Below are 57,671 nucleotides of genomic sequence, written 5' to 3'. Positions count from 1 at the left end.
TATCAATGAATTTATTTATTCATAAATACAGAATGGTTAACCTTATAATAAACTGTTTTATCGATGTTCAATAATAGTAATTATACAGGCTAAATGTATTGTATTTCTGTGTGTTATCACTCTTTGTTTGATGCATTTGTTAATGCATTGTGTTTTCGGGGGCTAATTCAAATGAGCCGTCATACTGTATCAGAGTGTAACAGGTGTTGGAGGTTAAGTAGAAACTCTACTTATATTCAATAGAGTTTCTACTTTTTACCGTATAAAGATATTTATTCGGCTAAGTTCAAATATTGCTTTGCAATATTTTGACTATCTACGGCTTTAAGAATAGCAAGGTCTTCAAGCGATGGAGGCGATGCCAGACATTCCAGAGCCTTTTGTGCCAACAATGCAGGTTGGCGAACGGGAACCAAATATTTAGCTAAATGTCCGGTAAGGATTTCATTCGGGCCGTGAGGGCAGTCAGTGCTTACGACGGGGGTGCCACAGGCCAATGACTCAATGACTACCGTTGGCAAGCCTTCAAAATCTGAGCTCAGTAGCATTAATTCTGCGTTGGCAATCCAAGCATAGGGATTATGTTGAAAACCGGGTGTGATAATTCGGTGCTCAACACCGTATTTTTTGGCTAATTTACGCGCTTTATTTGGTCGATTACAGAGAAGCACGAGTTTAGGTGCTGTCGGCATATCCCTCAATGCTTTGAAGAGAATGTCATGGCGCTTTTGACGAGTGACTCTACCCACATGGATCATATAAGGCTCATTGGGAATTTCGGCGATAACTTCTTGAGTCTTAATTTTTATTTCTTCTAAGCGAAAAGGGTTGTAGATGGTTTGCACGCTCTGGGGTTTTAACCAAGAAGTGGCTCTGAGTTCGTCGGCAATACCATTTGAGACTGTGATGATTTTTTTGCCGATCAGAGCCTTGGCTTTTTTCCATCTGCGCCAGAAGTGTACTGGACCGCGTTTTAACTCCATCAATAACTCTTGTTTTAACGCACAATGACAGAAGTAGTAGCAAGGATCGAAATGACAGCCGGAAACAACAACATCGCAGTCAGTTGAATTACTTAGAAAGAGTGAAAACTTGCCCGTTTTTTCGGCGGCGCTCACTTTAGCTTTGAGTTGTTGTATCTGCTCCTGTAGCGAAGGTTTTTGACCCGCTTCAAACAGATAATGAATGGTCACATTTTGCGGAGGTATAAAATCGCCTTCCTTGTGAAACACAAACAAATGCACATCTTGTCCTGCTTCCTGTAACACTTCTGCCTGCGACAAGGCGACTTTCACTGTGCCGTTGGAGAAAAAGTTATGGCAAAAAATCGCGATTTTCTTCATATATGCTCTTCTGCGTGTCTTCAAACGTCGTTTTTAAACCTAACACTGCTCAGTGTATATCGTTAAATAGGGGAGCAACATTGTATGTGGTCGGTTTTAATTTCGTGCAACATTATACCTGTTCGTGCCTTTACATGGGCTTAATCAATAGCGTTCTTGCTTATTTTTAAGTTTTTTATCGGTATTTAAAGTCGTTTTTGCTGCGATTATTCACTCGCTTGGCTAAAACGAGTAGACTGGCGAGCAATGATTTTTGGCATCCATGTGAGTTGAGTCAGCAAAGTGCATACAAGAGCTATTTATCCAGGAACTTTTGATCCTATCACCAATGGTCATGCCGACTTGATTGAGCGTGCGGCTAAACTGTTTAAACATGTGGTGATTGGCATTGCGGCTAATCCTTCCAAGCAGCCTAGATTCACCCTTGAAGAGCGAGTTGAATTGGTCAATCGGGTGACTGCTCATTTGGATAATGTCGAGGTGGTGGGGTTTTCGGGGTTGCTAGTGGATTTTGCCAAGGAGCAAAAGGCCAGTGTACTTGTGCGTGGGTTACGTGCGGTATCCGACTTTGAATATGAATTCCAATTAGCAAATATGAATCGCAGATTGAGCCCTGATCTGGAAAGCGTATTTTTAACGCCCGCTGAGGAGAACTCATTTATCTCTTCAACCTTAGTAAAGGAAGTCGCTTTGCATGGTGGCGATGTGAGCCAGTTTGTTCACCCTGAAGTAACGGCTGCATTGGCGGCCAAGCTTAAGTTGGTTAAACCTTAGATTTTACCTGCGAACTAGATAGTTTTTACGTAGGAGTTTTGTGTTAACTTTGAGGCATTGTTGCCTTGTGATGATACTTAAAAGGATGTTATGAAGGCTTTTTTTTCCCCCACGATCCTTGCTACTAGCATTGCCTCTGGCCTATTTTTTTCTTCAATGCTTGCTGCTGCACCTTGGGTCGATGCCTCTGATATATATCTTAGAGCTGACATTCAAGCGCTGGCTGATGCGGGTGTGATCACTGTGCCAGTGAATACTTATCCATTGATGTGGTCAGGCATTGGTGGTGATTTAGCGAAAATTGAGCCTGAGCTGCTTTCTCCCTCTTTAGTACAAGCCTTTGCACGGGTTAATTTTTATTATCAAAATGCTGTCGATAATCGTGGTAATGCACGGATAAAAGTATCGGCAGCATCTGATCCTGCTCGCTTTCAACATTATGGTTCTGACTATCGCGAGAAAGGTGAAGTGCTGGGCTCCTACGAGTATTTAGGATCGCGTGTTGCTTATAAGGCGACTGTGGCAGAAACCTATGATCCGCAAGATAATAAAAACTTCCGCCTTGATGAGTCTTATTTTGCCATCATTTTTGGCAATTGGATCGCAACCTTAGGCGCGGTTGAGCAGTGGTGGGGACCGGGGTTTGACTCGGCTATACATCGTTCTAATAACGCCCGCCCTATGTCATCGTTAACCTTGAGCCGTAACAATGCCGCGGCTTTTGAAACACCTTGGTTATCTTGGATTGGCCCTTGGACCTTTAAAACTGGATTTAGCTTAACTGAAGTGGATCGTGCTGTGCCTAAGACGGCTGAGTGGGATATGCGCTTAAGTGCAAGACCGATTAAACAGTTAGAAGTGGGATTGTCTTGGTCGACTTTATTTTGTGGTGAGGGTCAAGATTGTAACTTTGACTCTTGGTGGGATTCGGTTGCGAGTAATGCTGTTTGTATCGATGGTACAAATGATTGTGCGCCGAATGAGCGCCGCGATGCAGGCCATAGAACTCAAAGTATTGATATGCGTTATGCCGATACTTTGCAGGATATCCCCGTTGGATTATATCTCGAACATAGTTGTGAAAATGGTAGTGACTGCGGCTCACTTTGGGGTATTGATACCCATTTTGGCACATCGGGTAAGCAGTTTAAGTTGTTCATGGAATATTCGGACACCTATGTAAAATGCGATGGTGATAGTGCCAATTGTTTCTATGAGGATCCTGTCTATCTGAGTGGTGCTCGCTACTATGGTCGTGCTTTGGGTTCTACCTATGATAGCGATGCACAAGTGTTTGTGGTTGGATTAGTTGGCCAGTTTAATAATAGCCGTGGTTTTACCTCGTTGCTACGTTATGCGAAGCTGAATAAAGATGGCTCCAATGTGGCAAACACTTGGGCGCCACAACCGCCAAAAGAAGATTTATTGATGCTGGAGCTTTCTTACCGTATGCCAGTGTGGAAAGGCATGTGGAGCTTAGGTGGAACAGTATCGAGATCGGAGTTTGAAGTTCAAAAAAATGATACCAATGCCACGCTATTTAGCAGTTTTGAGTATCGTTTTTGACAGCTGTAACTGATTAAATAACGAAAAATGCCAAGCACTTGCTTGGCATTTTGGCTTATAAATAACGCAATATTAGCGTGTTTGGCAAATGCCACAAAATACTGTGGTGCGTTGGCCTAAACGGATTTCACTTAGCAAGTTACCGCAGCTTGTGCAGGTTTCACCGCCGCGACCATAGACATGCAGTTTTTGGGCGAAGTAGCCCGGCTTGCCATCGGCATTGGTGAAGTCTTTCAGCGTGGTGCCACCCTGTTTAATGGCGTGGGCTAAGATTTGCTTCACTTCGGCAACTAAAACGGTCAAACGCTCGATATCGATTTTACCTGCTTCGGCCTCTGGATGAATACCCGCCGCAAACAAGGCCTCATTGGCGTAAATATTGCCTACACCCACTACGATATGATTATCCATCAGGCAGAGCTTGATCGCTTTTTTCTTGCCCGCTAAAGCTGCCGCTAATTGTGCGACATTAAAGGCATGGGTCAGTGGCTCCGGCCCCAGTTTGGCGAGTAATGGATGGGCTTCTTCTGGGAGTTCACACCATAGCCAAGCACCGAATCGTCTTGGATCGTTAAAACGTAAAATGCGGCCGTTGGCGAGCACTAAGTCGATATGGTCATGCTTTTCCACTGGGGTATCGTGGGGCAAAATCCGTAAACTCCCCGACATGCCTAAATGCACTATGCTAGTGCCCGCATCAGTGTCGATTAACAGATATTTAGCACGGCGTCGCACTTGGCGTATGACTTGGCCGATAATTTGTTTGGCGATGTCAGGCACTGGCCAGCGCAGCGAACCATTGCGGATCACAAGATCAACCACGGTTTGCTCGACAAGGAAGGGTGCAATACCCTGACGGGTGACTTCAACTTCTGGTAATTCCGGCATGGATTCTTTCTTATCTTAAGTAAAATGGGGTGGCATTTAAGTTGCGGGTTTCGCATCGAGGATCGGTTGCAGTTTAGATCTTAAACTCGGTGGTACTAAATACCAATTACCTGCGGGAGACTTTAAGGCGCCTTCATTGGGAAAATAGATCCACAGTTGAGCATCGCGGATATCTGCAATTTGTATAACTAATTCTTGCGGATTATCTGTGGTTTCTGGCGCGGCGGTTAAGGGGGATACCCGTATGGTTTGCCACGCCTTTGCCCATTCATCACAGTTGAGGACTTTAGTGTCGCACTCCCATTGTGATGCTTGCTTGTGCAGCCATAACCCGTCGAGTTGCAGCTGTGAAAGCGGTGCATTATCGTCAAACAGTCGCTGAGCATCACTCGGAACATTATTGGTTTTGTTATCCATAAAAGTCAGCACGGCGACCATAAAGGCGCAGGCGACTATGATGATGTTATTCCATTGCTTACGAGTTAATGCCATAGAAATGTGTAACGCTAAGTATGGGGTGATGCTTCGAGTTTATCACGGCCAAATTGAGATGCTAGCCCTTAAGCGATGGAGTGGTGATGCTTAACCGCCAGTGGTGTTCATAAAGCGTAGGATTTGTACCTGATTATTGCCAAAGTCGTGCTGCTTAGGCTTGAGATTAATTCCCGCGAGAATAGCGACTTTTAATCTTTCAATATCAGCCGGAAATTCCCGGACTATGCTTTTGAGATCAACGGCATGTTCATTGCCTAAACACAGCAGTAATTGGCCTTCGACTGTGACGCGCACGCGATTACATTCGTGGCAGAAGTTGTGGCTGTGGGGCGAGATAAAGCCGATATGGATTGGGCTGTCGGCCATAGTGTAATAACGTGCTGGGCCACCGGTACGTTTGTTGGAAAGCTGTAGCTGATAGTGACTATTAATGATGGCTTTTACTTCATCGCTGCTGCAATGACGGGCGCGTTTCCGCTCATCCATTTCGCCAAGTGGCATTTCTTCGATAAAGGCGATGTCTAAGTTACGGCCACGGCAGAAATCAACTAAATCAATAACTTCATTATCGTTCTGCTGTTTTAAAATCACCGCATTAATCTTGATACGTTCAAATCCCGCCGCAATAGCCGCATCGATACCGTCGATGACTCTGTCTAATTTGCCGTTACGCGTTAGCTGAGTAAACAGTGTGGGGTTTAAGGTATCTAGGCTGATATTGAGGCGCTTTAATCCTGCATCAAACATGGGTTTAGCGAATTTTGTCAGCCTTGAACCATTAGTAGTCATGGATAAATCCGTCAGCCCAGGCAGTTTACCAAGCAGACCCACTAGCTGGTCGCAATCGGTGCGAACTAAGGGCTCACCGCCGGTCAGGCGAATTTTAGTCACACCAAGCTCGGTAAAGGCTTGGGCAATCCAAGCTAATTCTTCGAGGTGGAGTACGTGGTCCTTTGGCAGAAAACAAGGATCTTCCGTCATGCAATAAACACAGCGAAAGTCGCAGCGGTCGGTGACCGAGAGCCGTAAATATTCGACCTTACGGCCAAAGGAATCCACAATTAGACTCATAAAAAACTCACTGGATCCTAAAGCAGATCCGCAAAGGGTTGAATAAATACAGTTTCACCTGCATTCACGGCTTCTGCATCATCCCCTATGATGATGAGGCAATTCCCTTTGACCATTGAACTTAACATCCCAGAACCTTGGTTGCCCGTGCTACTCACGTGCAGACGTCCATCTTTACCAAGCTGATAAATCCCGCGAATAAATTCGGTGCGGCCTTGACGGCTTCGTAGAGTTTCATCACTTATTGCAGGGAATAGCTGCGCTTGCCAATTCACTTCACCTGCTAATTTTCGTAAAGCGGGCTGCACAAATTGCAGGAAAGACACCATGACTGCGACTGGGTTGCCAGGTAGCCCGAAGAATAAGCTGTCATTCACTTTACCAAAGGCGAGTGGCCGACCCGGACGCATGCTAATCCGCCAGAAATCAATTTTGCCGAGGCGTGCAAGCACGGTTTTAATGTAGTCCGCATCGCCGACAGACACGCCACCCGAGCTAATGACGACATCAGCAAGGTTGGCGGCTTTAGCGAGAGTTGCTTCAAGGGCGGCTTCAGAATCTTCGATAATGCCTAAATCGATAACGTCACAACCGAGACGTTTTGCCATCGCTTTGATGGTAAAGCGGTTTGAGTCATAGATGCAGTTAGCTTTGAGCACTTCGCCGGGCTGGCTCACTTCATCGCCGGTGGAGAATACTGCAACAGTTGGGCGGCGATATACACTCAGGTGATTGAGCCCGAGTGAGGCCAGTAAACCTTGTTCTGCGGCGCTTAGGCGAGTGGCTTTTGCAAGTGCGACTTGGCCTTGAGTAATATCTTCTCCAGCGAGGCGAACGTGTTGGCCAGAAAGAATGCGGCCTTCAAAGCTAACAATGCCATCGACTTCCTTGGCAAGCTCTCGGGGCTGCACTGTATCGGCACCCGCAGGCACTGTTGCGCCCGTCATGATACGCACGGTTTCGCCGACTTTAAGCGTGCCCGAATATTGATGACCGGCAAGAACCTCTCCCACCAATTTTAAGGTGGTAGGCATGGGGTCTTGATAGACAAAGGCGTAGCCATCCATCGCCGAATTGGTCTGTTGTGGCACGTCGACGGGAGAAATGCTGTCGCTGGCCAGTACGCGGTTATCTAAGGCGTCTAACTCAATGTATTCAATCTCTGCCACGGGTGAAACATGGGATAAAATCTGCGCTAAACCTTGGCTGACGCTGAGGTTTTTATTGTCGCCTATGGCGTAGGTATCCACGGCCGAAATGGGGTATTGGAGTGGCGCTTCCCAGTTTTGGGTGTACTCCATCACAAAATCGGCAATCTGGCTGACATTGTTGAGATCGAGACGGCGCAGCTCACTCGGGAGTGCGTCGTTTGGCAACTGAGTGTCATCGCAACAGGCGATGGCGAGGATATTCTCATCTTGGGTGTAGATAAAAGGTTTGCCGTGGGCGGCGCGGTGCAATTCAATTTTAGGTAATGCGAGCTTTTTAAAGCCTTCGACGAGGACAATATCGACTTTGTCGGCTTCGATTTGCTTGAGTAGATGGACTAACTCAGGATCGTCATCGCGCGCATCTTCTGTCATCAGCGCCCAGCGTACATGGGAGGCGACCAGCATTTGTCGCGCACCAGCCTTGCGCATTTCGTAACTGTCTTTGCCGGGAATATCTACGTCGAAATTATGGTGGGCATGTTTGATTACGGCTAAGCGCAGGCCACGTTGATTTAATTCGGGGATCAATTGCTTGAGTAAGGTGGTTTTCCCCGTGCCACTGTAGGCACAAAATCCGAGAACGGGAATAGCGAGCGGATTGACGAAGGGGTTACTCATTTGCACCTCTAATTTGGGTTATTGGAGCCTTTTTAGCTATTGGGTGATTTTTATCGCTAGTCGTTGTTTTTGTTCTGGCGTATTTACATTCACAAAAGCATTGGGCTGGTCGGCGAATGACGCTACGACGAAGTGATGTTTGATATACCAAAAGTCCACTTTACGCTCACCCGCCTCAAGAAACGCTCTCATTGAGTCACGTAAGCTAGGTTTTAAGAGTAAAACAACGGGTTGTTCATACTCACCGTCACTGGCGACAGCAATCTCGGCCTTTTCTGCTTCAATTGCTGCCAACATACGCGGAACAAGGTCAAGTGGCAGGAGTGGGCAGTCGCAGGGCACTACCAACAAGTAGTCCGCATCTGTTTGGCCCATAGCGGTGATCATACCCGCTAAAGGTCCGAGGAAACCACTATGCTCGTCACTTATCACCTTAAAACCGAACTCAGCATAACGTGTTTGGTTACGATTTGCGTTGATCAGGATCTCCTTAACCTGAGGTTTTATTCTATCTATTGTGTGCTTAATCATGGCTTCGCCGTTTAATTCGACGAGACCTTTATCGTCGCCACCCATGCGACGGGCCATGCCACCGGCGAGAATAACGGCATCAATTTGCGATGACATACAAAGGCTCCTGTGCTGGCAAAGATTCAGGCTGTTGATAAGAGGTCATCACGCGCCCACCTTCTATGTGCCACTGTTGTTCGCAGATGGCGGTTAGCGCGCAATTCTGATGGCTACTCAGTAACATTCCTGTGCCTTCGTGTTTGAGTTGTTGGATCATTTTCAATACTAGCTCTTGGGAATCCTTGTCCATATTGGAGGTGGGTTCATCGAGCATTAATAGTTTAGGTTGTAGGATCCAAGCGCGCGCAATCGCGAGGCGCTGTCTTTCGCCGCCAGAGAGATTACTGGCCCTTGCCTGCAGCAGCGAACCTAGCTGCGCCATCTCAATCGCTTGAGTAATCCGCTGTTTCGCCTTGGCTTTTGTTTCTGAGCTGAAATTCAGCCCATAGGTGAGATTATATTCCACTGTGCCGTCGAACAAATAAGGATGTTGGTGCAGATAAACGGCCTTACCTAACAATGGATTGCGTCGCCACCAAGCATTTTTGGCAAAACCGACAGCCTCAATATGGCCTTTGGTTGGTGGCATTAAGCCCGCCAGAATTTTCATCAAGGTTGATTTGCCTGTGCCATTGTCGCCTTGCAGATAAATCACATCTCCTTGGCAGAGCGATAATACGTCGGCTTTGAATAACAGGCGCGCACCAAAGGACATTTCTACGTCACGGGCGATCAGTTTGACCTTAGTCATTGCTTAATGGCTCCTTGGCATGGCTTTGCCGCGTAAACTACCTAAGGCAAAGTTGAGGATCAAGGCCAAGATTAGCAGCACTAGCCCGAGGGCGATAGCTTGGGCGAAGTCACCTTTGCTGGTTTCAAGTGCGATTGCGGTAGGAATATTACGGGTCACGTTTAAAATATTGCCGCCGACCATCATAGAGCAGCCGACTTCGGTCAGAATGCGACTAAAGGCCGCGACAATCGCCAGCAGTAAGGGCATGCGCAGTTCTCGGCATACTGTCCACACTGCACGGCACCAAGAGGCACCTAAGGTGCGTGAGGTTTCCCAGGCTCTGCGATCAACGCTAGTGAATGCGGCTTGGCTCATTGCAATTAGCACGGGGGCACAGATGAACATTTGCCCGAGAATCATGCCTTCTTGGGTAAATAACCACTTTAGATCGCCCAGAGGACCGTTGCGTGTTAGCAGTAAATACACGAGTAGACCGATAACCACTGTAGGGATTGATTGCAGAGTTTGAACTAAGTTAGTGACTATCCATTTGCCGCGAAATGGCGCAAACGCTAACACAAAGCCGAGCACCATGGAAGGAACAAGCGTGATCAGCAGTGCCGCGAAAGAAACCGAAAACGAGATCGAAATGATGGACCAAACGTCAGGGTCTAAAGAAAACAGCAGGCTTAACGCCTGCTGTAATAGTGCTAGCCAGCCGTCGTTCATTCGCTATAAGTTGCCTTGAACAATTGCTCGCCTTCAACTTTGAAGTTGTTGATCATGCTTTGACCTTCTTTGCTGATCAACCAGTCGCTGAATGCTTTAGCGCCTTTGTGGTTCAGATCTGGGTATTTAGCAGGGTTGATGAGAATGACTTGGTATGGGTTGGCTAAGGTTTTGCCACCATCGAAATCAACGGCAAGATCGAGTTTAGTTTTATAAGCCACGAAAGTACCACGGTCAGACAGAGTGTAACCTTGCATTTCGTTTGCCATCAGCAGGGTTTTACCCATGCCTTGACCGACTGAAGTATAACCTTTGAAGTTAGGAGTAACATTTGCCGCTTTCCATACTTCTAACTCTTTGATGTGAGTGCCTGAGTTGTCACCACGAGAGATAAAAGGTACGCCTGATTTTGCCATTTTAACGAAGGCTTCTTCGGCCGTTTTGCTGTCACGGATTTTTGCTGGGTCGTTTTTAGGGCCAAGTACTACGAAATCATTTTCCATAATGCCGCGGGGCTCAACACCAAAACCATCGGCGACGAATTTAGCTTCGGCGCTAGGCGCGTGAGTCATGACTAAATCCACGTCACCTTGCTCACCTAGTTTCAGGGCTTTACCTGTACCAGTGGCGATGACTTGAACCTTGTAGCCTGATTCACTTTCGAACTTAGGTAACAGTTCTTTCAATAGGCCTGAGTTTTCTGTGCTGGTGGTGGTGGCTAACTTGATAATTTCAGTCGAGTGAGCGGGTAAAACAGTGAACATACTGGCTGCAACAACCAGTCCCAGTAATGACTTCATATGAGATTTCATGTTTAGCATGGGTACTCCTTGGCGGAAAATAGGATTCCAACTCAAATGCCTACTGAGTGGAAGGTCTCGTAAATTGTAATACGTTCGGTTGAAAGCAAGTTAGATGCCAAGCTGAGAATGCGGTCATTTTCTTCACAGCTTAACCTAATTTGTGAGCTTGATCCCAAGCTTAACAAATACTCCACAGACAAATTGTCTCAGGACAAACTTCTGATGGTTCATAGTGACCTATTCATCTATTTTCAGTGCTAGAATTGGTCGCAAATGAGTCAAAATGTCCAGAAGCAGACAATATGAGCCAGATAGATAATAACCTCAAGCCTCTTCCATCGGCAGTATCGGTACTGATTGTTGATGATGAACCCGGAATGCGGAGTTTTTTAAATAAGGCACTCTCGAAGAAATTTGCCTTAGTCGAAACGGCGGGCAGTATCGAAGATGCTGAGCAGCTGCGTAGCCGTTGCCATTTCGATTTGCTTATCGTCGACATTCGTCTGCCTGGTCGTTCGGGTATCGAATGGCATGAAGCGTTGGATGAGCAGGGGCGTCGTTCGGACATCATATTTATGACTGGCTATGCTGACATGGAAGTCGCGATTACCGCGCTACGCGCGGGTGCGTCTGACTTCATCATGAAACCTTTCCATCTCGAACAGATGATGACTGCGGTCGATCGCTGTATCGAACGTCGCTTGCTTAAACGTGAAAACTTGATGCTGCGTCGTGAGGTTTCAATCGGTTATTCATCTACCATTATTGGCAGTAGTGAAGCCATGAAGTCGGTGAAACATATCATCGAACGTGTGGCGCCGACCAATGCCGTCGTCTTGATCCAAGGTGAGTCGGGCACAGGTAAGGAATTAGTCGCACGGCAATTACATTTGCTCAGTGGACGTCAGGGACCTTTTGTCCCAGTTAACTGTGGCTCTATCGCCCCTGAACTGCTTGAAAGTGAATTGTTTGGCCATACCGCCGGTGCATTTACGGGTGCGAAAGGCAATCGTGAAGGTTTATTCAGTTTTGCCTCGGGCGGGACGATTTTTCTCGATGAAATTGGCGAAATGCCACTGAAAATGCAAACGGCTTTACTCCGAGTATTAGAGCAAAAAGCGATTCGTCCTGTGGGCAGCGAGAAAGAAGTTAACATCGATGTGCGAGTGATCGCGGCCACTAATCGTACTCTGATTGATGAAGTGGATGCAGGGAATTTCCGTCGAGACTTATATTATCGGCTGAATGTGCTTGATATTTTAATCCCGCCATTACGTGATAGACCCGAAGATGTAGTGGAGTTAACCCATCATTTCACTCGCCAACTTGCCGCTGAATTAGGGGTAAGAGAAGTCGTGTGGAGCCATGAAGATATGGTGAAACTACAGCAACACGAGTGGCCTGGTAACATTCGTGAACTGCGCAACATGATTGAGCGTTGTATTTTGCTGGGCAAACCGCCAGCGGAATATTGGAAGCAACAGCTGAAGAGTGAGTCTTTATCTACATCGGGTTATCCATTGGATTGGCCATTGAAAGACGTGGAAAAACACCATGTGACCAGTGTTGTGGACTTACATTCTGGCAATAAGTCTGCCGCGGCGAGGGATTTAGGCGTATCGCGCAAGACCTTAGATCGCAAGTATAAAGAGTGGTTTGATTTTAGTGGCGAACAGGAGTCATAGGGTGTCATTCTTCACTCACTTTTTTGGTGTCAGTTGGCAGCAAATGCAGGCCAAGGTGCGCTATCGCATATTAATCCTGACGTTACTGCCCATTTTACTGACACTGGTGAGTTTAGTGTTTATCACTATTTACTGGAACATCAGTTACACAGGTAAGCAGCTGTTTATGAAGGTTAAAGCTGACTTATCTGTTGCCGAAAACACCTTGCAGCAAGTGCAAGTACGCCAAGAAAAACAACTTGAACGTGTGGTGACTTCTTGGACTTTTCAAAATGACTTTAGGCCACTTTTCAGTGGTAAAGAATTAAGTGGCGAAGTCAGCTACCGAGCCAGTATTGATGCTTTTCTCCTTGAACAGAAAAAACAGCTAAATCTCGATTATCTGCGTTTAGTCAGTGTTGCCGAAGCGGCCGCAGACCCAGATTTACGCCAAATCCTTCCTAAGTTAGACGGTTTATTACCTTACTCCGGCTTGATGGTGCTGCCGCCCGAGCGTTTAGCACGTATCGACCCCGAATTGGCTATCACTGCGAGCATTCCGATAGTTGCAACCTTGCGGGCGCAGAGCCCCGTTAAAACCGTTGAAGAACGTGGTTTATTGAGCCGTAGCCTATTGCCCGTCCCTGATATGGAAGGCAAAGTGGCTTGGTATCTCGATGGTGGGATCTTGTTTAATCGCGATACTCGAATTGTCGACCACATTCGTGATCTGGTATACGACAAAGGCACCTTGCCTGAGCGTTCCATCGGCACTGTGACCATCTTCTTAGATAACATCCGTATTTCCACCAACGTGCCGCTGCATTTTTATCCCACAGGCAATGAGACGCTGGGCCGCGCGCTTGGCAGTTTAGTATCGGAGGAAGTGAAAGACAAAGTGTTAACTCAAGGCGAGCAGTGGGTTGATCGCGCTTTCGTATTTAACGATTGGTTTATTTCCGCTTATGCCCCCTTGGAAGATGTTCGCGGTCAACGTGTCGGTATGATCTATACTGGCTTTTCTGAATCGCCATTTATCCATAATTATTTACTCAATATCATAGAGCTAGGCACGATTCTCATGTTGGTGCTGCTGGTGTCGGGCCTGCTGGTTTATCGCGGTGCTTATAGTTTATTGCAGCCCATTGAACGTATTCACCATGTTGTACAAGCTGTGCAGTCGGGGCGCAATATTCGTATCGGCGCCTTAGGATTAGATAGGGATAATGAGTTATCGAACTTAGCCGAGCAATTTGACAGTATGCTTGACTTGCTACAGCGTCGAAATGCCCAAATTCAAGCGGCGGCAGAACAGCTTGAAATGAAGGTTGAAGAGCGTACTCGCAGCCTGCAGGATAAAACCTTAGAGCTGCAACGTAACGTGGCGTTACTAAACGAAACGCGTCAACAGCTCGTCACTAACGAGAAGCTCACAGCTCTTGGCGAATTGACCGCAGGTATTGCCCATGAAATCAATAATCCGACGGCCGTAATTCTTGGCAATATGGAATTACTGCGCTACGAACTTGGTGATAATGCTGAAGTAGTAAAAGAAGAAATTGATTTAGTCATTCAACAGGTTGGGCGGATCAGCACTATCATCCGCAGCCTGTTGCAATACAGCCGACCTGGCGAATTCAACGCACCACTAGAAATGCATCCGATGACTCCTATTATCGAAGAAATGTTAGTGTTGGTGCGACATTCGATTCAAAAACAAGAAGTCGTGCTGATCACTGAGTTAAACGCCAGTTGTCCAGTACAAGTCAATCGACCTCAACTGCTGCAAGTGTTGATCAATCTTGTCGTGAATGCGGCGCATGCGATGGACGGTAAAGGACGTATTTGGGTGCGAACCTATGACTGGGTGCAGCAAGATATGCCGATTGGCGTCAAAATCGAAGTGGAAGATGAAGGCTCAGGGATAGCGCCAGAGCAGCTTGGACGGATTTTCGACCCTTTTTATACCACACGTAAGGATGGCACTGGTTTAGGTCTTTCGCTCAGTTACGGCATTATCAAGCGGATTGGCGGTACGATAGAAGTGAGTTCAACTTTGGGTAAAGGGTCTTTATTTACCATAGGTTTGTATCATGAAGCGAAGGAAGATCAGCAAAATAATCCCTACGATGGCTTGCACTTTGCGGGCAACTACAGCGATATGTCTGCAGATTAGTCTTATCCCGTTAGATAGGCAGTGTATTGTATTTGGCTGATTAGGTTTGAATTAAAATATGTCGAGCGATTGCTAGCTTTGTATTATGTGGCTTTGCATTACTGATTTTTAGGCAAAAAAAAGCCGGATGATGAGTCCGGCCACAAAGAGTGTGTGTGAGCAATGTCGTGCTTGCAAACTCAGGAGCTCCATAACAACGTCGATTACCAGTCATCGTTGTTAAAGATGAGTTTTGGAACGCACGTTAACGATAATCATTCTCAATTGTGTTTGCAAGCTATTTATTGCAAAAAGTGCACATCTTTACAAATATCGTTTTGCTCTCATCCATTAACGATTTAGATCGACTTGCACAGATACAGTTTATGATCGACTAAGCTTTTAGGATCGGCTGTCAGTTCAGTAATTAAATATTGATTACTGATCAATAAATTAAGCATCGCAGGAAAACGATTCATCGTCTTCACTTGAATATGATTATATCCTTGGCGGCGCGCCCAAGTTTCTTGATATTCGAGTAGGCTCTGCGCTAAGCCTAAACGTCTAAAGTCGAATGCTACTCCACCCAACCAGCTGTAAAATATGGTTTCTTCTTGCTCGTAACCCAGTTTAAAACCCGCAAGTTCACCTTCTACATATGCGACTAAGATCAAACATGTCTTGCCCTGTAAGCGCTGGTCCAACACTTCGTTTGTGAGTGGGTGATCGAGCTCAGGGATTTGTTGGCTAAGTTGGATAAGCTGAGCGGCTAACTCGGGAGTCAAACTTGACTCTGCTTTAATTTCAATAGAATACATAGTTTACTCTCATAAAAAATCAGCCCCACTCGCGCGTTAACAGGAGCAGGGCTGAGCTATTAACTGGTTAAATTATAACAGGTCTGGCCAGTTGGGTTAATTAGGAAATTGATTCTTGCGGATTGGCTCGCAAAATCTTGTCCTGTAAGACTTTTAGCAAAACACCGTATGCCGGTAGGAAAAGGCCTAAGCTCACGATTAGCTTAAAGCCGTAATCGACTGTAGCGATTTCGGGCCAATTGGCTGCCATAAAGCTATCGGAAGAGGCGTAAAAGGCGATACTAAAAAAGACTAAAGTATCGACCAGATTTCCAACTAAGGTGGAGGCGGCTGGGGCGACCCACCAAGAGCGACTGGCTCGAATACGGGCAAAAACCTTAATATCCATCAACTGACCAATCAAATAAGCCGCGAAGCTGGCAAAGGCAATTCGGAACACAAAGGTATTCCACTGTGCAAGTGAATCAGCACCTTGAAAGCTGCCTTGATGGAACATCACTCCCATCACGTAGGAAATCATCAAAGCGGGAATCATAGCTTTGAGTATGATGCTGCGTGCGGCTTGTTGGCCAAAAATACGGACAGTGAGATCTGTGGCTAAGTACACGAACGGAAAGCTGAATGCCCCCCAAGTTGTGTGGTAGCCAAACAGTTGAAATGGCAATTGTACTAAGTAGTTGCTGACGCAAATAATCAGTATGTGAAATCCTACTAATAGGAATAAAGCGCGGCGAAGCTGCGCTGTGGTTAACATTAACATATGTGGCCTTTTTAGTTGTGTAGGGCGGGGTGAGGGAACCCGCTAATATTCAATTTATTATGTTTACGACTTTATTGCCGGTGACAGCGTGCTGAAATCGGGTCGCCATTATAGTGGTCGAGTTTTAAGATGCAAGTCTGCTGTTTAAATGTGCACATAGAATGAAAACTCTTCTACACTTTGAATACGTCGAAGGAGGATAGCCATGAGACGATTTTTTGCTACTTTTTGCTTATTTTTAGCTGTGTTACCTGTATCTGTTTCCGCCGCTCAGCCGATAGTGGTCGATGTAGCAACGTCAACGTGGGAGGGATTTGCCAATCGTGATAAAACGGGTTACTACTTCGAGTTACTTCAGCGGATTTTCCCTGAGCCAGAATGGCAACTCAATGTGCAGTTTATGCCTTTTGCCCGCAGTTTATATCTTGTTGAGCACAATCGTACCGATATCACGCTCAGCGTTTACAAGGGTGATATTAAAAAGGGGCTATTAACAGAGAATATGGTTGAAGTGGACTCTATCGATGTGGCTGTTACTGCCGAGGTGGCAGCAGGCTGGACCGGTATTGAAAGCCTATCCCACAAGAAGGTTCAGGCCATGCTGGCCTACAGATACAATATGCTGACACCTGTGCCTATGTATTACGAAGAAAGTAGCGATATGCTGACTATGCTCAATAGCTTAAATGCTGGACGTATAGATGCCGTGCTAGATTACAAACCTAATTTGCTTACGTTTGTTCCTAAATTAAAGGCGCCACAAAATTTTGTGATTATTCAAGGCGTACTCAAGGCCGAAACCTATTTTGTTTTCGCTAACACCGAGAAAGGCCAGATGTTGAAACAACATTTTGACCTTGCACATAAGCGCTTAATCGATTCGGGTGAACAGGACAGGCTTTACCTTGAAACGATTGAAAAACGAAGGGCTGATGGCGCTGAATAGTCTTAATGTTTACTAGGCTTATTACATTTCGAATAGAATCGACATTATGGTTGCGAGTTTATTTTCAAGCTCTTGCCACTCAGCTTCGGGCTCAGAACCTGCAATAATTCCCGCCCCCGCAAATAGGTTAATCCGACCGGGTTCGATCAGCGCACTGCGGATCGCTACCGAAAACTCACTCTCATATTTATTGAAATAGCCGCAGGCACCGGCGTACCAACCGCGAATATAACCTTCACGTTGACGAATAAAGTTTAGCGCTGAATACCGCGGTAAGCCGCCAACTGCAGGAGTAGGATGCAGGGCTTGTAACAGTTGGAAATCATTCACGCCCGGTTTCAATTCGGCTCGAATTGCACGGTGTAAATGTTGAATATGGTTCAGTTTAAAAATAGTCGCTAATTCATCGGCGCCAACATAATTGCTCAGCGGCGTGAGCATATTCACTATGTGGCTACGAACAAGTTGGTTTTCAACGCTATTTTTGTTGTCTTCTAATAAAGCGTTCGCCAGCGCAATATCTTCTTCTTGATTGAGACCGCGTACCGTTGTACCAGCAAGTGCCTCGGTAAATAGCTCCTGCTGACGGCGGCGGAATAAACGCTCTGGTGAGCAAGAGATAAAAGTGCGATCTGGGCTAAATTGAAAGCCAAACTGGAAACTATTGGGATTACGGCCCTGCCAGCAAGCCAGTACCATCCAAGGATCGATAGGTTCGTTGACTTCAAGTTGTGTTAAGCGGGATAACACGACTTTTGGGGTATCTTGATTGAACTTAGGATCCACCACTTGCTCGACTAATGTCTTCCAACGTTCAAAATCAGGTTTGTCACTGCGCCCAAGTGGAACGATCTTTTTAGGTGGCGAGAGTGGCTTAGCAGGCATGACGGCTTCGATAGCGCCGATGGCCTTATCTATCTCGCTATGGTGATCATTATCAGCAAAATTAAGATTCACTAATAGGCTAAATTTGTTACCACTGCGTCTAAATTCAATGCGCGGCAGGATAAAGCGGCTATTACCGAACTCAGGCCAAGACTCTATAGTGCGATCGAAGGCAACACCGCCATAGTAGCGAATATTCTGATTCGTCGATAAGGCTCGCTGCTCTTGGTAGGCCATGGCCAGTTGCTGATCATTGATTCCGGTTTCAAATCTAAAGTCTTTGCACGCCCCTATCGCCGCGACTTCTTCGATTCTGTCGCGCCCATGCCAGTAGATCCTTGGGTATTGAGCCTGGGATGCCAGCCATGAAATTAAAGGCATAGCGACAGTGTTTAGTGACAACTGCACTATCGGTTCCGTCGGTGGAACTTGCTTTAATTGAATGAGTTTGTCGATGAGAGACTTAAGGTCTTCAGACAGGGCATGAACGGGCAAATAGAACTCCAAAGATAACGGATGAAGGCGAAAGCTGAAGGTCACTCTGTCAGCGTCAATAAATTCGACTCAGGTTAATGTCCTCTTTTACAAGCCATTTACCTGTAGTGATTTTAGTCTGTAAATAAGAATCTTTCGCTCAAATTAAAGGCCACGGTCGAGTGTGTCAAGATGTAAGGCCCTATCGTGTGACTTTCGCCATAGTCTCATTTTTCGCTGATAAAAAATGTGACTTGAGTGGGTCTTTTTGTCGGGCAAGTCACCCTCGGTGGACATTTTGTCTCTTAGTCGCTAAATGTACTTTCCCTTTGTCGTAATTAGTCGATCTAGGTTGGTTTTTAAACGTTTTTCGGTTGAGACAGAATAATCGCGGTCCACAATAGCTGGCACATCTTAAATTTTCTACGTGACAAGTTAGATGTCTATTAACGTATGACTCGCCGTGGGAATGAAAAGACGACTAGGGTGAAGCCTTGTCATAGGCTGTTCGTTAGATCTTTATAGGCAGATATAGCATGAAACTCTTAGATCTCGAAGGCGTTAGCTTCAACTATGGCAGCCAGTTACCGACGGTATTACAGGAAATTAACTTGGCGATTTGTACAGGCCAATGCCATTGCGTGAGCGGTCCTACGGGCTCAGGAAAATCGAGTCTGCTAAACCTACTGGCGGGCGTGTTAAATCGCCCGCATGAAGGTGACATCTGGCGTTATCCTCAATTGGTTACGGGTCTAGTAATGCAAGACCCACAAACTCAGCTACTAAGGCAAACCGTTGGTGCCGAGGTGGCTTTCGCCTTAGAAAACCTCGGTATTCCCGCCGAGCAAATGCTACCTAAAGTGCAATTAGCACTACGGCGCGTGGGCTTGTATCTGCGCCTCGATACCCAAGTCAGCACGCTTTCCCTCGGTCAAAAATATCGCTTAATGATCGCCGCCCAACTAGTGTCAGAGCCGCATTTACTGTTGCTCGATGAACCTTGGGCACAACTCGATGATCACGGTGTGAGTGAGCTGCTGGTCGTGCTTCGCAATCTTATCCAAGATGGTATGGCGCTAGTATTAGTTGAGCATAACGCCTCGGCATTCGCCGAGATTATTCAGCATTATTGGCAGTTAGAGGCTGGCAAGTTGTCCGAAGGCATCTATACAGTGAGCGATGCGCCGCAAATTGAAGCGCCTGCGTGGCGACATCAAGCTAAATTTGAGCATTTAGGCAAAGTCTTGGTCAGTGCCGAAGCCTTTGATTTTGGGTTCGATGCTTGTCCCACGTTATTTGCGTGTCCACAAGGATTTCAATTGCAAGCGGGGGAGATAGTGACCTTAGTGGGCGACAACGGCTCTGGTAAAACGAGTTTATTGAAAACCATAGCGGGCGTGCACAGTTTAAGGCAGCGTCTTCCCCTTAAAGTGCTAGGGCGAAGGCCTAAATTGGGGATTTATGGCGCTGAATTGGGACTATTGATGCAAAGGCCGAGTCGACAATTATTCGAGTCTAACGTGCTAGCCGAAATGCAGTTTAGCCTTAGGCGCTTTGAGCTCCCCAAAGAGCGAGCTGTGCAAATGTTAGACGAGTTGGATTTATTTAGCTTAGCCCATCTGTCGCCCCACAAATTATCCTACGGCCAACAGCACTTGATTGCCTTAGCGTCACTCGCCTGTCTACGCCCTAAGGTGCTGCTTTTGGACGATCCATTGGCGGGGATGGATAAGCATTACTACGGCAAAGTGTGGTACTTGCTAAAGCGGTTAAGCTCCCAAGGTTGCGCTATTTTGCTCAGCACTCACAGAAGCATTGAACACAGCGCAGTGTCACGGCAACTGAGTTTACGTAATGGTTTATTGGTGGAAGAGTCAACTGAAATGGTTGAGCGTTATGTGGGGTAATTGTGAGCTTTTCGCGCGTGAGGGGCGCAGGTTTTGAATGCCTAGCCCTTAGGCATTTGTTGAAATAATGAGAGATTGAAATGGGCCTAATCTACGCCTTAAGCTCTGATTTCATCGTATCTTGTTTAGGACCCTTTATTTACCAAGAAAGTCTATGGTGATTTTCTAATCCTCGTCTTAGAATGCCCCTCACGTCTGTTCTATAATAATCAAAAATAACAACAGAACATTTGAGCGTAAGTCGCTTTAATGTCGTATGGTTAAGTTGATATTTTATTCAGGCACATCATCCTTGGGGTTGTAGATATGAGTGAGTCGGCAGAATCAGTTGAACTTATCAAATTACCTGTGTCGCAATTGACATTAGGTATGTTTGTCAGTGCCATAGACAAAAATGATAAAGGTCAACTTGCTATTGCAAATGCAGGACAAATTAAACACAAGGATGCGATTTTAAAGTTAGCTAAAAGTGGTATTAAATTTGTTTGGGTAGACGCTGATCGTTCGGCTGAACATTGTGGGTTAAAGAAAAAAATCACTAACGATAATCAAACTGACAATAAAAAAGCGCTCATTAGCCGCGATAAGCAACAAGCTCAAGCTAAAGTCATGCTTACCGAAGCGAAAGACCTCATTCGTAAAGTCTTATCTGAGACCTTCGAAGGTAAAGCCATCGAAGTTGCCCCCTTCGAAGCGTTGGCCGATACCATGATAGAGTCAGTGATGTTGGATGCTGATGCGCTTAAATGTATGTCTGCACTCCGTTCAAAAGATGCCTATCTACTTGAACATTCAGTGAATGTCGCCTTTCTACTGGTTACCTTTGGTAAATACTTAAAGCTAGATCGCGTCATGTTACGGGAAATGGCGGTCGGCGGGATTTTGCACGATATTGGCAAGATTAAAGTCGACAATAAAGTGCTGCATAAGCCGGGCAAACTGACGCCGGAAGAGTTCGAACATATGAAGCTGCATCAAGTGTATGCGCTTGAAATTATGAACGAAACTACTGGTCTGTCACAGATCAGTAAAGATATCTGCTTGATGCACCATGAAAAATTAGATGGCAGAGGTTATCCAAGGGGTTTGAAGGGTGATGAAATCCCCCGCCATGGCCGTATGAGTTGTATCGTTGATATCTTCGATGCTTTGACAGCGACGCGATGTTATAAAGAGGCTATGAGCCCTGCCGCGGCCTTTAAAATTTTACTCAGTCTGACGCCATTCCATTTGGATCAAGAATTGGTCTATGAGTTTATTCGTTGTATTGGTGTTTACCCTGTGGGTTCCTTAGTTGAATTGTCGGATGGTCGTGTTGGTATTGTTTGGGCCTCGAAAGATAGGGATGCGCTACATCCAATCGTAAAGTGTTTTTATTCTTTAAAAGTAAAACGTTACACTGATGTCGCTATGGTGGATTTATTAAAATCTGAACTTTATATTGAACGCGGTGTGTCACCGAGTACATTAGATATCGATCCGACTCCTTTCTATTAATCTTCAAATCCTACCTTAAATACCGGTCATCTGAGTCGATGGCTGGTGTGAATGATTGCAGAGCCTGCGCTAAAAACCGTAAACTGAAAGTATTTCTCTGGTCGAGCAATGCTATGAACAGTGCTATGAAATCTCTATTTCCTATTTTTATCATTATCTTATCCTTGGCTTTGTTAATCCCTGGGGTGACTCAACCTATTTTGAGTATCAGCGGCAGTATCGATAAGGCCAAGCTGGCGGAACAAGGCATAGAGCAAGTTGCCCAAAGCTTTGATGAGGACTCTGGACGTGACAGTGCCCGCGGCATGTTAAGCATGGTCAGTGGGTTGCTTGGGTTTAATAGCCTTAAGGGCGAAGTCCAAGTGTTGCAGAAGACTCGTAGTATTTGGGGAACAGTGACCGAGCTTTATCACTCTGGTAATGGACTCGTCGCGGGATTAGTCATGTTATTCAGCGTGGTGGTGCCAGCCTTGAAGTTGAGCTTAATGTTGGCACAGCAATGTGTTAGCTCGATTGGCCTGAAACTGAGGATTAATGCCGTCGTCAACGCACTCGCCAAGTGGTCGATGGCCGATGTGTTTGTGATAGCGCTGATCATCACCTTTATGGCGGGGAACGCCTCAGGTGGCATGGGGGAAATGCTAAAAACCCAAGCGCAGTTTGAAAACGGTTTTTACTTCTTTACCGCTTACTGCATTTTATCGATCCTGAGTGGTTTTTTAGTGCGGCGTCCAACGCCAATTTTGTAGCTATTTTATAAGGCATCCTGACCTTAGCGATAAGGCCGGATGACGAGATTTAACGCGGTTAATGGCGCAGTGAGTTAGGACAAAGTGCCATTTTGATAAATGGGCATAATCCAATAGCGACAGGGATTATGTTTGCAGACCAACGCCAGCGCAGCGAGCAGCGCGGCTTGTTGTGCAACGGGGTGCATGATTTCGAATTTGCAAAACTCCCGATAACCTTCCACTTGTTCCTTGATATTAAAATGGCTGTGTTCACGGCTAAAACCACAAATATTCCCTAGGCTAAAACCCGATAGAAACTCTAACTCTATCAAGGTATCGACTATGTCGTCCTTAATATCATTTTGGGCGATCAGTACTAACAGTTGTTCTGTGCTCATTTACGTTTCTCCAGCCAAAAATACAGAATTGGCAGTAAATACAGTGTGGTAATGGTTGAAGTGAGCAGACCGCCAATCACCACAATCGCTAAAGGTTTTTGAATTTCAGCCCCAGGACCTGAGGCAAACACTAGCGGCATAAGACCAAACATGGCCGTTGTCGCCGTCATCAAAATGGGGCGTAAACGCCGCGCCGCACCTTGTTCTACCCGTTCGCGCAGATTACTGAACATGTGCTTGGTTTGTTCGTAATAGCTGACCATTACCACGCCATTGAGCACAGCGACGCCGAGCAGGGCGATAAAGCCAACTGAGGCGGGCACGGACAAATACTCCCCCGATAAATACAGGCTAACTATGCCGCCCATCATAGCGAAGGGAACGTTGGCGAGGATTAAGCCCGCTTTGGCCAGTGAGCCAAATGTGGTGAATAAAATCAAAGTGATCAGTGCGATAGCAATGGGGATCACTAACAGTAAATTGCTGGTGGCTCGCTGTTGGTTTTCAAACTCGCCACCAAAACTCACGCTATAACCGCTCGGGAGTTTGATTTCCTTTGCGATTTTAGCGTTGAGCTCTTCTACAAAACTCACAATATCACGACCCTGCACGTTGGTGGTGATCACTGAAAAGCGATTCCCTTGCTCACGCTCGATAAGGATGGGGCCTTGCTTATAGCTTAAAGTGGCGACATCACTCAGGCGTTTTAAGGAGTGATCTGGCATCACCAGTAACTGATTTTTAAGCTCATTAATGCTGCTTAAGTGGCTCTGATTATTAGCCATCAGTACGGGTGTGCGCTTCTTACCTTGCAGCACTTCGGTCACGATTACGCCTTCGAGTTGGCTTTTCAGGTAGCGAGCAAACTCCATGGTGCTCATACCAAAGCCACGGGCGAACTCGTTATCTAAGGTGAGGTTGATAAAAGGACTGCCTTCGATCATCGCCATTTTCACATCGATGCTGCCGCTGGTGGCATTAACCAGCTGTTGGATTTGGCTCGTGAGCTGACCTAAGGTGTCGATATCATTACCAAAGACCTTAATCGCCACGTCGCCAATGCTACCGGTGAGCATTTCGGACACGCGCATTTGTATCGGTTGAGTGAAGTTAAAATTAACGCCGGGATAGTCCAATAACACAGTGCGGATCGCATCGATAAGCGCTTCTTTATTTGCAAAGCGCCATTCGCTGCGGGGCAGAAGTTCTAAGAATACATCGGTTTCATTGAGCCCCATGGGATCTAAGCCGATTTCATCCGCGCCAGTACGCGCCACCATTTGTTTGATTTCAGGAACTTTAGCCAGCAAGGTTTGCTGAATTTGCTTGTCGATGGCAATCGAAGCTTCGAGTGAAATCGATGGGGATTTCTCCAGCTGCAGGATAATGTCGCCTTCATCTAAGGTCGGCATAAAGGTTTTTCCCACTAACCCGAACAGCCCTAGGCTGACGATAAGCAAGCTAAAGGCGATCACCATAAAGCGTTTTTGATGGCTAAACGTGCTCTTGAGGCTGACCAGATAAAACTGTTTAAGCTTTTCAATCGCCTTAGGTTCCTTGGCGGCTTTTTCGTTGACTAGATAAGAAGCGATAACCGGAATGACAGTTAACGACAACACCAGCGCCGACAGCATGGCAAACACGATAGTGACCGCAACTGGGGTGAAGAGTTTGCCTTCAAGCCCGCTCAAGGTCAGTAAGGGCGAGAACACTATCATGACGATCACTGTGCCCGACACCACGGGAATGGCAACGTCCTTGGTCGCGCGAAAAATCAAATGCAGCCGCGGTAATCTCTGCTTAGTAGCGATGAGATTCACCATGTTTTCGACTACGACCACAGATGAATCCACCAACATGCCGATGGCAATAACCAGTCCGCCTAGGCTCATTAAGTTCGCAGAAAGATTGAAGTAATCCATCATCAAAAACGTCATCAACGCGGCAAGAGGCAGCGAGAGTGACACGACCAATGCGGCGCGCACGTTACCTAAAAATAGCGCCAGTAAGATGATCACCAACACTACGGCTTCGAACAGGGCATTGGAGATGGTCTCAATCGCGGTATTGATCAGATTCGCGCGGTCGTAAAAGGTGTTGATCTGGCTCCCTTCTGGTAAGGTTAGGCTGATTTGATCGAGTTTTTCTTTAATGTTTTTGACTACTTGTGCGGTATTGGCGTCTTTCAGGGCGATGATCAAGGCTTCGGCGGTTTCATTGCCGTCTTTAGTGACTGCGCCATAGCGGGCTAAGTGGCCAATTTGAATATCGGCCAAATCCTGCAGTCGATACACTCTGGCATCATCGGCCTTGATCACTAATTGTTTGAGCTCGTCGATGTCATCGATGCGACCTTCGGCACGCACTATGATGGTATCTGTACCAATCGTGAGCTTGCCCGCACCTTCGTTGTGATTATTCTCAACTATCGCCTGTTGCAGCGCCGCAAAACTTACGCCTGCGACCGCCATAGCTGCAGGTTTGGGGGTCACACTAAAGCTTTTGGCATAGCCACCGAGGATATTCACATCGGCGACACCTGCAACGGTTCGTAGTAGCGGACGGATTTCCCATTCGAGTAATTGACGCCTTTCCATCAGTGATAGATTGGGATTTTCGAGTGAAAACATAAAGATTTCGCTGAGTGGCGTACTCATAGGCGCTACGCCGCCCGTCACACCTTCAGGGAAACTGTCCCACACGGCGGCGATGCGTTCACTCACCTGCTGGCGCGCCCAATAGATATCTGTGCCTTCGTCAAAATCTAGGGTGATATCGCTGATGGCGTATTTAGTGGTTGAGCGCAGAATCGATTGATGGGGAATGCCTAGCAGTTCGGTTTCAATCGGCACGGTAATTTGCGCTTCGATTTCCTCCGGCGTCATGCCGGGCGCCTTGAGGATGATCTTCACTTGGGTGGGCGAAATATCGGGAAAGGCATCCAAGGGAATGGAAAACCAGGCTCGCGCTCCCGCTAACATGATGATCAGCGCCACAATCAGCACAAATAAGCGCTGCGTAAGCGAAAAGCGGATGACTGAGGTCAACATCTTATTCGCCTCCTAAGCCAAGCATTATGCCTTTGACTGCAGCAACTGACTGGGATAACACTTGGATTTGGCTGAGTTCTTGATCGCTTTCAACGATATATTGCTCTGGGGTTGAGCCAAGAATATTGATTGTAATCGAGGTGAGCGTGTCGGCGGTTTTAGTGAAGACTTGGCTGTCTTGCTCCCAACTGAATACGCTATTTTTAGGCAATAAATACACCGCCTTTTGATACTCGGGTATCACAGTGATCTGTTGTCCTAACAGTAAGTTACACTCCTGCGGTACGGGTGATGACCAAGCGGTCACAAACGCACCTTCGGCGATGGCCGACACGGACTCAATGGCGATATGGCACTGATTGATATTCACCGCCGAAAGTGAGTGCGACTGACTCATTGGCACACTGACCTTGACGCGAATGCTGTCGCTGGGCACCAGTGAAAATAACTGTGAACCCGCCATATAAGGCCCATTCACTTGGTTGAGTTTAACGATCCCCGCCACTGGCGTGCCTACCACTAGGGAGTCTGTGGTGGCATCTGTGCTTTTGACTATCTCCATAAAATGCTGCATGTGCTCGTATTCGAGGTGAGTGCTGAAGTAGTCTTGGCTGATCTCTTGCCATTTTTCTGCGCTGATACTGCCATTGTTTAATAAGGGTTTATTGCGCTCATAACGGCTCTTTGCCAGTTGATATAAGCTGCCAGCAGCTTCGACTTGGGCGAGGTAGTGGAACACTTCTGGCCCAGTCAGTTTGACAATCGCTTGGCCTTTAGTGACGAGCTGGCCTTGGCCGACAAGAAAGCTGATCTGCTGGATATTCTCCGGCGTGCTGATCCAATAATCGTTACCGGGGAGGATTTCAACCTGTGCGGGCAACGGGCTGCCCTCATAACTGGCGACTTTCTGTGGTTGTACGTAGCTCAGGTCTAAATTACCGAGGGAGCTTATCGTTAAGGATTCAGCCTGCACTAAAGTGGCAACACTGGCGGATAAACAGAAAAGGCATGCGCCGTACTTGGCCATCATAATGAAATTCCTAAGGCTTGCAGTTGTTGGGAGTGCAGTTGTTGCTGCGCGACTTGGTTCAGTGCTAAGCGGGATTCGGTATCGAGGGCATCCATATAGCGGCGCAGCCAGACTTCGTAGCTAACTTGATTTTGGTCTTTGACCTTGGCCAGCTCTTCAGTGATGGTGCGGCTAAGGTGTAAGGCTTGGGTTAGCAATGTCTGTTGGTCGAGTAAGTTTTGTTGCTGTTGCTCTAGCTTTTTAAGCTGAGTTTTTAGCTCGATATAGGTACGGTCGAGGTTGAGCGTGTGCTCGGTATTGGCTTGTTGCCATTGGGATAATTCGGTTTGTGATAGGGCAGAACCTAAGGTCAGTGGTACAGAAACGGCGATGCCAAGCTGTTGATCATCGACTTGATTATCGGCGGTATTTTTGGCCGTGAGTGAGACTGCCCAAGGATCGTTATTCCCTGCTTGCTGACTCTGGATGATCAACAGCTGTTGCTGCTTCTGCAGGCTCAATAGTTGCCATAATGGATGCTGCGCGAGCATGTCATTGGGTTGGTTGTTGGCAGAAAGTGGCCGCGCGGTTTCGGCTATGTTCTGCGGTATTTGCTCTTGTCCGGTGAGTTGTTGATAGAGGGCACGCGCCTCGGCCTGTTGCTGATTAAGATCGACCCGCTCCAGTGCAATATCCACCAGTTCGCGTTCTAAAAAGAGAATGTGGGCAATCGGCAGTTCGCCCGCATCTGTGAGTTGCTTTTGCTGATGATGGAGTTTGTCGAGTAATTGGCTCTTGCGATCTAATTGGGCCAGTTTTACTGCGGCAAGGCGATGTTCCCACAGGCTTTGTCGCAATAATCCCGATAAATACAGGCCTTGCAGCGCGGCTTGTTGCACCTGAATGCCTTGGGCGAGTTGTTTAATTTGCTTATCGCTGCTGTGCAAAGCAGGGGATTTTATTGGCAAATTGAGTGAGAGTTCCTGCTCGTAGCTGTTACCATTATCTAGGCTACCTAAGTGACTCAAGCTAATGCTCGGCAGGCCATTGAGCCAAGATGAGCTGCTTAAGCTTATTTGTGATTGCGGTAACTGGCCGCCTGATTGAGATAGAGAATGTAATCTTGCTTGGCTGGTGGTGAGTGCTTGAGATAGCTCGGAATGCGCGGCGTGGCACAGGAAACTGCTGCTGACTAAGGTCGCCAACAGACATAACTTGATACAAGACGTACTGACAGACATAGGACGATTCTATGGTAATAAAGTGTGCTGTCAGTGTAGGGATTAGTGGGCGAAAGTCGTGGGGGACATGTATCATAAAACCGTCTATGGTACATATGTCCCATAAATTAATTATTTGATTTTGCTTTTATTTAGGAGTTTTTCGATGAAGGATCTTGTCATTATTGGTCTGTTGGCCTTGATCATATGCTTTAAGCTTTTTGACATCACTTCCGACATTCAATTGGGCATTCCCCAATGGCATATTGCGCAGGAAGCCATGTTATTAGTGCTCACTGTGATTGGTGCCATGTACTTAAGTTATGACCTTATTCGTCGCTCCCGCGAAGTGAAAGCGTTGGCTAAACGGTTGGAGCATGCGGATAAAAAAATCGACAATATGTCGACGCAAATGCGCTCTGCCAGACAAGAATATAGCCAAGCGGTGTCGCAGCAATTCGAGACTTGGGGCTTTACTAAGAGTGAGCAGCAAGTGGCATTTTTATTACTTAAGGGCTTAAGCTTTAAAGAAATTGCCGAAGTGCGCCAGACGAAAGAAAAAACCGTCAGACAACAGGCATCGACCATTTACGGTAAAGCGGCAGTCGATGGACGCCATACTTTTTGCGCTTGGTTTATGGAAGATTTTATTCAAGAACATAATCAAGATCTTGCTGCGAATGAAGCGGCATCAAGCCCTAAGGCTGCTTAATCAACGCTGGATTGGCTTAGCTGTTATAGCTATTTGTTATTGAAAATTGATATTTGCTGAGGTTTTAGTTCTAAACAATAATGAGCATCCCCTAAGTTTGCAGGAAGATGCAATTGAAAAACTGGCTGATTATCGTGTTTTGCCTGATTGCCTTGGTCGCTTCGACGCAAACCACAGGACTCGTGCGCTCACTTATCGAATTCTCCGCCTTTGTTGGCGTCCTCTACTGGGCTTGGCGAATGAAGCCGACAGCAGAGTAGATTGGCTTTGAGTTAAATCTTAGCTATTGAAAATAAAGAATATACACTAAAGACGTGATACCAATCGCTGCCCACAGCATCACCCCAAGCAACAAAGGTTTGGGGCCACTCGCCCGCATTTTCTGCACTGTAATTCCTGCACCAATCAAAAACAAACACAGGACTAATGCCCGTTTCGACACCATAAATAAGGTGTCATAAACAGCGTGGAATTGTGGCAACCAATGGGCTACGGCAATGGCTAAACAATAAAAACCGATAAAATACGGCAGGTTAAGCTTGCGCTTATCGCCACCAAACAATATAGCGCTGACTAATGCGATCGGGATAATCCACAGGGCACGGGCGAGTTTTATAGTGGTTGCGGTTTTTAAGGCTTCATCGCCGTAGGCCGAAGCCGCGCCAACAACCGACGAAGTATCGTGGATGGCGATGGCACTCCACACGCCAAAATCGTATTGGCTCATATTGAGCAAGTGGCCGAGTGCAGGGAATAAAAATAGCGCGACTGAATTGAGCACAAATACGCAGGCTAATGCAGTGGCGGTTTGATCGTTACGCGCATTGATGGCCGGAGCGACTGCGGCAATGGCGCTGCCACCGCAAATAGCGGTACCAGAGGCGATTAAGTGGCCCGTGACATGATCAAATTTCAGGGCGCGGGTGAGCATAAACCCTAAGCTGAGGGTGAAAAAGATTGAGCCAACAATCAGGCCGAAGTTGTGGGTGCTCGCCTCGATCGCCGCGTTTAAGTTAATCCCAAACCCTAAGCCAATGATCGAATAAGACAGGAGTTTTTTGGTGAGTGCGGCGATATTCCATTGCACTGGCACCCAACCAAGGCTGGCTAAGGTAAAACCGAGCACTAGCGCCATGGGCGATGAGATAAAAGGCGCGAGGCATAACAAACCCGCACAGATGAAAACGATGCGATGAGTCTTATTATCTTGCTGTGATGTCGATGAAGAATTCATAACGCCTTAGGCTCGAGCGATTCGGTTTATCGTTCCAACCACAGATCTTCACATTAAGCGACGGATACAAAATGGCGATCAATTGGATTGATCATGGAGACAGATGCAAGAGGGCATTATAGCTGTGTGTATGAGCCTCAATAAAATCAATTAAACTTATCTAGTTAATCAGTTTTATTGACTCTCAGAGGATTGTGCAAAGTAGGAGGGTAAATTGAAGAAGATGAACTGAGCTCAGTTCATCTTTTGGGCTAGATAATAAATGGCGAGGTTACAAAGCGTGAAATTATAAATTTACGATACTTTTCAAGTTGTAATCGCTGCCATCCTTTGCAGTAAACAACTTATCTTGGGTGTCGTTGGCGCTGGACATACCCGCATGTAATAGGCTGAGCCAATGGCGCGATGCGGCAGAACGTGACTCTGGTGTTCCGACTACCATGTTTAATGACGTTCCGATTTGGATATCTTCCAGATTGGCAACGTCTCTCGCACCTATCATGCCACTGCGGTCGAAACTGAGTTCAACGTGGCAACCTAGGTCCTGTAACACTATGGCGCAAGGCGCATCTTTAGTGCCGTTAAAGGCCACAAACTGTTTTGGCTGACGTAAACCACTGTGGCTGCCGTCGGCAAAAAAGGCCAACAGGTGTTGGTAGTAAACCACATAGCTGCTCACATCTTGGTGTGAACCAGAGTTAAGTGGAAAGAGGCGGTCGAGGAATTGTTTCGCATTAGCGATCTTCTCGTGCTCGGCGACATTCACTTGGGCCACGGCTAGCACTTCTTCTGCGATGAGGCTGTTTAGATTCGGTTGGATCTGGTTGCTCTTGATAATTGACATATTCATCGCTTGTTCCTCTCACTCTTTCAATTTAAAAAAATTCAGGGTTTTGATTTAACTTTTGGCTTATCAAAGTTTGTCTTCAATTTGGTTTGTCCGCTTTGAGTGCTTAGCCACTTTAAGTGTGAGTGGTTGAGCATTTCTTGTACTGGAATGGCTTAGCTTGTTCGCATTAGCCTTTCCTTGATTGCTTGATTTGTAGTCTAGTCTTTTTTTGACTACAATTTCACAATAAAAATTTTACACTGTGAATTTTACAAAATGCGCAATGACCAGAGCTTGATGAGAAAATCACATTTCCTAGGCACAAAAATACGTAACCTACGGAAACGTAATAATTTAACTATGGAAGATTTGTCGGCACGATGCATTCGAGTCGACGCCGGAAGTGCGCCCTCTGTGTCATATTTGTCGATGATCGAACGTGGCAAGCGTGTGCCGAGTGCCGGAATGCTGGCAGTCATCGCCGCGGTTTTTCAAAAAGACGCCGAATGGTTCTTAGACGATGTGCCCGAAGAAAACGCCATTACGCCAGACAAGGGCCGACGTGGTGGCATAAGCGGTATGGCACTCGAACCCAGCTTTTTGTTTTCCAATGATATTTTACAAATAGCGATACCTGAGATGCTGTCGCAGACAGGGATCTCTGGTCGGCAGTTTGCCCATTTATTGATCCGCGCCCATCAAGAACACCATCAAAATCATTTCCCCGATCTTGAACGTGCCGCCGAAGAAGTCGGCCTCAAACGTATGCCCTTATCTCTGGACGATATGCTGGATATTGCTAAGGGAATGGGATTAAAAATCAAGTGGATAGACAGTACGCCACAGGAAGTTATCGATGAAATGGGCGTGAGTTCGCGTCAGTTGGTCACCTCATTTATTGAGCCGCCGAGCACGATTTATGTAAATAAAATCCTCAAAAATCGCCCCAACAGACTCAAATATGATTTAGCCGTGCACATAGGTCATTGCGTGTTGCACAACAAGGACGGCCTCAAGAGTGTGATGATCTCAGGCCGCAAATTAGAAGTGGATGAAGAGGCGGGTATGCAGTCCAATACCTTGAATGCGCAGGATATCTTGCATGCGTGGCGCGATTTTGAATCGAGCTTCTTCGCCGGTGCACTGCTGTGTCCTAAAGTGCCTTATCGCCAATTACTCGACCGCCACGGCTATGAGATTGAGGTACACAAGCAACTGCAAGTGTCAGCCTCAGTCGCCATGCGGCGTATGACTGTCGTCTCTCCTTATCCCCATTGGCATTATTTCGACGCTTACGCTCCGGGCAAACTCAAAGCCGTTTACCGTGGTAACGGTATTCCACTGCCTTGGGGCAATATGCGACTAGTGGAAGACCCTTGTCAGCATTGGGCCGTCTTTAGGATGATCAGTGAGCCGACGGTCGGTACTTCGGCACAGATTTCGATTTTAAACGTCGGCAACGAACCACGCATTTACTGCTGCGAGTCGATTAAAGTCGAAGATTCGGCGGGCAACCCGCATGTGCTCTGTGCTGGCATAGATTTAAATCCAGCGATTGAAGCACAGGGTAAAGATGCTCTCTCAATCGCCCACGACCTGAAAGATGCCTGTGTCGCCAGCGGCGGTTCAGTCACTATTCCCAAACACATTAAAAGCGATCTGGTGAGCGTCGCAAAAATCCTCAATATCAACTGGATAGAACGCGGGATCAAAAACGATGCCCGCCTTATTTGCTCTCGCGGCGCCGTATGCCCACGTCAACCAAGTTGCTATCAAGCAGGTAAATCACAGTGTGATGGGGCAACGTAAATCACTATTTGATTTACGTTGAGTTTTGCGGGCTTACAGCCGAGAAAGTCGTGGGGCTTCACCCCACACCCGACCAAGGAGGACTGCTCGTCCTATCCTCCTTGGATGCTCCATGACGCCCCCAACGGAGTTGAAAGCTCCTTGTGCTCATTGGCAAATTTGCTATCGCTTCCGAAGGATGCGTCCATGCACCTGCGAAAGCTAGCTCGCCATCCATGGCGAGACTCACGCGAATTTACCATTCGCCCTGCGGCAACTCCGAGGGGAATAGTATTCTGCGGCATCAGGTATGAAATTTAGGCCCGAAGAGATTTGCTTGTCATGTCTTTTGGGTGTTAGGTAAGAACATTAAAGGAACTAAATATGAATAGGCTATGGGTGCTAGTGCTAGTATTTTTAATGAGTAATTTGACATCAGTTACTTATGCTAAAAACTGTAAGAAAGGCCAACCATGTGGTAATTCATGCATTTCGTGGAATAAAACTTGTCATGTTGGAACATCAAGTCAGAGCTATAAATCGTCTACATTGTACGGAGCAAATAATATCCAATCCTCTGGGGTTAAAGGTACCAGCGAACCTACATCTGAGAATATACAAGTATTTGAAGTTACAGTAGATAAGCTCAATGTTAGAGATAAGCCTAATCGTAATGGATATCTACTCGGCTCACTTTTAAAAGGAGAGCGTATTGAAGTTATTACTACCAGTGGTGACTGGAAGGTTTTTTTATATAAAAACCAAGTTGCTTGGGTACTTTCGGTTTATTTGAAGCCTTTGTAAGGGGCTTTACTTCATTATCTAGGTCTATTTGTAAAACTTGAAAGAGCGTACTTAAGGTTTGCATTGAGTTGTCGAGATTAAGTACTTGCATGTAAGTGACCGTTGGCGGCATGGATGCCGCCGTCGAGCCTATAGGGATATATTCACGGCGAGTCACTGGAATGCGAGTGCTTAAGCATTTTCACTATAATTCTATCGAATTATAGTTTGGCTATCCGCTTCACATCACACTCAGCGATTTTTTATCAAGCTAAACCTATCTCCTACCTTTCCAACCTCGATCATGATTGACGTTATTCGGCGCTTGGTATGGTGACTTAATACAGCAAACCGAGCAAACACACTACGGTGCTGGCGGGTAATATGGGCTGTAACCAGCGTGGTTTGTAACTGAGTAAAATCACTAGGATTATCGAACTCAAACATACCCAGCCGAGCAATAATACGCTGGCGTACGCTGGGCCGTAATGACGACTGGCAAGCCAATAGCACAGGACGAGCGTTGCAGTACCAGCGGTGCGAAATCCGCGTGCCTGTGCATCGGTTAACGGGCGGTTACGCACGGCGCGGTGGTGGCTAAAATAAGACAAGGCCAACAGCCCCATGGCGATAAAACAGGTTAATAATTCGACTGTGGCTGTCATGATTCAACTCCTAATTCTGCCGTCGCTTTGGTTACCCGTGTAGCCAGCACTTTTTTAGGGCTACGCAAGCGTTTGGCTGCCATGTAAAACAGCGCTGCAAGTGCGAGCATCATGAGATCAAATCCTGCGAGAACATAGGCTTGGCGCTGTAGATTGCTTATCAGTTGATACTGCGAAGTCATGGCGTTGAGCAGAGGTAGCAGGCCATAAAGCAAGGATGTGAGTAAAAAGAGTCGTTGCCATGTTTGTTTATCTCGTTTGAAACAAGCGAGCAGTGCGACTAACGCCCAACTGATAAAGAAACAATGGATTTCCCAGTTCTCTCTATCTGCAAAGGTGACGGGTAAGAGTCGATTGGCATAAAAATAACAGGCTAGCGCAATGGGCAGGCCAGCAAAGGTGGCGAGATTCAACATGTTCACTAGCGTGAGCCCGCTATGATTCTTATCTTTTTTAAGTTGCTTTTGTGCCAGTTTATCGGCCCACATAATCACGCCGCTGGCGATCATCACGCAGCCCGTTAATCCCGCCAGTAAATACAGTAAACGTAGGCCTTGGCCAGCAAAGCGACCACTGTGCAGGGCTATCATGGCACTTTGGGTTTGATTCGCTCCCGAAGTCACAGCCGACTGCGCCAACACAGCACCTGTCACAGTAGACAAGTGATACCAAGGCGCTTGCTGATTTAAGCTGTGCTCAGGGGCGATTTTGACTGTTACGCTGGCATTGCTGTCGTTGAGATTATCAAACTGCAAGCCTTCAAGTGGCGACTCACCCACGACACTGTGAATCGCACTGAGTAAACTCTGACTATCGAGCATAGTGGCTGGCGTGCCAGTGGCGGCGGGAGTTTGGTAAATGGGTTTCCATTGCGAATAAAAGGCTTGAGTTTCATCACCATATTGTGTGTTAAGTCCCCATGGCATATACATAAACATCAAAGTCACTAGGCCGGTATAAGTGATCATAAGATGAAAGGGTAATGCGAGAACTGAGCTGGCGACATGGGCATCTAACCAAGAGCGCGGGCCTTTTCCGGAGCGAAAACTAAAAAAATCCTTAAAAATACGTTTGTGGATCACTATCCCGCTGATGATGGCGACCAACATGAACATAGTGCAAAAGCCGACAATCCAACGCGCCGTGAGCACACTCATGTAGTACAAGTCGAAATGCAGTCGATAGAGAAAGTCGCCCCCTCGGCTTTCCCGTGCTTCAGGTAAGGCTTCACCTGTTGCAGGGTTAATAAAGCCTTGATGATAATCACCAAATCGCTGGCCTTCAGCGGCGGGATCGCTCCATGCATAGGTCAGTAATGGCACCCGTTGTGTGGGTAAGTAAATCCACCACGACTCAGCGTCAGGCGCTTGTTGTGCTAAGGACGTGAGGCCCTTGAGTATCAATTGTTGATTATCCGCATTGGCATCATATTGGCTGCCGTGGTTTTCGGGTTGCATCCACAGGTTGATTTCAGCACGGTAATAGGCCGCTGTTCCGGCGAAAAAAACCAGAAACAACACCCAGCAGGTGAGCAATCCAACCCAAGTGTGTAGCCAAGTCATTGAACGAAAAAAGGAGTCTTTCATAATCCACTCCCTTGAGCACTTGTTGCATCAAACGCTTTAGCGGCGAGGTAAGCTAAATACAGCAGACCGCTAAGCGCGAATAAATCCAGCCAGTATCGCCATGTTGATTTAACGCTGAACACCCAAATCACTGCGCAGGTGTACACAGTAAATGACAGCATCATGGCGGTTAACACCCGATCAACCTGAGATAACGGCAGGATTTGCGCGAGCAAAATAGTCGCGACTGCACTTAACAAATAGCCACCAAAGGTTGCTGCGAGACAGCGATTACCTATGTGCAGGCTATCGCTCCAGATGGCTGACGTTTTCCAGCGCATCAGTCTTTGTGTTAACGGTGGAGTCATGTTGGTTTTTTCAGTCATGATGGTGTGCCACTTCTGCTGAATTTGTCTTGTGGGTGCGGGATAGCACAGAGATTAACAGGGCGGGTAAAAAGGTTAAGCTGAGTAGCGTTGCCACGATAAGGCCTGCCAATACCACTATGCCAACGCCGCGGTAGAGTTCGCTGCCAGCACCGGGGAATAACACCAACGGCAATAAGCCAAACAAGGTCGTCGCGGTAGACATTAGAATTGGTCGTAATCGACTGGCGACGGCAGATTTGACGGCATCAACGACACTAAACTGACTCGATTGCAGGTTTTTACGGCTCTGTTCCACGATCAAAATCGGGTTGTTAACGACTGTGCCTAATAGGATTAGAAATCCAAGCATAGTAATCATATCAAAGGGTTGGTGCCAACCTTGGCCGCCAAGATACGCAAATAAGCTGCCAGTATAATTAAGCGCTTGTAAGCCGACTAACCCGCCAGCGAGTCCGAGCGGGATAGTGATCAGCACAAATAACGGATAACCCCAGTGATTAAAAATCGCCACTAATAACAAATAGATGATCAACACGGCGACCAGAAAATTGCTGGAGAGTGCCGCTTTTGTCGCTTCGAGCTGATCGGCTGCGCCCGAAATGTCCAAACTGACATCTTTGCCGACAGCACCCTGTTGATAGAGGATGGGGACTAATTCTTCCCGCACCTTAGCTACCGCGGTTTCTAACGCAATGGAACGCGGCGGAATGATGTAAAGAGTCACGGTTCTGCGGCCATCGACGCGGCGTAAACTGTCGCTATCCATCTGCTCGCTAATGTCGGCCAAGGCTTGCAGTGGCAGTACATTGCCCTTAGGCGTGACTATCGGAGCGAGCGCTAATTGCGACAGACTCTGTTGATTGCCTGCCAGACTAAATAGAAAGATATCCACCTTGTTATCATTGAGGAAAAACTCGTCGACATAGGCGCCATCGCTCAGTGCCGAAACCGCATAGCCAAACTCGCTGCCGCTGAAATCTTGTTCTACAAGACGTTGCCAGCGAGGGGAGATCTGCCACAGCGGTTGGTCTAGCGACAAGGTCGATGGGTCAGAATACAGCTGCGGTTCGGCAAATACTTTTTCCGCCGCTTGATACGCCGCTTCTGCAGCACGATAGAGGCTGGCTTGATTCGGGCCAGAAATATCCAAGGCGACAGCGCGGGTGCCACCATCGTTGCTGGAAATTATGGAACCCCGCGATGAATAGGCGCGCATGCCAGGATATTGCTCAAACAAGGCGGTGAGTGAGCTCATCATGGCATCCATATCTTGGCTGCGAACGGGTTCGCTCATCACCCAAATACTGCCGACACCCACGCTGAGGGTATAGTATTTTAGCGGCGGGATCTTTTGCTCACCACGTTCAAAGGATGCCACCTCGGCATTGACTCTCGCGGATAGCTGAGTCGTTAATTCTTCTGCAATTTTAGCCATTTCCGATAGGTTGTAACCCGGCGGCGCGACCATAGAAGTAAAGGCTTTTGGTTCTTCGCCTTCGGGTAAATATTCGGCCGGAGGCATCAGCCAAGCCGCAAGCCCGATCGTCGAGACGAGTGACAGCACAATCACAAAGGTGCGGCGTCTTGCCGACAGTACAAGTTGGCTGACTAAGCTCAATATGCGTGATGCTTTGGGGGGCTCACTTTGGTTTGTCTGCGCCGAGTGCATCTTACCGAAACCAAAACGGGCAATAGCGGCGGGTACGATGAACACCGCGACCAGCATAGAAGCGATAATGGATGAAGCGATGGCAATCGCGATATCCGAGTACAGTTGTCCCGCTTCTTGTTTGATAAATAGAATGGGTACAAACACTAGTACTGTGGTGAGCGTCGAGGCCAGTACCGCAGGCCACACATCGTAGATACCACTTATGGCTGCTTCGAGACGATCTAATCCGCGTCTGCGCGCTTGTTCAATGCTTTCGAGCACCACAATGCTGTTATCGACCGTCATGCCTATGGCAAAGGCAACACCCGCCAATGAAATGACATTAATGGTGCGATCAAACACCAGCAGCCCGACGAAGGCGGCTAAGGTACACAGCGGAATACCGATAACACCAATCAGGGTGGCTCGATTCGAGCGCAAGAAGAGGTACATGACCAAGGTTGCCAGTAAGGCACCTAGACCTAAATTCACCCAGACATTTTCAACTGAATCTTGCACATAGCGCACATCATCACTGAATAACTCTAACTGCATGGCGTGCTGGGCGAGTTGATTTTGATTGATCTGCGCTATCACGGGCATCATGGCATCTTTGATGGCGATAACGTTAGAACCGACATCCCGTTTGACCGCTAAGCTGAGGGTACGTTCTTGTTCGGCAAAGGACAGTTCTCGGATCTCGGCGTGGTCGAGTTTTATCTCGGCAACGTCTTGCAGCAGAATATTCGTATTACCTTGGCGTTTTAAAATCAGTTGCTTAAGTTGATTTAAATCCTCAAAACGGCCAATTACCCGCAGTAAATAACGTTTTTTACCACTGTCGATATCGCCCGCAGAAGTGTCCTTGTTGCGATCTCGAATGGCTTGGCGCACGTCCATAATGCTGATGCCACGTTGGGCGAGTTTGGCGGGATCGAGCCGTATTTGAATTTGCCGTTCAGCGCCGCCTTGAATAGTGACGGAGGAAACGCCTTTGACGCGCTCCATTTGTGGGCGAATAAAGTCGTTAGCGAAATCGCGCATCATGTCTATGTCTAGATTCAGCGGGTTCCCCGCGACAGGCACGAGGCGGAAATACATGAAAGCGTTGTCTGAATATGAACTGCTGTAAAGCCTTGGTTGATCGACGTTTTCAGGGTAGGACGATACTTGGCTGAGCGCATTGCTAACACGAATAAGCGCGTCGCTTATCTCAGTGCTTTGGGGGAATTCGAGTTCTATCCATGCCGAACCCGTATCGGCCCAAGAGGTCATGCGTTGTAAGTTGGGCAGGGTGCGCAGGTAGCGTTCCTGCTCAAGCAGAATTTCTTTTTCGACGTCTTGCGGTGTCGCTCCCGGCCAACCTGTGGCCACGCTGATGGTGCGCACATCTAAGTCGGGGATCATTTGGATTGGGATACGCAGTGCTGCAGCCGTGCCCAATACGCAAAATATCAAGACGATGACCGACAGTAAGGTGCCATGTTTAATTCCAAACTTCAGCATCCCACTAACCTCCTACTGCAGAGTTGAGTACAGAGACTGGCTGTTGGTCTTGTAGGCTTTCGTTACCGCGGATCACTACGGGCGCGTCTTTAGGTAATGGGCTAAGGATTTCAATCCCGATGGCGCTCGTGTGGCCCACTTGAACGGTATGCCGTTGGGCTATGTTGTTTTGCACGGTAAAGACACTGAACTGGCCGTCCGGGTGACGGACTAGCGCATCTTGCGGCACGACAACACTGTGTTGCGCCCGCTGTAAGTGGAAGGTCGCAGTGGCCGATGTGCCGGGCATCAAAAGTCCACTCGCATCAGGAATGGTTAAGCGCACCAAGAAGCTGCGAGCATTGTGGTCGCTCACGGGGACGAGTGCATTCACATGGCCGATAAACTGCTGTTCAGGCAGCATATCTGCGGCAATATCGACTTGAGTTGCAGTGGCTATGTTTTGGAACATTTCCTGTGGGACTTGAATATCGAGCCAGAGCTGTTCTTGGGATACTAAGGTGAAGATTTCAGTGCCGACATTGACCCATTCACCAGTTTCAGTTTGTTTGCTTGAAATCACTCCCGCAAACGGCGCGATCAGTTGGTGGCGGGCGACCACCTCTTTTTGGTGTGCTAATGCCGCCGTTAAACTCTGCAGATTAGCTTCGGCTTCGGTTAACGCCGCTTGGCGAATCGCGCGCTCAGTTTCGGGGAATAATTGCTGAGAACTGAGTGTTTGCGCTTCGGTGAGGAGTCGCTGTTTTTCTGCCAGCATGGTCTTAGCGGCCATTACATCGGCCTGACGCTGTGCTAATTGGTGTATGGCTAAGGTGTCATCGAGTGCGAGTAGAGGCTGGCCAGCGCGGACTTGCGAGCCCGCATCGACCAGCACTTTGGCGACTAGGCCATCGGTACGTGCAGATAAGCGGGCTACCCGTGCGGATTTAATGGAGCCACTGAGTGGCAAAAGTTCATTGGTACTGCCTGTTTGGGGCAAGGCGACTGTTACAGGTGCTGTGCTTGCGTGGACTGCAGAACACAGCATGTATAAACCTATCATTAAATAACGCACGTTAACTCCATCTCAATATTAAGATTATTACTGAGTGATAAAACTCGTGGTGGTGATGTGTAAAACGCTATCAACCTCGTTGCCTGCGAGTGTTTGTTTACCTTCTGTGGTGTGATTACTGACGAGTAAGTAGCGGCCCGCATCTGGGGTATCGAGGGCGAATTTACCTTGGGCATCGGTGGTGAAAGACTTGCTCCAAAAACCGGGGCGATACACTTGCACTGGATGATTCACCAGTGGCGCGCCTTTATAGCTAAGCACAAACTCGGGAACGCCTGACTTTACTGGCGTAAATTCAAAATCTTGCAGCGCTTTTGTGTGTTCTTGTCCCGTGCGGGCATAGAGTATTGCGGCCTGCAATCCGGTCTCGGTTTTCCATGGTTGCCACGCAGTATCGGCATAGAAACTGATGTCACTCTTGCTATCTTGGGTTTTGACCAGTAGATGATCGGCCTGTGCTGTGGCGGTTAACGGTGTCTTGGCATTGGCGGCGAAAATACGCGCCGCGCTTAACGATGCTAACTCTTCTGCCGAAGCCTGCTCTGAACCCGGTTCGCCAAATTGCACTTTAACCGAACCATCGTTATTACGCTCAAGCCATACTTCATGTGCTTGAGCCGAAAAAGCGATACCGCCGAGTAAAGTGAGTATTACAAGTGCTTGTTTCATTTGATCATCCTTAATGTTATTTCTGGTTAGGGCTATGTTTTAGAGCGTCCAACGTAGTGACAGTGTGGCATTACGTGGCTCGCCAAAGTCGGCGTAACCCCAGAGTGAACGGTTGTAGTTCTTGTCGAAAATATTGTTAATGTTCAATTGCATAGAAATAGATGGTGTGATTTGGTAGCCAAACATTAAGTCAACGAGTGAGTAGGCGGATTGTGTTTGGCGGTAAGCCACATTCGGCGCGCCATCGACACCCCAAATAGTGCCTTGATAGAAGGTGCTGCTCTGCCAGCGCCAGCTCGCACCTGCAGTAATGCCCGGCAGAATATCTTCAAAGTTATATTTAGTGGTGAGTTTGAAGATATCTTCGGGCAGATAAGTTTGACGACGTAGGCCATCTTTATCTTCTGCATTGTTGTGGGTATAACCACCGCTGATATCCCATAAGTCGGTAAGACGTCCGGCTATTTCTAACTCATAGCCTTTGGTGGTAATCCCATCCACACTTTCGTAGATAGAGTCACCGGAAGGTAGCTGACCTTTCCCTGCATATTCGGGTTCGTTGTCTTTATTGGTTTCGTAGACGGCGGCTGACATGTTTAGCGTGTCATCGAACAGCGCGACCTTGACGCCGCCTTCGACGTTTGTGCCTTCTGCAGGTTCGAGCAGTTGGCCATCTTCACCAAAATAGGTGCCAGGTTTGAAGATTTCAGTACGGCTAGCGTAGACAGCGATCTGCTCGGTCACATCGTAGACTAGGCCGTAGTAGGGGATGAAAATACCGGTTTTTTCCATGGTTGCATCTGTGCTGTTACCCACGAGATCATGCTTTTCATAGGACCAGTTACTTACGCGTCCACCGACCATTAATTTCAGTGAATCCAACAGATTGACACGGACAGTGCCGTAAACACCCGATTGGCTTTGCTCATTGGTTTGGCCATTGGTGGGTGAATTAGGAATATTAGGCTTGGGGTAATTGCCCTGATCCGCGACGTTATAGCGACGTTGGGGGGCGGAGTTCGTGTTGATGTTATCGAACTCGTTGTCACCATAGTTAAAACCGATCACAGCGCTATGTTCACGGCCGAGTAAGTCGAAGTTACCCGTTGCATACAGGTTGAAACTGTTGGTATCGGATTCACGATCATGTTGGGCTGCATAGGTATTGCCCCAAGGGCCAACAAATTCGCCGGTTGATTTGATGATATAATCGCCAGGGTAAAAGGCCAATGCGTCTATGGTGGCGTTGGCGATACGATAGGCACTGACGAGTGACCAGTCGTTATCGAATCTATGTTTAAATTCGGCCATGAGACTCTTTTGGGTCACGTCCCAATGGGTCCAGTCCTGTGAGCTAGAGTAGCTGCGGCCAAAATCGACAGCTGTGCCATCGGTATAAAATGCGGGATTAGAGTTCCAGTTATACACACCGTCGGTTTGTGATTTTTGATAGTCCGCAAACAGCGACAAGCTAGTATCGGTACTTAGACTCGTTTCAACTACGCCATAGAGCACTGTGGTATCGCGCTGATAGCGATCGATAAAAGAATCGCCTTTCTTCACCGCACTGACGAATCGACCTTTCACATTGCCCGAATCCGTTAGCCAGCCAGAAACATCGGCCTCAAGTCTATAGGTATTCCATGAGCCATAACTTGCACTTGCCGTGGCACGGGTGTCATCCGTTGGGCGTTTACGAATAAAATTAACCGTGGCAGAAGGTTCACCTAAACCACTTAAGATCCCAGCCGCACCTTTTAATACTTCAACCCGTTCGGCAATCACAGGGTCTAAACCTTGATCAATTGAGCCGCTGTAAACATGGGATGAAGAGGTCGTGATTAAGCCGTCAATTTGGACCCCACTGTCGAGTGCATAGCCGCGCACGAATATCTGACTATTTTCAGAGGCATCGCCCACCATAGTGACGCCAGGAGTGTGATTTAACACTGACTCCATAGTGACCAAACCTTTGTCACTGATCATTTCTTCGGTAATCAAAGTGACGCTTTGTGGGGTTTCTTTGAGTGACATAGACAAACCCGTGGCGCTATTCATTGCCGCGCGGGTGTATGTTCCTACCACGTTCAATCTTTCTATCTGTTCTGTATCTTTTTTCTCATCTTGCTTAGGGTCAGCATTGGCTTGAACCGTCAGAGTAAGTGTGCTGAGAAGTACAGGGATCAATGGCGAGCGCCAAGACGTTAAAACAGATAGGGGAGGCATGGTATTTCAATCCTTTCAGGCGATTTCAGATTAAATGATGATTGGTGATCCTGAGCGCAAATAAAGTGTTTAGGTGCAAATGAGAATCGATCGCATGATAGGTTTGTTGAAAATAAATGCAATATGCTCAATGTGTAAATTGTTTAAGCTGGGTTGTAACTTATTGGCGAATAGCTTGTCAGCGAGCTGTGATAAGCCGTCGCAGTGGGATCTGCACTTTTAGCGCATGCCTTACTATAACTCGGTTTCAGGGCATTGACTGGGAACTCAGGCTGTTGTGGTTTGAGTCAATTTAGCCAACAAAAAGGCCACAGTCGTTACTGACTGTGGCCTTTAATCTTTACAATTGAATCGAAATCCAACGGACTTGTTAAGCCTAAAAGTGTGATTTACACCTTAGGTTTATGCCCGCACTTGGCCTGTGCCTGAGACTAAATACTTCTCAGCGGTCAAGGATTCGAGTCCCATTGGGCCATAGGCATGTAGCTTAGAGGTCGCGATGCCGATTTCTGCTCCAAGGCCGAGTTCGCTGCCGTCGGAGAAGCGCGAAGAGGCATTGACCATTACCACAGAAGCATCGACCGCACGTTGGAAGTGTGCGGCAGTGACTTCGTTTTCGGTGCAAATCACTTCGGTGTGCTGGCTACCAAAACGGGCAATATGTTGGATAGCATGGTCAAAGTGATCGACTTGGCGAATGGCAATTTCGAGATCTAAATACTCTTGGCCGAAATCGTCTTCTTCCATATACGTACAGTTTTCGAAGTAGCCACCTGCTTGAGTACAAGCGTTGATTTTAACCTTATGCTCGGCCAGCGCTTTGGCTACTTTAGGCAAGAATTGCGAGGCAATTTCTTGGTGTACTAATAGGGCTTCGAGGGCATTACATACGCCAGTGCGCTGGGTTTTACCGTTGAGCAGTAAGTCCATAGCAATATCCAGATCGGCATCTTTATCGACGTATAAATGACACACGCCTTTAAAATGCTGGATCACTGGGATTTTACTGTTGTCAGTCACAAAGTTAATCAAGCCTTCGCCGCCGCGGGGAATGATCACATCGATATAATCTCGTTGCTGCAGCAGTTCTAGCATGAGGGCGCGATCTGGGTCTGGCACCACTGTGATTAACGCCTCGGGCAAACCGTATTGTTTCAATACGCTTTGCAAAATAGTGGCGATAATTTTACTGCTGTGTAGCGCCTCTTTACCACCGCGCAAAATCACGGCATTGCCGGATTTAAAGCACAGGGCACCAGCATCGGCGGTGACATTGGGGCGCGCTTCATAAATCATACAAACCACGCCCAATGGAACGCGCATCTTACTGATGGATAAACCATTAGGTCGTTGACCAATATAGCGTTCGTTGCCAATGGGATCGGGTAAGGCGACGATGGTTTCAATGCCTACCGCCATAGCTTCGATACGCTCTGGCGTTAGCGTTAATCGGTCGAGCATGGCAGGGCCGACGTTATCGGCGGTCGCTCTGTGTAAGTCGATTAAATTTGCGCTTTGGATTTCATAGGACTTTTCGCGTAATGAGCGTGCCATATCGAGGAGTACAGTATTTTTAAGCTGTTCGTCAACTTGGGCGAGGATCAGAGCCGCTTTGGCAGCTTCTTGAGATAAATTTTTGATTAAAGTCATATTTACTCCGCTTAGATGTTTACTCGCTTAGTTTTATTCGGCTGATGCTTATTCGAGAATGGCGATGTTTTTCTCGGAAATAATCGGTCCAGTCTTTTGCTGAAATTCACTGGCAAACTCGCGATCGTCTTGGTCCGTAATAAAGCTAAGCAAACAACTGCTGTAATTGGATTTGGCCTTGGCCAATTTAGTGCCATCGTCTTTGCGTACTAAAATGGTGTCACCGACAGAAAAGTCCCCATTGATGGCAACGACATCGTCACTGGTCAATTGCTCGCTATGGATATCAAGGGCGATATTAAAGTCATTTTCAACAATGACTTCGCCTTGAGCCTGCGAGGTATGTGTCATCCAGTGCAAGTGATCCTGCATTGGCTTTTCATCGGGGGTAAATAAGGTTCCTGGGTTTTGGCCCTTCAACAATTGGTTGAATGAGTCGGCATCAAAACCATTGATAATAAAGGTTTCGATCCCGTGGGAAATCGCCTTCTTGGCGGCTTGTATCTTAGTCCGCATTCCCCCCGTACCGACGGCACTGCTGGCGCCGCCTGCCATGGCGTAGATCTCGGCATTAATCTCGGTCACCTGCTTGATAAGCTGTGCATCGGGATATTCATGGGGGTTTTGCGTGTAAAGCCCATTCACATCCGAACAGATAATCAGCGTATCGGCATCGGCCGCCGCGGCGACCATGGCCGAGAGATTATCGTTATCGCCAACTTTGAGTTTGTCGGCGGTGACGGCATCGTTCTCGTTGATGATAGGCAATAGCCCATGTTCGAGTAGGCTGAAAATCGTGTCTTTAATACTGATGTAACGATCTCGATTGCGTAAATCACCGTGGGTTAACAGTAGCTGTGCGGTTGGGAAATCAAATAACTTGTTCCATGTGGCCATCATATCGGCCTGGCCCGCTGCAGCCATGGCTTTCTTCACTGTGACGCTCGGTTTATCAACCTCGCCAAAGTGATGCCATCCTGCAGCGACTGAGCCCGAAGAGACCAAGACAACTTGGATCCCTTGGGCACGACAATAAGTAATAAATTGGGCAATGCCGAGTAAGTAGTGGCTGCTGCAACCTTGTTTGTGTGGAGCAATCAGGGCACTACCTACCTTAACGACAATGCGTTTCCAGGGTAAGTCAGTCATACCTGCGCGCCTCATCTGTCTTCGGCTAAAACACGGCCAGCCTTATGGAATAATTTAGTGGTTTTGGCACAGGGATCAGTATCGAGTAACGAGACTATCCAAATCACCACACTGCTCACGGCAAAGCCGGGGATCATCTCATACACCACTGTGGTTAAAGCTTTACCGTCAGCAAGTACTGGTGCATAAATCCAAAACAGCACTGTGGCTGCGCCTGACACTATGCCGGCAATCGCGGCTTTGTGGGTTAGGTTAGCTTTATACAAGCTAAACAAGACTAACGGACCGAAGGCGGCACCGAATCCTGCCCATGCATTACTCACCAATGACAGCACACTGCTAGAGCGGTCAAGCGCCAGTAGACTTGCGACAATTGCCACGCCTGCTACGCCAAAACGTCCCATTTTCACCATGTCTTTTTCGCTAGATTCTTTCTTCGACAGCACGCGATAGATATCTTCCGTTAGCGAGCTTGATGACACTAATAGTTGCGATGAAATGGTGCTCATGATCGCGGCCAGAATTGCGGCTAATAAGAAGCCACTAATGATCGGATGGAACAACAACTCAGAAAACACGATAAAGATGGTTTCAGGATCGGTCAGCTTCATGCCAAATTTATTGGCGTAAGCGATACCGACAAGACCTGTTGCCAGTGCACCCACAATGGTCACTGTCATCCAGCCCATACCTATGTGTCTGGCGGTTTTAATGTCAGCGACTGAACGAATTGCCATAAAGCGCACAATAATGTGCGGTTGGCCAAAGTAACCGAGTCCCCAAGATAAGCTTGAGATAAGCCCTAACATAGTGACGTTCTGCATGGCATCGGTGAAGTGTGGAATCGATTGATACGCAAAGTTCAGCATAGTGTCAGCGCTGGTAAACTCTTGATATGCCACCACGGGCACTAAGATTAAAGCGACAAACATGATACAGCCTTGGACAAAGTCAGTGAGGCTCACTGCTAAGAATCCGCCCAACAAGGTATAAGAAACCACTACGCCGAGGGTGACGACTAAACCAATGTTGTAGTTCAGGCCAAATGCTGACTCAAATAACTTACCGCCAGCCACTAAACCCGCTGAGGTATACAAGGTAAAGAAGATCACAATGATCACGGCCGAGATAATACGGATACTGCCGTTGGCATTGCCGAAGCGTTTAGCAAAAAACTCCGGGATAGTAAGGGCGTTATCCGCGACTTCGGTATAGACCCTTAATTTGGGTGCAACAACCAAGTAATTAATTAGAGCACCAATTAATAGTCCAAGTGCGATGTAAATGGTTTCGAAACCAACCAAAAACATTGCACCGGGAAGACCCATTAGCATCCAGCCACTCATGTCAGATGCACCCGCTGAGAGTGCGGTGACCTGTGGGCTCACCTTGCGGCCGCCCAAAATATAGCCGGATACATCGTTTGTGGATTTTTTATAGGCGAATAAGCCAATAGCAAGCATGGCGATAAAGTAAATTGCTAAGGAAACGTAAGCCAGGTAATTCATGGGTTATTTGTCTCCTAACGCTTTGTTATTTTGAATAATACTCGGTTTCAAAATGACAAAGAGATAGGTGCTTAATATTGCGCATAAACACATAAACTGCACGGTTTCCTTGGCGTGTAATCGGGTAAAGCTTGCTACTTGCGAGATAAGATTTTCCTCTGGTGGGTTCTCCGTAGACATAATTGCTCCTTGGTTGATAATTGAATTTATATCACCAATATAGTTAGTGATCTAACTATATTAAGGCATTTTATCGGCCAAATATCAAGCTTCTATTGGATTTAAATGGTTTTGGCGGCAGCACGAGAGTGGCTTTGGGGGCGGAAAATAGTTTGAGAACTGACTATTTTGCTGAGGTGTTTTTCTGCTCGGCGATACTGTTGGCGGTACGTTCGAAGGTTAAGGTGATGCGTTCAAACATCCCAGTAATCAGAGTGAATTGTTCGTGGGGTAACGGGCATTGCGCCAGCGCTTGTAATAAGGCTTCGCTGCTGGTGTTAAACTCTTCTGCGACTTGGCCGTGGGCGCAGGCGATAAATGCCTGACCTAAATTGTGTTGCCAGAGGTTGAGTGCATTTTCTAAGCCTAAGTCTGAGTGCGTATCTGAAATCCCCTGCAACATGCGTCGCATTCGAATCGACACATGGCCTAGATTAAGTGCAGTGAACACCAGATCGGTAAATACCCTCGAACTCTTGCCCGAGCCTTTTTCGTAACTGGCTATCCGCAGCAGTCGATCGCCCATGCGGGCGTTAAACCAAGGCTCAGGATCGTTATGCTGCGCGATATGCACTAGATCTTTTTGGATGGATTGCAGCAGACGATATTGCATCAAACGCTGGCTAGGTTCGGTAATCAATTTAAACAACCAATACAGCACAGTGACGCCAACAAAAATCGCTAAGGCATTGCTGACAGTGTTTTCTATCGCAAATGAAATGGTATTACTGGGCTGTACTAATACCGCAAACGGCACGCAAATCCCGAGACCATAGGGCAAGGTCGGTCGATTCGCTAAGGCGAGTAGTCCAATAAAAAAGGGGCCTGCGAGCACTAAAATGAGGATTTCGAAATCGCCACTACTCTCTGCCAGCAAAGGTAAAGCGTAAAACACTGTGAGGGGCACAGCGATAGTGATACCGACAAGAATACGGCGCAAAATCGTGGTTAGTATCGGCAGTGGCTGGCGCGCCATCATGATGGAAAAGACCACAGGCATCAGGATCATCATGAGTACCGCACTCGACCCTGTGCCGATCCACAGCGAAGCCCCAATGACAAATACCGCCATGCTGCGTAGACCGGTCGTAAACCCTATCAGTGGATCTCGGTGAAATTCCATTGGCGGCGCGTTGAGTTGTACCGCAGAATTGCTTGTCAGCACGTTATAACTCTTGAGCACCATGATCAGATCGGCGCTTAACTCCATCGCAACTTTGAGTAAGCGAGTCTCTAATGGGGTTCGGTCGCGGTATTGCATCAGGTTTTGCTGGAGTTGATACCTTAGGGTACGCGCCATTTTGTAGCATTCTTGGTCATCAGTGGATTGTGCCATCAGGGTAAAACTGCTGCGCATATTGGCTAAGGTTTTCGCGAGCGGTTCGCTGACCAGATGGGAGTGATTACGTTGTAATCGGCCAAATATTTGGATTGCCGCCAACAGCGAAAGGGTTTTATTGCAGAGAAAGTTTGCCGCATGGCTCTGCCCGCGTCCTTCGGGGCCTTCATAAATCACCGCGCTGGAGTCGTCACTCAGCGCCGATACTGACTCCATAATCGTGTCGATATGTTCATGGCGGCTCGCATGTACGCCCTGTAAATCTAGTTCTAATGCAAGATAGTTAAGCGTTTGATTAATTGTGTTTTTAGCATGCAGTTGTAGACCTTGTTTTACCTTGCTCGGCCAAAGTAGCGAGCTGACCAAGACGGCACAAATTGCGCCGACGATAATTTCGCTGATCCTCGCCTGCGCCACATCGAATATTTTTGCACTATCGGCTGTGCTCGGGCTCGCCATCACAATGAGCACTATCAAGCAGGCTGTCATGCCCGCCATAGCAAAGGCATAGACAAAGTTTTGCTGGCGCACCATGGCCGACAACCCAGAATTTAACCCTATCCAGCAGGCGAGTAATCCTAAGGCGAGTTCGGGATAGGGCGTAAACCCGTTGAGTATGGCAATCCCCGCGAGCGCACCGACTAAGGTGCCGCCAATTTGGCATAAGCCCTTTTCGATAACGAGGCCACTTTCGGGGCGAATTTGCAAAAATACTGCCGACACCAGCGCCCAATATGGCCGTTCTAAATTTAAGAACATGGCCACATATAAGGCGAGCGTCATCGAAATCACGCCTTTAATCGCGAAGATGAGGGTTCGTCGGTCAGGAAAAAATAAACTCTTAAGTAACAGCGTCATAATGACTATTTGTCAGTCTGTAGCTGGATGGAAACTGTCATGCCGACGCTCAGCTCTATGTCCTTAGGAATGCTGTCTAGCTGGATATCGACCGGAATACGTTGTGACAATCTCACCCAATTAAAGGTTTGGCCGATTTGCGGTAATAACTGCCCATTAGTGGTGACATTGGTATTGGCGATTGCCTTACCTATGCTGACCACTTTGCCGTGCAAGACATGGCCACCACTCATTAGGCTGACATCGGCGTTTTGACCTATGTGAACCAAGGGGATTTTGGTTTCTTCAAAATAGCCTGTGATATAGAGAGAGTCTTGTTTGACGAGCGAAAATACTGAGTTGCCTTTGCTGACATAGTTGCCATTACGCAGGCTTAAATTGATCAGGGTGCCATTTTCGGGGGCGTGAATTTGCGTCCGCGCTAAGTCAATTTTGGCGGTATTCAATTGTGCCTGTGCGAGTTCATAACTGGTTCTTGCCAGTTCGGTATTGATAAAGGCTTCGTCGAAGGTTTCTTTGCTGACTAAGTTGGCGTTGGTCAAACCAATACGGCGTTTGTATTTATGTTTTGCCAGTTCCCATGCTAATTTTTGGCTTTCCGCTTTGGCATTCAATTCGGCAATGGTGGCTTTGTAGCGGGTATCGTCCACTGTGAACAATACATCACCTTTATTAACGACTTGATTGTCTTTTACATTCAGTTGGTTTACCCAACCGGATACATCTGGCGCTATGGTAATGATTTCGGCGCGAACTCGGCCGTCGCGGGTCCAAGGAGAATAAAGGTAGTGCGACCATATCCAATGTCCGGCGATACCTGCAACCGCGACCACAATGAGGGTGAGGCTGATACGAAAGATTTTTCCCATGAACAATCAACTCCCAAGCAAGTAAATGACCAAAGCCAGATAGCAGATAAACAGCCCAACTTCGAACCAAGCTGCGCGCCACAGCTTGTGATAGAGCCCAGTTTGATAGAGTACCCAGCGAGTGATGCAGGAAAGCAGAAAAGCTAAGGGGATAAAGATAATTAATGGACTAAATAACAAACCATCGAACGCGAGTTCTTTAAGCATTACGCTATTCATCCCGATAACAGTGGCGCAGCGATAACCGCGCTAGGTGTTTAAAATGCAAAGTACTCAGTCGAGATTATAGGAAAGTCGCGTGAGAGTTAATGGTTTTATACTATCTGTGATCAATTAGGGCCAGCATAAGCTGGCCCTAAATATGATGAAATCAAAGCGAAAATCGCTTCTACCTCATGGTAACAAACTCTTCCGCGCCCGTTGGGTGGATAGCAACGACCGCATCGAAATCGGCCTTAGTCGCGCCCATTTTCATGGCGACGCCGAAACCTTGAAGGATTTCGTCCATACCAAAACCAATACCATGAATACCGACGACTTTTTCGTCATTGCCAGCGCAGACTAACTTCATCTTACAGGCTTGGCGATGGGCCGTAACGGCGGTGTACATGGAGGTAAACGTCGACGTATACACTTTGACGTTATCGTCGCCGTATTGAGTGCGCGCTTCTGGTTCGGTCAAGCCCATAGTGCCGATTGGTGGATGGCTGAACACGACCGTTGGGATCAGGCTGTAATCCATTTTGGCATCTGTCATACCGTTAAATAAACGCTCGGACAACAAACGGCCCGCTTTAACCGCAACAGGGGTGAGCTCTACGCCGCCCGCCATAATGTCGCCGACACAGTAAATCCCTTTGTGAGTTGTATTTTGCTGCTCATCAGTGATGACATAGCCTTTGCTATCTAATTGCACTTCGGTATTTTCTAGGCCGATATTGCCTGTTGCAGGTGAGCGGCCAATTGCCCAAATTAGGCAATCGACTGTAATGCTTTCACCGTTTTCTAAGTTTAATGTCAGGCTGTCATCGGCATTTTTAACCACGGCTTTTGGCACGCTATGGGTGTGTAATGTCGGGCCTTCGGTTGCCATCGCATCGACGAGAGCATCGACTAATATAGGGTCAAAGTTACGCAGCGGCGCATGTTTACGCACTAATAAGTGAGTTTCACTGCCCAGAGCGTGTAACACGCCAGCGACTTCAACAGCGATATAACCCGCGCCAACAACGGCAACGCGCTTAGGTTGCTCGCGTAGGGCGAAGAAACCATCGGAGTCGATACCGTATTCAGCGCCAGGAATATTCGGAATAGTCGGTGCGCCGCCAGTGGCGATGAGGATGTGATCGGCGGTGTAATGTTCGCCGTCCACTTCGATGGTGTTGCCATCCACAAAACGGCCGTAACCATTTAACAGGGTCACTTTATTGTTGGCAAAACCACGGCCATAGGCATCGTGAATGCGACCAATGTAGGCTTCGCGGTTTTCGACCAAAGTATTCCAATCGAATTTATTAACAGTGACGTCGAAACCATAATCTTTGGCGTAAAGGTTCATCGCTTCGGCAACATGGGCGCCATACCACATGACTTTTTTGGGCACACAACCTACGTTTACACAGGTGCCACCCACGTGTTTGGCTTCGATGAGTAGAACCTTAGCACCACGCATTGCCGCTCGGTTTGCTGAGGCGATACCGCCGCTGCCTGCGCCTAGGCAGATATAGTCAAAATGTTGAGCCATGAGTTTCTCCGTCTTACTTCAAGGATGAGATGCTTTACAGCAGAAGGTCATTGTAGGGGGCTTTGCGGTAACAGACCAGCCTATTGCATCACTAACGTATAAGGCATTGCTTTTAATAAAAATACTCCTAAAGTTGCATTCAGTTGTTATCGTGTGGCTGTTTCGCGGCGATATTGGCACTTAGAGTGATCGTTTTGAGCTGGGCCTTCTGCACCACATTTCAAACATTGCCACTCCTTTTGGCGGGCGCTGAGTTCATCGGCTTGATGCTTAGCAGCGTTATCTTGCTTGTCGCCGAGTAGGGACTCTAGCTGATCCATACGTTTATCGAGCCAACGGCAGTTAGGATCATTGGCGACATGTTCACGACTGGCGAGCTGTTGTTTGCGACTGAGTTTTTTACTCTTAGCGGCTTTGTTCGATTGAGTGGCTTTAGTTGATTTAGTGGTTTTGGATGGCTCTGCGGGTGTGACAGTGGGGGGTGAATACTCGAATGCACTTTGCACTTGGTTAGGCACATTAATCGGCTTGCCCTCATTGTCGAGCAAAGTGCCTAGGGGCAAAGGCGCGGTTTGTGTCGGTTGCGCTAAGGACTCTAGACTCGGTTCAGGCTCTGGTACCTGCTGCGCATTAGTCGAGCTTGTTACTGGGATAAAAAGCAGGGGCAAGGTAATGACAGCGGTTCGGATAAAATAGAAATGATACGTTAACATTCCCTGTTCCTCGGCAAAATCGATATGAATAGTGAGTCGCTCCGTCGACATTTTGAGTTTAGTTAGTGAGCTTTGTTTTTGCCAAATGTCGCGGGATAAATTGACAGAGGAAGGTTGCAATACGGCGCTAGAAACACAGAGCTAAAACGACGTTAAAACGTTATCGCAAAGTGGATGCCAGCATAGGTTTGATCCTGTGAACTCATATCGCCATTGGCTGAGGCTTCTTGCTCAATATCACTCTGGGCAATGCTGTGGCTAATGTGTCCGCTAATACTCATGCTTGGGGTCAGTTGATAATTCGCTTCGAGGCCAAACTGCAGGTTATTACTGCCATCGTGTTCTTCTGTGCGGTATTTAAAATCAAACCCTTGAGTGATATAGGGCGTGAGGTTGAACTGGTCTGTGATATTCCAATAACTGTGCAAACTCACTTCAACAAAGTAGCCTGCCGCCTCTGTGGAATAGACATAACTCACCGATGGTACCAACCAAGCTGTGGCGCTGTAGGCGAGTTCTGCAAATAGCTCGTTATCTTGGCAGCGGCTATTGCTATAGCCTTCAATGCGCTGATATCCCAGATTGGCCTCTAGGTTTTCGGCTAAGTTGAACCCATATTCAAGGCCGATATTCCACTCTGTATAGGCTTGGCTATCACCGCGTCCGACTAAGGCATAAGTGGTTAAGTTGCCGTGTTGAACGGCAGCATTGAGCCAATAAATACCCCCATTTTGCAAGTTATTGCGACCCTGTGAGACATATTTGCTGTCCCAACCTAAATCCAGCGTCACCGCCAAAGGTTCTGTCATCTGGCGGGGTAATATGGTGTTTGAAATACTATCGACTTGTTCTAGGCCCTCATTAGCAACTGCGTTGTGACTAAGGCAGTTGATCCCTAATGTGCAGAGGACGCTGGCGATAAGTTTCACTGAGTGTGTTGCCATATTTTTGCTGATTTTGGTCGAGGTACGTTAGTTATGCAGATAATACCTTGCCCACATACAAACATTAATGCGAATTGATTCGATTTGCGATCGAGATTGCAACAATGTGTAGGTAAATAAAACGTAAATCCTAAATGCGAACTAGTTCACTTTTTTTCAAGGGAAATAGGGTTAAGTAAGGCGTTCGAAGGGGACAATCGGTTTTCTCGCCTTGATAAATAGGCCATTAGCCCTTATTTATAACAGATACAGATTGTTGAGGAGTCAATATGAGCAACCCTTTGCTTAGCGGCGCAAAATTACCGCTTTTTTCACAGATTAAACCGGAACATATTCAAGTCGCCGTTGAGCATGCCATTGCTCAGTGCCGCACTAAGATTGATGAAGTGCTGCAGAACCAAGGTCCTTTTACGTGGGACAACTTGGTCGCGCCATTAGAACAGGTTGACGATGAGCTAAGCCAAATTTGGTCGCCCGTTTCTCATATGAATTCAGTGACTAGCACAGATGAGTGGCGTGCCGCCCATGATGCTTGTTTACCTCTTTTATCGGAATACGGTACTTACGTTGGCCAACACCAAGGTTTGTATCAAGCCTATAAAGCGCTGCGAGCATCCAATGAATTTGCACAATTGAGCCAAGCCCAGCAGATGGTGATAGAGCACAGCCTGCGCGACTTTGAACTATCGGGTATTGGTTTAGATGACGCGCAAAAAGTGCGTTATGGCGAGATTGTAAAACGTCTTTCTGAACTCACCAGTGGTTTTTCGAATCAATTACTGGATGCGACGCAAGCTTGGACTAAGTTGATCACTGATGAAGCTGAGCTTGCTGGTTTGCCCGAGTCTGCCAAAGCCGCCGCTAAAGCGATGGCGCAGTCGCGTGAGCTAGAAGGTTGGTTATTTACCTTAGATTTCCCCTCTTATCTACCCGTCATGACCTACAGCGAAAACCGCAGTCTTAGGGAAGAATGCTACCGTGCGTTTGTCACTCGCGCTTCAGATCAAGGTCCCAATGCCGGAGAGTTTGATAACAGCCCGCTGATGGACGAAATTCTTGCTTTGCGCCACGAACTCGCATTGTTACTCGGTTTTGATAGTTTTGCTGACAAATCTCTGGCGACGAAAATGGCTGAAACACCGGCGCAGGTGATGGCATTTTTAAATGAGTTAGCGCTGCGCTCAAAGGATCAAGCTAAGGCAGAACTGGCTGAGCTGAGAGCGTTTGCCGAGGCCGAATATGGCGTGACTGAAATGGCCTCTTGGGACTTAAGTTTCTATGCTGAGAAGTTGCAGCAGCATAAGTATGAGATTTCACAGGAAATCCTGCGTCCGTATTTCCCCGAAGATAAAGTGCTCTCGGGGTTGTTCTACACAGTATCGCGTTTGTTCGGCCTTAAAATCCTTGAGCAAAAGGATTTTGACCGATGGCATAAAGACGTGCGTTTCTTCGATATTTTCGACGAAACTGACGAACACAGAGGTAGTTTCTACCTCGATTTATATGCCCGCACAGGTAAACGTGGTGGTGCTTGGATGGATGACTGCCGTGTGCGCCGTCAAACCGCTAATGGATTACAAAAGCCAGTGGCTTATTTGACCTGTAACTTTAATGGTCCGGTCGATGGCAAACCCGCGCTGTTTACCCATGATGAAGTGACAACCCTGTTCCACGAATTTGGCCATGGTATCCACCACATGCTGACCAAAATCGATGTTGCAGGCGTGTCGGGCATCAATGGTGTGCCTTGGGATGCGGTCGAGTTACCAAGTCAATTTATGGAAAACTGGTGTTGGCAGGAAGAAGCATTAGCCGAAATTTCTGGCCACTTCGAAACGGGCGAGCCATTACCTAAAGCCTTGTTGGATAAAATGCTGGCGGCGAAAAATTTCCAGTCTGGCATGATGATGCTGCGTCAACTCGAGTTCTCATTGTTCGATTTTAGAATGCACCACGAATACGACCCAGCTAAAGGCGCGCGCATACAAGAAACCTTAGACGAAGTGCGTCGTCAGGTGGCCGTATTAACGCCGCCGGATTTTAACCGTTTCCAACATGGATTTGCCCATATTTTTGCGGGCGGTTATGCCGCAGGTTATTACAGCTATAAATGGGCAGAAGTGCTGTCGGCGGATGCGTTTTCCCGCTTCGAAGAGGAAGGTATCTTTAACCCTGAAACGGGTCGTCGCTTCCTGCACAATATCCTCGAAATGGGTGGTTCAGCCGAGCCGATGGACTTGTTCAAACAGTTTATGGGACGCGAGCCGAATATCGATGCCCTGTTAAGACATTCAGGTATTGCTGCATAAGCAATTGTGAGTTTTGATAAATCAGCCCCTTTTAATGGGATGATTATCTGAGGGTATTTAGCTTAATCGAACGATAAAAAGACGCCCTAGGGCGTCTTTTTTTGTGAGCTATATCCCGCTTGCCCTGTGGTATGACCTCTGTTAGCCTGTGGCTCTTATTTCAAGGGCGGCGCGTTATGAATCTGTATTTTCGTTTGTTTTGGTTGTTATTCTGGCGCACGCGCCATTGTCGTAAGATCGATTTTCTAGGGACAAGCCGTATCACTTATCGTGCTTTACCGAGCGATTGCGACATTAATTTCCATCTCACTAATTCTCGCTATCCCGCGTTTATGGATCTGGCGCGGACTTATATGTTGGCTGAGATGGGTCTGCTGAAACGTTTCTTAAAGTTGAAGTGGATGCCGATAGTCAACGCCGCCGAATTTACCTATATTCGCGATATCAAGCCGCTGAAAACCTTTGAGATTGAAACCAAAGTCGTCGGTTGGGATGAAAAGTATTTTTATATTGAACAACGCTTTGTGAGCGAACGTGGCCTACATTGTATCGTTCATGTACGCGGTGTGTTTGTGTGCAAAGGTAAGCAAGTGCCGCTAGATGTACTAGTGAAAGAAGCGGGTTATACCGATCCTGCACCTGAGTTGCCGCCAGAAGTCGTGAAGTGGAAAGCGTTTTTGCAGTTGAAGAAAGAACGCAATATGTGATTGTGTTGAGGCATGGCTTACTCGTTAAGGTATGCCTCTTATTCCTGCCGTTTCCTCCATCTCAGCCAGTAACACCTCTTCTTGTACTAACATCCAAGCGCCACGCAGTTGTGCCTGTTGCCAATAGCGCACGATTTCATCTAAATCCAACAGGTTTAGATGTTGGAAGCTATAGCTTAAACAAGGGATGAGTGCACAGTCGGCTAAGGTAAAACTGTCGCCACAGACCCAATGATGTTGTGTGAGTTGCGCGTCTAAGCGTTGAAACTGTGTCAG

The 57,671-nt window shown here is 47.3% G+C and carries 50 protein-coding genes (1 of these 50 running past the window's edge); 14 read left to right on the top strand and 36 right to left on the bottom strand.

All coding sequences use genetic code 11. The features are described 5' to 3' along the window. Positions 1 to 272: 272 nt before the first annotated feature. Complete coding sequence (locus tag CKQ84_RS07410) at positions 273 to 1,343, bottom strand: glycosyltransferase (RefSeq protein ID WP_105250748.1); 1,071 nt, start codon at positions 1,341 to 1,343, stop codon at positions 273 to 275. 282 nt (positions 1,344 to 1,625) lie between these two features. On the opposite strand from CKQ84_RS07410, the gene coaD reads away from it, so the two are divergent. Both coaD and CKQ84_RS07400 read left to right on the top strand, forming a co-directional pair. Next, complete coding sequence (gene coaD / locus CKQ84_RS07405; protein ID WP_105250747.1) at positions 1,626 to 2,117, top strand: pantetheine-phosphate adenylyltransferase; 492 nt, start codon at positions 1,626 to 1,628, stop codon at positions 2,115 to 2,117. Positions 2,118 to 2,207: 90 nt separating this feature from the next. Further along, positions 2,208 to 3,683, top strand: a complete 1,476-nt coding sequence (locus CKQ84_RS07400) for a capsule assembly Wzi family protein (protein WP_105250746.1) — start codon at positions 2,208 to 2,210, stop codon at positions 3,681 to 3,683. Between the two features lie 72 nt (positions 3,684 to 3,755). Here CKQ84_RS07400 and mutM read toward each other — a convergent pair whose 3' ends face one another. From mutM to CKQ84_RS07360, 8 genes are all read right to left on the bottom strand, one after another. Then, entirely contained in the window at positions 3,756 to 4,571 is an 816-nt protein-coding gene (mutM, locus tag CKQ84_RS07395; RefSeq protein ID WP_071940241.1) for a bifunctional DNA-formamidopyrimidine glycosylase/DNA-(apurinic or apyrimidinic site) lyase, read from the bottom strand. 36 nt (positions 4,572 to 4,607) lie between these two features. Continuing rightward, a complete protein-coding gene (locus CKQ84_RS07390) occupies positions 4,608 to 5,063 on the bottom strand; it encodes a hypothetical protein (protein ID WP_105250745.1) in 456 nt (151 codons plus the stop codon). A 90-nt stretch (positions 5,064 to 5,153) separates the two neighbouring features. Beyond that, a complete protein-coding gene (gene moaA / locus CKQ84_RS07385) occupies positions 5,154 to 6,137 on the bottom strand; it encodes a GTP 3',8-cyclase MoaA (RefSeq protein ID WP_105250744.1) in 984 nt (327 codons plus the stop codon). Between the two features lie 17 nt (positions 6,138 to 6,154). Continuing rightward, on the bottom strand, positions 6,155 to 7,966 hold the full coding sequence (locus CKQ84_RS07380; protein ID WP_105250743.1) for a bifunctional molybdopterin-guanine dinucleotide biosynthesis adaptor protein MobB/molybdopterin molybdotransferase MoeA: 1,812 nt from the start codon (positions 7,964 to 7,966) through the stop codon (positions 6,155 to 6,157). A gap of 36 nt (positions 7,967 to 8,002) precedes the next feature. Next, the gene (gene mobA / locus CKQ84_RS07375; RefSeq protein WP_105250742.1) at positions 8,003 to 8,593 is read right to left on the bottom strand and encodes a molybdenum cofactor guanylyltransferase MobA; all 591 of its coding nucleotides are present in this window, start codon (positions 8,591 to 8,593) and stop codon (positions 8,003 to 8,005) included. Beyond that, positions 8,577 to 9,287 (bottom strand): ATP-binding cassette domain-containing protein, encoded by a 711-nt coding sequence (locus CKQ84_RS07370; protein ID WP_105250741.1) that lies wholly within the window; start codon positions 9,285 to 9,287, stop codon positions 8,577 to 8,579. Before CKQ84_RS07370 ends, mobA begins: the two co-directional genes overlap by 17 nt. Positions 9,288 to 9,290: 3 nt before the next feature. Beyond that, positions 9,291 to 9,998 carry an ABC transporter permease gene (locus tag CKQ84_RS07365; protein ID WP_105250740.1) on the bottom strand — a complete coding sequence of 236 codons (708 nt, stop codon included), beginning with the start codon at positions 9,996 to 9,998 and terminating at the stop codon, positions 9,291 to 9,293. After that, positions 9,995 to 10,819: a substrate-binding domain-containing protein gene (locus CKQ84_RS07360; protein WP_105250739.1), complete on the bottom strand. Its 825-nt coding sequence runs from the start codon at positions 10,817 to 10,819 to the stop codon at positions 9,995 to 9,997. Before CKQ84_RS07360 ends, CKQ84_RS07365 begins: the two co-directional genes overlap by 4 nt. A gap of 284 nt (positions 10,820 to 11,103) precedes the next feature. On the opposite strand from CKQ84_RS07360, the gene CKQ84_RS07355 reads away from it, so the two are divergent. Together CKQ84_RS07355 and CKQ84_RS07350 are read left to right on the top strand one after the other, a co-directional pair. Continuing rightward, positions 11,104 to 12,486, top strand: coding sequence for a sigma-54 dependent transcriptional regulator (locus tag CKQ84_RS07355; protein ID WP_105250738.1), 1,383 nt, complete (start codon positions 11,104 to 11,106; stop codon positions 12,484 to 12,486). Position 12,487: 1 nt separating this feature from the next. Further along, positions 12,488 to 14,641 carry a cache domain-containing protein gene (locus CKQ84_RS07350; protein WP_105250737.1) on the top strand — a complete coding sequence of 718 codons (2,154 nt, stop codon included), beginning with the start codon at positions 12,488 to 12,490 and terminating at the stop codon, positions 14,639 to 14,641. Between the two features lie 338 nt (positions 14,642 to 14,979). On the opposite strand, the gene CKQ84_RS07345 is transcribed toward CKQ84_RS07350, so the two are convergent. Continuing rightward, the gene (locus CKQ84_RS07345; protein WP_105250736.1) at positions 14,980 to 15,438 is read right to left on the bottom strand and encodes a GNAT family N-acetyltransferase; all 459 of its coding nucleotides are present in this window, start codon (positions 15,436 to 15,438) and stop codon (positions 14,980 to 14,982) included. A 100-nt stretch (positions 15,439 to 15,538) separates the two neighbouring features. After that, positions 15,539 to 16,198 (bottom strand): 7-cyano-7-deazaguanine/7-aminomethyl-7-deazaguanine transporter, encoded by a 660-nt coding sequence (locus tag CKQ84_RS07340; protein WP_105250735.1) that lies wholly within the window; start codon positions 16,196 to 16,198, stop codon positions 15,539 to 15,541. Between the two features lie 205 nt (positions 16,199 to 16,403). On the opposite strand from CKQ84_RS07340, the gene CKQ84_RS07335 reads away from it, so the two are divergent. After that, on the top strand, positions 16,404 to 17,144 hold the full coding sequence (locus tag CKQ84_RS07335) for a transporter substrate-binding domain-containing protein (RefSeq protein WP_105250734.1): 741 nt from the start codon (positions 16,404 to 16,406) through the stop codon (positions 17,142 to 17,144). A 21-nt stretch (positions 17,145 to 17,165) separates the two neighbouring features. On the opposite strand, the gene CKQ84_RS07330 is transcribed toward CKQ84_RS07335, so the two are convergent. After that, positions 17,166 to 18,524 carry an isochorismate synthase MenF gene (locus CKQ84_RS07330; RefSeq protein WP_105250733.1) on the bottom strand — a complete coding sequence of 453 codons (1,359 nt, stop codon included), beginning with the start codon at positions 18,522 to 18,524 and terminating at the stop codon, positions 17,166 to 17,168. Between the two features lie 515 nt (positions 18,525 to 19,039). Between CKQ84_RS07330 and CKQ84_RS07325 the strand changes: the two genes are divergently transcribed. The 3 genes from CKQ84_RS07325 (at position 19,040) to CKQ84_RS07315 (ending at position 22,656) form a co-directional block, all read left to right on the top strand. Next, complete coding sequence (locus CKQ84_RS07325) at positions 19,040 to 20,410, top strand: ATP-binding cassette domain-containing protein (protein WP_105250732.1); 1,371 nt, start codon at positions 19,040 to 19,042, stop codon at positions 20,408 to 20,410. Positions 20,411 to 20,716: 306 nt separating this feature from the next. Next, positions 20,717 to 21,907: an HD-GYP domain-containing protein gene (locus tag CKQ84_RS07320; RefSeq protein ID WP_105250731.1), complete on the top strand. Its 1,191-nt coding sequence runs from the start codon at positions 20,717 to 20,719 to the stop codon at positions 21,905 to 21,907. A gap of 113 nt (positions 21,908 to 22,020) precedes the next feature. After that, complete coding sequence (locus CKQ84_RS07315) at positions 22,021 to 22,656, top strand: paraquat-inducible protein A (protein WP_105253024.1); 636 nt, start codon at positions 22,021 to 22,023, stop codon at positions 22,654 to 22,656. A gap of 74 nt (positions 22,657 to 22,730) precedes the next feature. Here CKQ84_RS07315 and CKQ84_RS07310 read toward each other — a convergent pair whose 3' ends face one another. The 4 genes from CKQ84_RS07310 to CKQ84_RS07295 are packed head-to-tail and all read right to left on the bottom strand — an operon-like array spanning position 22,731 to position 28,336. Next, positions 22,731 to 23,036 (bottom strand): DUF3240 family protein, encoded by a 306-nt coding sequence (locus tag CKQ84_RS07310; protein WP_105250730.1) that lies wholly within the window; start codon positions 23,034 to 23,036, stop codon positions 22,731 to 22,733. Continuing rightward, complete coding sequence (locus CKQ84_RS07305) at positions 23,033 to 26,086, bottom strand: efflux RND transporter permease subunit (protein ID WP_105250729.1); 3,054 nt, start codon at positions 26,084 to 26,086, stop codon at positions 23,033 to 23,035. Before CKQ84_RS07305 ends, CKQ84_RS07310 begins: the two co-directional genes overlap by 4 nt. Position 26,087: 1 nt before the next feature. Then, the gene (locus CKQ84_RS07300; protein ID WP_105250728.1) at positions 26,088 to 27,116 is read right to left on the bottom strand and encodes a membrane fusion-like protein; all 1,029 of its coding nucleotides are present in this window, start codon (positions 27,114 to 27,116) and stop codon (positions 26,088 to 26,090) included. Next, positions 27,113 to 28,336: a metal transporter gene (locus CKQ84_RS07295; protein WP_105250727.1), complete on the bottom strand. Its 1,224-nt coding sequence runs from the start codon at positions 28,334 to 28,336 to the stop codon at positions 27,113 to 27,115. Before CKQ84_RS07295 ends, CKQ84_RS07300 begins: the two co-directional genes overlap by 4 nt. 145 nt (positions 28,337 to 28,481) lie before the next feature. Here CKQ84_RS07295 and CKQ84_RS07290 point away from each other — a divergent pair, with 145 nt between their 5' ends. After that, positions 28,482 to 29,027, top strand: coding sequence for a LuxR C-terminal-related transcriptional regulator (locus tag CKQ84_RS07290; protein ID WP_105250726.1), 546 nt, complete (start codon positions 28,482 to 28,484; stop codon positions 29,025 to 29,027). A 113-nt stretch (positions 29,028 to 29,140) separates the two neighbouring features. Then, the gene (locus CKQ84_RS07285; RefSeq protein ID WP_105253023.1) at positions 29,141 to 29,287 is read left to right on the top strand and encodes a hypothetical protein; all 147 of its coding nucleotides are present in this window, start codon (positions 29,141 to 29,143) and stop codon (positions 29,285 to 29,287) included. Between the two features lie 23 nt (positions 29,288 to 29,310). Here CKQ84_RS07285 and CKQ84_RS07280 read toward each other — a convergent pair whose 3' ends face one another. Beyond that, positions 29,311 to 30,261 (bottom strand): YeiH family protein, encoded by a 951-nt coding sequence (locus tag CKQ84_RS07280; protein WP_105250725.1) that lies wholly within the window; start codon positions 30,259 to 30,261, stop codon positions 29,311 to 29,313. Positions 30,262 to 30,547: 286 nt separating this feature from the next. After that, the gene (locus CKQ84_RS07275) at positions 30,548 to 31,111 is read right to left on the bottom strand and encodes a malate synthase (protein WP_011845404.1); all 564 of its coding nucleotides are present in this window, start codon (positions 31,109 to 31,111) and stop codon (positions 30,548 to 30,550) included. A 255-nt stretch (positions 31,112 to 31,366) separates the two neighbouring features. Between CKQ84_RS07275 and CKQ84_RS07270 the strand changes: the two genes are divergently transcribed. Continuing rightward, positions 31,367 to 32,899 (top strand): DUF3612 domain-containing protein, encoded by a 1,533-nt coding sequence (locus CKQ84_RS07270; RefSeq protein ID WP_105250724.1) that lies wholly within the window; start codon positions 31,367 to 31,369, stop codon positions 32,897 to 32,899. A gap of 363 nt (positions 32,900 to 33,262) precedes the next feature. After that, complete coding sequence (locus CKQ84_RS07265; protein ID WP_105250723.1) at positions 33,263 to 33,682, top strand: SH3 domain-containing protein; 420 nt, start codon at positions 33,263 to 33,265, stop codon at positions 33,680 to 33,682. A 317-nt stretch (positions 33,683 to 33,999) separates the two neighbouring features. On the opposite strand, the gene CKQ84_RS07255 is transcribed toward CKQ84_RS07265, so the two are convergent. The 17 genes from CKQ84_RS07255 to CKQ84_RS07180 form a co-directional block, all read right to left on the bottom strand. Further along, complete coding sequence (locus CKQ84_RS07255) at positions 34,000 to 34,326, bottom strand: DUF3325 domain-containing protein (protein WP_012090624.1); 327 nt, start codon at positions 34,324 to 34,326, stop codon at positions 34,000 to 34,002. Next, the gene (locus CKQ84_RS07250; RefSeq protein WP_105250721.1) at positions 34,323 to 35,912 is read right to left on the bottom strand and encodes a PepSY domain-containing protein; all 1,590 of its coding nucleotides are present in this window, start codon (positions 35,910 to 35,912) and stop codon (positions 34,323 to 34,325) included. Before CKQ84_RS07250 ends, CKQ84_RS07255 begins: the two co-directional genes overlap by 4 nt. Beyond that, positions 35,909 to 36,277 (bottom strand): hypothetical protein, encoded by a 369-nt coding sequence (locus tag CKQ84_RS07245; protein WP_105250720.1) that lies wholly within the window; start codon positions 36,275 to 36,277, stop codon positions 35,909 to 35,911. Before CKQ84_RS07245 ends, CKQ84_RS07250 begins: the two co-directional genes overlap by 4 nt. Then, positions 36,270 to 39,437 (bottom strand): efflux RND transporter permease subunit, encoded by a 3,168-nt coding sequence (locus CKQ84_RS07240; protein WP_105250719.1) that lies wholly within the window; start codon positions 39,435 to 39,437, stop codon positions 36,270 to 36,272. Before CKQ84_RS07240 ends, CKQ84_RS07245 begins: the two co-directional genes overlap by 8 nt. A 4-nt stretch (positions 39,438 to 39,441) precedes the next feature. Continuing rightward, on the bottom strand, positions 39,442 to 40,491 hold the full coding sequence (locus tag CKQ84_RS07235; protein WP_105250718.1) for an efflux RND transporter periplasmic adaptor subunit: 1,050 nt from the start codon (positions 40,489 to 40,491) through the stop codon (positions 39,442 to 39,444). A gap of 27 nt (positions 40,492 to 40,518) precedes the next feature. Beyond that, positions 40,519 to 41,160 carry a nickel transporter gene (locus CKQ84_RS07230; RefSeq protein WP_105250717.1) on the bottom strand — a complete coding sequence of 214 codons (642 nt, stop codon included), beginning with the start codon at positions 41,158 to 41,160 and terminating at the stop codon, positions 40,519 to 40,521. A 39-nt stretch (positions 41,161 to 41,199) separates the two neighbouring features. After that, complete coding sequence (locus tag CKQ84_RS07225; protein ID WP_105250716.1) at positions 41,200 to 43,386, bottom strand: TonB-dependent siderophore receptor; 2,187 nt, start codon at positions 43,384 to 43,386, stop codon at positions 41,200 to 41,202. 402 nt (positions 43,387 to 43,788) lie between these two features. Continuing rightward, complete coding sequence (locus CKQ84_RS07220) at positions 43,789 to 45,036, bottom strand: glutamate-5-semialdehyde dehydrogenase (protein WP_105250715.1); 1,248 nt, start codon at positions 45,034 to 45,036, stop codon at positions 43,789 to 43,791. A 48-nt stretch (positions 45,037 to 45,084) separates the two neighbouring features. Continuing rightward, a complete protein-coding gene (gene proB, locus CKQ84_RS07215) occupies positions 45,085 to 46,185 on the bottom strand; it encodes a glutamate 5-kinase (protein ID WP_105250714.1) in 1,101 nt (366 codons plus the stop codon). Between the two features lie 11 nt (positions 46,186 to 46,196). Beyond that, complete coding sequence (gene putP, locus CKQ84_RS07210; RefSeq protein ID WP_105250713.1) at positions 46,197 to 47,693, bottom strand: sodium/proline symporter PutP; 1,497 nt, start codon at positions 47,691 to 47,693, stop codon at positions 46,197 to 46,199. A gap of 3 nt (positions 47,694 to 47,696) precedes the next feature. Beyond that, entirely contained in the window at positions 47,697 to 47,873 is a 177-nt protein-coding gene (locus CKQ84_RS23855; protein WP_173913165.1) for a hypothetical protein, read from the bottom strand. Positions 47,874 to 48,036: 163 nt separating this feature from the next. Next, complete coding sequence (locus CKQ84_RS07205) at positions 48,037 to 50,109, bottom strand: FUSC family protein (RefSeq protein WP_105250712.1); 2,073 nt, start codon at positions 50,107 to 50,109, stop codon at positions 48,037 to 48,039. Positions 50,110 to 50,114: 5 nt separating this feature from the next. Then, on the bottom strand, positions 50,115 to 50,978 hold the full coding sequence (locus CKQ84_RS07200; protein ID WP_105250711.1) for an HlyD family secretion protein: 864 nt from the start codon (positions 50,976 to 50,978) through the stop codon (positions 50,115 to 50,117). A 6-nt stretch (positions 50,979 to 50,984) separates the two neighbouring features. After that, complete coding sequence (locus CKQ84_RS07195) at positions 50,985 to 51,185, bottom strand: DUF1656 domain-containing protein (RefSeq protein WP_105250710.1); 201 nt, start codon at positions 51,183 to 51,185, stop codon at positions 50,985 to 50,987. A 181-nt stretch (positions 51,186 to 51,366) separates the two neighbouring features. Then, positions 51,367 to 52,722, bottom strand: a complete 1,356-nt coding sequence (gene gorA, locus CKQ84_RS07190; protein WP_105250709.1) for a glutathione-disulfide reductase — start codon at positions 52,720 to 52,722, stop codon at positions 51,367 to 51,369. A gap of 146 nt (positions 52,723 to 52,868) precedes the next feature. After that, positions 52,869 to 53,435 (bottom strand): hypothetical protein, encoded by a 567-nt coding sequence (locus CKQ84_RS07185; protein ID WP_105250708.1) that lies wholly within the window; start codon positions 53,433 to 53,435, stop codon positions 52,869 to 52,871. A 152-nt stretch (positions 53,436 to 53,587) separates the two neighbouring features. After that, complete coding sequence (locus CKQ84_RS07180; protein ID WP_105250707.1) at positions 53,588 to 54,379, bottom strand: hypothetical protein; 792 nt, start codon at positions 54,377 to 54,379, stop codon at positions 53,588 to 53,590. A 269-nt stretch (positions 54,380 to 54,648) separates the two neighbouring features. On the opposite strand from CKQ84_RS07180, the gene prlC reads away from it, so the two are divergent. Together prlC and CKQ84_RS07170 are read left to right on the top strand one after the other, a co-directional pair. Then, complete coding sequence (prlC, locus tag CKQ84_RS07175) at positions 54,649 to 56,688, top strand: oligopeptidase A (protein WP_105250706.1); 2,040 nt, start codon at positions 54,649 to 54,651, stop codon at positions 56,686 to 56,688. A gap of 176 nt (positions 56,689 to 56,864) precedes the next feature. Then, positions 56,865 to 57,395, top strand: a complete 531-nt coding sequence (locus tag CKQ84_RS07170) for a thioesterase family protein (protein ID WP_011791203.1) — start codon at positions 56,865 to 56,867, stop codon at positions 57,393 to 57,395. A gap of 24 nt (positions 57,396 to 57,419) precedes the next feature. Here the strand turns inward: CKQ84_RS07170 and CKQ84_RS07165 are convergent, their stop codons facing one another. Further along, positions 57,420 to 57,671: the 3' end of a glutathione S-transferase family protein gene (locus tag CKQ84_RS07165; RefSeq protein WP_105250705.1), read on the bottom strand. It continues 396 nt past the right edge of the window; the window shows 252 of its 648 coding nt (coding positions 397–648); its start codon lies off the right edge, out of view; it ends in the stop codon at positions 57,420 to 57,422.

It is taken from the genome of Shewanella sp. WE21 (genome assembly GCF_002966515.1).
GTDB classification, from domain to species: Bacteria; Pseudomonadota; Gammaproteobacteria; order Enterobacterales; family Shewanellaceae; genus Shewanella; species Shewanella oncorhynchi.
This window is presented reverse-complemented; position numbering and strand designations above follow the sequence as displayed.

What these genes read in the sequence shown, in the direction of transcription:
- CKQ84_RS07410 (WP_105250748.1), bottom strand. Translation starts at nt 1,343, where the DNA reads ATGAAGAAAATCGCGATTTTTTGCCATAACTTTTTCTCCAACGGCACA.
- CKQ84_RS07400 (WP_105250746.1), top strand. Translation starts at nt 2,208, where the DNA reads ATGAAGGCTTTTTTTTCCCCCACGATCCTTGCTACTAGCATTGCCTCT.
- mutM (WP_071940241.1), bottom strand. Translation starts at nt 4,571, where the DNA reads ATGCCGGAATTACCAGAAGTTGAAGTCACCCGTCAGGGTATTGCACCC.
- CKQ84_RS07390 (WP_105250745.1), bottom strand. Translation starts at nt 5,063, where the DNA reads ATGGCATTAACTCGTAAGCAATGGAATAACATCATCATAGTCGCCTGC.
- moaA (WP_105250744.1), bottom strand. Translation starts at nt 6,137, where the DNA reads ATGAGTCTAATTGTGGATTCCTTTGGCCGTAAGGTCGAATATTTACGG.
- CKQ84_RS07380 (WP_105250743.1), bottom strand. Translation starts at nt 7,966, where the DNA reads ATGAGTAACCCCTTCGTCAATCCGCTCGCTATTCCCGTTCTCGGATTT.
- mobA (WP_105250742.1), bottom strand. Translation starts at nt 8,593, where the DNA reads ATGTCATCGCAAATTGATGCCGTTATTCTCGCCGGTGGCATGGCCCGT.
- CKQ84_RS07370 (WP_105250741.1), bottom strand. Translation starts at nt 9,287, where the DNA reads ATGACTAAGGTCAAACTGATCGCCCGTGACGTAGAAATGTCCTTTGGT.
- CKQ84_RS07365 (WP_105250740.1), bottom strand. Translation starts at nt 9,998, where the DNA reads ATGAACGACGGCTGGCTAGCACTATTACAGCAGGCGTTAAGCCTGCTG.
- CKQ84_RS07360 (WP_105250739.1), bottom strand. Translation starts at nt 10,819, where the DNA reads ATGCTAAACATGAAATCTCATATGAAGTCATTACTGGGACTGGTTGTT.
- CKQ84_RS07355 (WP_105250738.1), top strand. Translation starts at nt 11,104, where the DNA reads ATGAGCCAGATAGATAATAACCTCAAGCCTCTTCCATCGGCAGTATCG.
- CKQ84_RS07345 (WP_105250736.1), bottom strand. Translation starts at nt 15,438, where the DNA reads ATGTATTCTATTGAAATTAAAGCAGAGTCAAGTTTGACTCCCGAGTTA.
- CKQ84_RS07340 (WP_105250735.1), bottom strand. Translation starts at nt 16,198, where the DNA reads ATGTTAATGTTAACCACAGCGCAGCTTCGCCGCGCTTTATTCCTATTA.
- CKQ84_RS07335 (WP_105250734.1), top strand. Translation starts at nt 16,404, where the DNA reads ATGAGACGATTTTTTGCTACTTTTTGCTTATTTTTAGCTGTGTTACCT.
- CKQ84_RS07325 (WP_105250732.1), top strand. Translation starts at nt 19,040, where the DNA reads ATGAAACTCTTAGATCTCGAAGGCGTTAGCTTCAACTATGGCAGCCAG.
- CKQ84_RS07320 (WP_105250731.1), top strand. Translation starts at nt 20,717, where the DNA reads ATGAGTGAGTCGGCAGAATCAGTTGAACTTATCAAATTACCTGTGTCG.
- CKQ84_RS07315 (WP_105253024.1), top strand. Translation starts at nt 22,021, where the DNA reads ATGAACAGTGCTATGAAATCTCTATTTCCTATTTTTATCATTATCTTA.
- CKQ84_RS07310 (WP_105250730.1), bottom strand. Translation starts at nt 23,036, where the DNA reads ATGAGCACAGAACAACTGTTAGTACTGATCGCCCAAAATGATATTAAG.
- CKQ84_RS07305 (WP_105250729.1), bottom strand. Translation starts at nt 26,086, where the DNA reads ATGTTGACCTCAGTCATCCGCTTTTCGCTTACGCAGCGCTTATTTGTG.
- CKQ84_RS07300 (WP_105250728.1), bottom strand. Translation starts at nt 27,116, where the DNA reads ATGATGGCCAAGTACGGCGCATGCCTTTTCTGTTTATCCGCCAGTGTT.
- CKQ84_RS07295 (WP_105250727.1), bottom strand. Translation starts at nt 28,336, where the DNA reads ATGTCTGTCAGTACGTCTTGTATCAAGTTATGTCTGTTGGCGACCTTA.
- CKQ84_RS07290 (WP_105250726.1), top strand. Translation starts at nt 28,482, where the DNA reads ATGAAGGATCTTGTCATTATTGGTCTGTTGGCCTTGATCATATGCTTT.
- CKQ84_RS07280 (WP_105250725.1), bottom strand. Translation starts at nt 30,261, where the DNA reads ATGAATTCTTCATCGACATCACAGCAAGATAATAAGACTCATCGCATC.
- CKQ84_RS07275 (WP_011845404.1), bottom strand. Translation starts at nt 31,111, where the DNA reads ATGAATATGTCAATTATCAAGAGCAACCAGATCCAACCGAATCTAAAC.
- CKQ84_RS07270 (WP_105250724.1), top strand. Translation starts at nt 31,367, where the DNA reads ATGCGCAATGACCAGAGCTTGATGAGAAAATCACATTTCCTAGGCACA.
- CKQ84_RS07265 (WP_105250723.1), top strand. Translation starts at nt 33,263, where the DNA reads ATGAATAGGCTATGGGTGCTAGTGCTAGTATTTTTAATGAGTAATTTG.
- CKQ84_RS07255 (WP_012090624.1), bottom strand. Translation starts at nt 34,326, where the DNA reads ATGACAGCCACAGTCGAATTATTAACCTGTTTTATCGCCATGGGGCTG.
- CKQ84_RS07250 (WP_105250721.1), bottom strand. Translation starts at nt 35,912, where the DNA reads ATGAAAGACTCCTTTTTTCGTTCAATGACTTGGCTACACACTTGGGTT.
- CKQ84_RS07245 (WP_105250720.1), bottom strand. Translation starts at nt 36,277, where the DNA reads ATGACTGAAAAAACCAACATGACTCCACCGTTAACACAAAGACTGATG.
- CKQ84_RS07240 (WP_105250719.1), bottom strand. Translation starts at nt 39,437, where the DNA reads ATGCTGAAGTTTGGAATTAAACATGGCACCTTACTGTCGGTCATCGTC.
- CKQ84_RS07230 (WP_105250717.1), bottom strand. Translation starts at nt 41,160, where the DNA reads ATGAAACAAGCACTTGTAATACTCACTTTACTCGGCGGTATCGCTTTT.
- CKQ84_RS07225 (WP_105250716.1), bottom strand. Translation starts at nt 43,386, where the DNA reads ATGCCTCCCCTATCTGTTTTAACGTCTTGGCGCTCGCCATTGATCCCT.
- CKQ84_RS07220 (WP_105250715.1), bottom strand. Translation starts at nt 45,036, where the DNA reads ATGACTTTAATCAAAAATTTATCTCAAGAAGCTGCCAAAGCGGCTCTG.
- proB (WP_105250714.1), bottom strand. Translation starts at nt 46,185, where the DNA reads ATGACTGACTTACCCTGGAAACGCATTGTCGTTAAGGTAGGTAGTGCC.
- putP (WP_105250713.1), bottom strand. Translation starts at nt 47,693, where the DNA reads ATGAATTACCTGGCTTACGTTTCCTTAGCAATTTACTTTATCGCCATG.
- CKQ84_RS23855 (WP_173913165.1), bottom strand. Translation starts at nt 47,873, where the DNA reads ATGTCTACGGAGAACCCACCAGAGGAAAATCTTATCTCGCAAGTAGCA.
- CKQ84_RS07205 (WP_105250712.1), bottom strand. Translation starts at nt 50,109, where the DNA reads ATGACGCTGTTACTTAAGAGTTTATTTTTTCCTGACCGACGAACCCTC.
- CKQ84_RS07200 (WP_105250711.1), bottom strand. Translation starts at nt 50,978, where the DNA reads ATGGGAAAAATCTTTCGTATCAGCCTCACCCTCATTGTGGTCGCGGTT.
- CKQ84_RS07195 (WP_105250710.1), bottom strand. Translation starts at nt 51,185, where the DNA reads ATGCTTAAAGAACTCGCGTTCGATGGTTTGTTATTTAGTCCATTAATT.
- gorA (WP_105250709.1), bottom strand. Translation starts at nt 52,722, where the DNA reads ATGGCTCAACATTTTGACTATATCTGCCTAGGCGCAGGCAGCGGCGGT.
- CKQ84_RS07185 (WP_105250708.1), bottom strand. Translation starts at nt 53,435, where the DNA reads ATGTTAACGTATCATTTCTATTTTATCCGAACCGCTGTCATTACCTTG.
- CKQ84_RS07180 (WP_105250707.1), bottom strand. Translation starts at nt 54,379, where the DNA reads ATGGCAACACACTCAGTGAAACTTATCGCCAGCGTCCTCTGCACATTA.
- prlC (WP_105250706.1), top strand. Translation starts at nt 54,649, where the DNA reads ATGAGCAACCCTTTGCTTAGCGGCGCAAAATTACCGCTTTTTTCACAG.
- CKQ84_RS07170 (WP_011791203.1), top strand. Translation starts at nt 56,865, where the DNA reads ATGAATCTGTATTTTCGTTTGTTTTGGTTGTTATTCTGGCGCACGCGC.